Annotated in this window: 61 protein-coding genes (2 of these 61 cut by a window edge); 22 read left to right on the forward strand and 39 right to left on the reverse strand. The window is 63.3% G+C overall.

What is annotated here, in order from left to right:
* Window positions 1-301, reverse strand: partial view of a helix-turn-helix domain-containing protein gene (locus G432_RS18790; RefSeq protein ID WP_187294014.1) — the 5' end (the start) only. The gene continues 647 nt to the left of window position 1, outside the view; 301 of the gene's 948 nt are visible here — the first part of the coding sequence; it begins with the start codon at window positions 299-301; its stop codon lies off the left edge, out of view.
* A 185-nt stretch (window positions 302-486) separates the two neighbouring features.
* Between G432_RS18790 and G432_RS22210 the strand changes: the two genes are divergently transcribed.
* From G432_RS22210 to G432_RS22715, 7 genes are all read left to right on the forward strand, one after another.
* Window positions 487-1143 carry an energy transducer TonB family protein gene (locus G432_RS22210; protein ID WP_015460406.1) on the forward strand — a complete coding sequence of 219 codons (657 nt, stop codon included), beginning with the start codon at window positions 487-489 and terminating at the stop codon, window positions 1141-1143.
* Window positions 1144-1229: 86 nt separating this feature from the next.
* Complete coding sequence (locus G432_RS22215) at window positions 1230-1925, forward strand: secretin and TonB N-terminal domain-containing protein (protein WP_015460407.1); 696 nt, start codon at window positions 1230-1232, stop codon at window positions 1923-1925.
* On the forward strand, window positions 1922-2464 hold the full coding sequence (locus G432_RS18810; RefSeq protein WP_015460408.1) for an RNA polymerase sigma factor: 543 nt from the start codon (window positions 1922-1924) through the stop codon (window positions 2462-2464). Before G432_RS22215 ends, G432_RS18810 begins: the two co-directional genes overlap by 4 nt.
* A gap of 62 nt (window positions 2465-2526) precedes the next feature.
* Entirely contained in the window at window positions 2527-3477 is a 951-nt protein-coding gene (locus G432_RS22220) for a FecR family protein (RefSeq protein ID WP_187294015.1), read from the forward strand.
* A gap of 161 nt (window positions 3478-3638) precedes the next feature.
* Window positions 3639-3932, forward strand: coding sequence for a helix-turn-helix domain-containing protein (locus G432_RS18820; protein ID WP_015460410.1), 294 nt, complete (start codon window positions 3639-3641; stop codon window positions 3930-3932).
* A gap of 35 nt (window positions 3933-3967) precedes the next feature.
* The gene (locus tag G432_RS18825) at window positions 3968-5173 is read left to right on the forward strand and encodes a type II toxin-antitoxin system HipA family toxin (protein ID WP_015460411.1); all 1206 of its coding nucleotides are present in this window, start codon (window positions 3968-3970) and stop codon (window positions 5171-5173) included.
* 176 nt (window positions 5174-5349) lie between these two features.
* Entirely contained in the window at window positions 5350-6249 is a 900-nt protein-coding gene (locus G432_RS22715; RefSeq protein ID WP_084653085.1) for a LysR family transcriptional regulator, read from the forward strand.
* A gap of 430 nt (window positions 6250-6679) precedes the next feature.
* Here G432_RS22715 and istB (G432_RS18840) read toward each other — a convergent pair whose 3' ends face one another.
* Window positions 6680-7408 carry an IS21-like element helper ATPase IstB gene (istB, locus tag G432_RS18840; protein WP_015459191.1) on the reverse strand — a complete coding sequence of 243 codons (729 nt, stop codon included), beginning with the start codon at window positions 7406-7408 and terminating at the stop codon, window positions 6680-6682.
* Window positions 7395-8909: an IS21 family transposase gene (istA, locus tag G432_RS18845; RefSeq protein ID WP_015460387.1), complete on the reverse strand. Its 1515-nt coding sequence runs from the start codon at window positions 8907-8909 to the stop codon at window positions 7395-7397. Before istA (G432_RS18845) ends, istB (G432_RS18840) begins: the two co-directional genes overlap by 14 nt.
* Between istA (G432_RS18845) and G432_RS24460 the strand changes: the two genes are divergently transcribed.
* From G432_RS24460 to G432_RS23425, 5 genes are all read left to right on the forward strand, one after another.
* Window positions 8848-9309, forward strand: coding sequence for a toprim domain-containing protein (locus G432_RS24460; RefSeq protein ID WP_443024285.1), 462 nt, complete (start codon window positions 8848-8850; stop codon window positions 9307-9309). The genes istA (G432_RS18845) and G432_RS24460 overlap by 62 nt on opposite strands.
* 103 nt (window positions 9310-9412) lie before the next feature.
* Complete coding sequence (locus G432_RS18855) at window positions 9413-13645, forward strand: bifunctional class I SAM-dependent methyltransferase/DEAD/DEAH box helicase (RefSeq protein WP_041865009.1); 4233 nt, start codon at window positions 9413-9415, stop codon at window positions 13643-13645.
* A gap of 61 nt (window positions 13646-13706) precedes the next feature.
* A complete protein-coding gene (locus G432_RS18860; protein WP_007011065.1) occupies window positions 13707-14120 on the forward strand; it encodes an MbcA/ParS/Xre antitoxin family protein in 414 nt (137 codons plus the stop codon).
* The gene (locus tag G432_RS22725) at window positions 14117-14833 is read left to right on the forward strand and encodes an RES family NAD+ phosphorylase (RefSeq protein WP_015460415.1); all 717 of its coding nucleotides are present in this window, start codon (window positions 14117-14119) and stop codon (window positions 14831-14833) included. The genes G432_RS18860 and G432_RS22725 overlap by 4 nt, the downstream gene beginning before the upstream one ends.
* Entirely contained in the window at window positions 14775-15596 is an 822-nt protein-coding gene (locus G432_RS23425) for a hypothetical protein (protein ID WP_144062084.1), read from the forward strand. The genes G432_RS22725 and G432_RS23425 overlap by 59 nt, the downstream gene beginning before the upstream one ends.
* Here G432_RS23425 and istB (G432_RS18865) read toward each other — a convergent pair.
* Together istB (G432_RS18865) and istA (G432_RS18870) are read right to left on the reverse strand one after the other, a co-directional pair.
* On the reverse strand, window positions 15580-16308 hold the full coding sequence (gene istB / locus G432_RS18865) for an IS21-like element helper ATPase IstB (RefSeq protein WP_015459191.1): 729 nt from the start codon (window positions 16306-16308) through the stop codon (window positions 15580-15582). The two genes, G432_RS23425 and istB (G432_RS18865), sit on opposite strands and share 17 nt — an antisense overlap.
* Window positions 16295-17809 (reverse strand): IS21 family transposase, encoded by a 1515-nt coding sequence (istA, locus tag G432_RS18870; RefSeq protein WP_015460387.1) that lies wholly within the window; start codon window positions 17807-17809, stop codon window positions 16295-16297. Before istA (G432_RS18870) ends, istB (G432_RS18865) begins: the two co-directional genes overlap by 14 nt.
* Window positions 17810-18094: 285 nt before the next feature.
* On the opposite strand from istA (G432_RS18870), the gene G432_RS22730 reads away from it, so the two are divergent.
* The 7 genes from G432_RS22730 (at window position 18095) to G432_RS18895 (ending at window position 20988) form a co-directional block, all read left to right on the forward strand.
* Window positions 18095-18328, forward strand: coding sequence for a type II toxin-antitoxin system Phd/YefM family antitoxin (locus G432_RS22730; RefSeq protein WP_015460416.1), 234 nt, complete (start codon window positions 18095-18097; stop codon window positions 18326-18328).
* Window positions 18325-18711, forward strand: a complete 387-nt coding sequence (locus G432_RS18875) for a type II toxin-antitoxin system VapC family toxin (RefSeq protein WP_015460417.1) — start codon at window positions 18325-18327, stop codon at window positions 18709-18711. Before G432_RS22730 ends, G432_RS18875 begins: the two co-directional genes overlap by 4 nt.
* 148 nt (window positions 18712-18859) lie before the next feature.
* Complete coding sequence (locus tag G432_RS18880; RefSeq protein WP_139181695.1) at window positions 18860-19597, forward strand: DUF6683 family protein; 738 nt, start codon at window positions 18860-18862, stop codon at window positions 19595-19597.
* The gene (locus G432_RS18885) at window positions 19587-19997 is read left to right on the forward strand and encodes a barstar family protein (RefSeq protein WP_015460419.1); all 411 of its coding nucleotides are present in this window, start codon (window positions 19587-19589) and stop codon (window positions 19995-19997) included. Before G432_RS18880 ends, G432_RS18885 begins: the two co-directional genes overlap by 11 nt.
* A gap of 42 nt (window positions 19998-20039) precedes the next feature.
* Window positions 20040-20384 (forward strand): hypothetical protein, encoded by a 345-nt coding sequence (locus G432_RS18890; RefSeq protein ID WP_015460420.1) that lies wholly within the window; start codon window positions 20040-20042, stop codon window positions 20382-20384.
* Window positions 20385-20410: 26 nt separating this feature from the next.
* Window positions 20411-20677, forward strand: coding sequence for a ribbon-helix-helix domain-containing protein (locus G432_RS22735; RefSeq protein WP_015460421.1), 267 nt, complete (start codon window positions 20411-20413; stop codon window positions 20675-20677).
* Complete coding sequence (locus G432_RS18895) at window positions 20674-20988, forward strand: type II toxin-antitoxin system RelE/ParE family toxin (RefSeq protein WP_015460422.1); 315 nt, start codon at window positions 20674-20676, stop codon at window positions 20986-20988. The genes G432_RS22735 and G432_RS18895 overlap by 4 nt, the downstream gene beginning before the upstream one ends.
* On the opposite strand, the gene G432_RS18900 is transcribed toward G432_RS18895, so the two are convergent.
* From G432_RS18900 to G432_RS18985, 18 genes are all read right to left on the reverse strand, one after another.
* Window positions 20967-21194, reverse strand: coding sequence for a DUF2274 domain-containing protein (locus G432_RS18900; protein WP_015460423.1), 228 nt, complete (start codon window positions 21192-21194; stop codon window positions 20967-20969). The two genes, G432_RS18895 and G432_RS18900, sit on opposite strands and share 22 nt — an antisense overlap.
* Window positions 21191-22528, reverse strand: a complete 1338-nt coding sequence (locus G432_RS18905; RefSeq protein WP_084653088.1) for a TrbI/VirB10 family protein — start codon at window positions 22526-22528, stop codon at window positions 21191-21193. Before G432_RS18905 ends, G432_RS18900 begins: the two co-directional genes overlap by 4 nt.
* A complete protein-coding gene (gene trbG, locus G432_RS18910) occupies window positions 22525-23502 on the reverse strand; it encodes a P-type conjugative transfer protein TrbG (RefSeq protein WP_246428322.1) in 978 nt (325 codons plus the stop codon). The genes G432_RS18905 and trbG overlap by 4 nt, the downstream gene beginning before the upstream one ends.
* 59 nt (window positions 23503-23561) lie before the next feature.
* Window positions 23562-24245, reverse strand: coding sequence for a conjugal transfer protein TrbF (trbF, locus tag G432_RS18915; RefSeq protein ID WP_015460426.1), 684 nt, complete (start codon window positions 24243-24245; stop codon window positions 23562-23564).
* Window positions 24246-24251: 6 nt separating this feature from the next.
* Window positions 24252-25637 carry a P-type conjugative transfer protein TrbL gene (gene trbL, locus G432_RS18920; protein WP_015460427.1) on the reverse strand — a complete coding sequence of 462 codons (1386 nt, stop codon included), beginning with the start codon at window positions 25635-25637 and terminating at the stop codon, window positions 24252-24254.
* The gene (gene trbK-alt / locus G432_RS18925; protein WP_015460428.1) at window positions 25630-25884 is read right to left on the reverse strand and encodes a putative entry exclusion protein TrbK-alt; all 255 of its coding nucleotides are present in this window, start codon (window positions 25882-25884) and stop codon (window positions 25630-25632) included. Before trbK-alt ends, trbL begins: the two co-directional genes overlap by 8 nt.
* Window positions 25885-25914: 30 nt before the next feature.
* The gene (trbJ, locus tag G432_RS18930) at window positions 25915-26637 is read right to left on the reverse strand and encodes a P-type conjugative transfer protein TrbJ (protein ID WP_015460429.1); all 723 of its coding nucleotides are present in this window, start codon (window positions 26635-26637) and stop codon (window positions 25915-25917) included.
* Window positions 26634-29084 (reverse strand): conjugal transfer protein TrbE, encoded by a 2451-nt coding sequence (trbE, locus tag G432_RS18935; RefSeq protein WP_015460430.1) that lies wholly within the window; start codon window positions 29082-29084, stop codon window positions 26634-26636. The genes trbJ and trbE overlap by 4 nt, the downstream gene beginning before the upstream one ends.
* Before the next feature lie 15 nt (window positions 29085-29099).
* Window positions 29100-29372, reverse strand: a complete 273-nt coding sequence (locus tag G432_RS18940) for a VirB3 family type IV secretion system protein (protein WP_015460431.1) — start codon at window positions 29370-29372, stop codon at window positions 29100-29102.
* Window positions 29372-29659: a TrbC/VirB2 family protein gene (locus G432_RS18945; protein ID WP_236626926.1), complete on the reverse strand. Its 288-nt coding sequence runs from the start codon at window positions 29657-29659 to the stop codon at window positions 29372-29374. Before G432_RS18945 ends, G432_RS18940 begins: the two co-directional genes overlap by 1 nt.
* Window positions 29660-29700: 41 nt before the next feature.
* Window positions 29701-30675 (reverse strand): P-type conjugative transfer ATPase TrbB, encoded by a 975-nt coding sequence (trbB, locus tag G432_RS18950; RefSeq protein ID WP_236626821.1) that lies wholly within the window; start codon window positions 30673-30675, stop codon window positions 29701-29703.
* A 190-nt stretch (window positions 30676-30865) separates the two neighbouring features.
* Window positions 30866-31303 (reverse strand): hypothetical protein, encoded by a 438-nt coding sequence (locus G432_RS18955; protein ID WP_015460434.1) that lies wholly within the window; start codon window positions 31301-31303, stop codon window positions 30866-30868.
* A 17-nt stretch (window positions 31304-31320) separates the two neighbouring features.
* Window positions 31321-33318 carry a conjugal transfer protein TraG gene (locus tag G432_RS18960; RefSeq protein ID WP_015460435.1) on the reverse strand — a complete coding sequence of 666 codons (1998 nt, stop codon included), beginning with the start codon at window positions 33316-33318 and terminating at the stop codon, window positions 31321-31323.
* Between the two features lie 244 nt (window positions 33319-33562).
* A complete protein-coding gene (locus G432_RS18965) occupies window positions 33563-34639 on the reverse strand; it encodes an SAVED domain-containing protein (RefSeq protein WP_015460436.1) in 1077 nt (358 codons plus the stop codon).
* The gene (locus G432_RS18970; RefSeq protein WP_015460437.1) at window positions 34636-35112 is read right to left on the reverse strand and encodes a Mov34/MPN/PAD-1 family protein; all 477 of its coding nucleotides are present in this window, start codon (window positions 35110-35112) and stop codon (window positions 34636-34638) included. Before G432_RS18970 ends, G432_RS18965 begins: the two co-directional genes overlap by 4 nt.
* Complete coding sequence (locus G432_RS18975) at window positions 35102-36838, reverse strand: ThiF family adenylyltransferase (protein ID WP_015460438.1); 1737 nt, start codon at window positions 36836-36838, stop codon at window positions 35102-35104. The genes G432_RS18970 and G432_RS18975 overlap by 11 nt, the downstream gene beginning before the upstream one ends.
* Window positions 36835-38049 (reverse strand): nucleotidyltransferase domain-containing protein, encoded by a 1215-nt coding sequence (locus G432_RS18980; RefSeq protein ID WP_015460439.1) that lies wholly within the window; start codon window positions 38047-38049, stop codon window positions 36835-36837. The genes G432_RS18975 and G432_RS18980 overlap by 4 nt, the downstream gene beginning before the upstream one ends.
* Window positions 38050-38222: 173 nt before the next feature.
* Window positions 38223-39530 carry an abortive infection family protein gene (locus G432_RS18985; RefSeq protein ID WP_015460440.1) on the reverse strand — a complete coding sequence of 436 codons (1308 nt, stop codon included), beginning with the start codon at window positions 39528-39530 and terminating at the stop codon, window positions 38223-38225.
* A gap of 287 nt (window positions 39531-39817) precedes the next feature.
* Between G432_RS18985 and G432_RS18990 the strand changes: the two genes are divergently transcribed.
* The 3 genes from G432_RS18990 to G432_RS19000 all read left to right on the forward strand — a co-directional run bounded on the left by G432_RS18990 (window position 39818) and on the right by G432_RS19000 (window position 45071).
* A complete protein-coding gene (locus G432_RS18990) occupies window positions 39818-40606 on the forward strand; it encodes a hypothetical protein (RefSeq protein WP_202192021.1) in 789 nt (262 codons plus the stop codon).
* Window positions 40599-43832, forward strand: coding sequence for a DEAD/DEAH box helicase (locus tag G432_RS18995; protein ID WP_051128764.1), 3234 nt, complete (start codon window positions 40599-40601; stop codon window positions 43830-43832). The genes G432_RS18990 and G432_RS18995 overlap by 8 nt, the downstream gene beginning before the upstream one ends.
* Window positions 43833-44120: 288 nt before the next feature.
* On the forward strand, window positions 44121-45071 hold the full coding sequence (locus G432_RS19000; RefSeq protein ID WP_015460443.1) for a hypothetical protein: 951 nt from the start codon (window positions 44121-44123) through the stop codon (window positions 45069-45071).
* A 119-nt stretch (window positions 45072-45190) separates the two neighbouring features.
* On the opposite strand, the gene G432_RS19005 is transcribed toward G432_RS19000, so the two are convergent.
* From G432_RS19005 to G432_RS19070, 16 genes are all read right to left on the reverse strand, one after another.
* Window positions 45191-46951 (reverse strand): relaxase/mobilization nuclease domain-containing protein, encoded by a 1761-nt coding sequence (locus G432_RS19005; protein WP_041865010.1) that lies wholly within the window; start codon window positions 46949-46951, stop codon window positions 45191-45193.
* Between the two features lie 253 nt (window positions 46952-47204).
* Window positions 47205-47855 (reverse strand): lytic transglycosylase domain-containing protein, encoded by a 651-nt coding sequence (locus tag G432_RS19010; RefSeq protein ID WP_084673704.1) that lies wholly within the window; start codon window positions 47853-47855, stop codon window positions 47205-47207.
* Between the two features lie 82 nt (window positions 47856-47937).
* A complete protein-coding gene (locus tag G432_RS19015) occupies window positions 47938-48273 on the reverse strand; it encodes a DUF736 domain-containing protein (RefSeq protein WP_015460447.1) in 336 nt (111 codons plus the stop codon).
* A 54-nt stretch (window positions 48274-48327) separates the two neighbouring features.
* Window positions 48328-48825, reverse strand: a complete 498-nt coding sequence (locus G432_RS19020) for a S26 family signal peptidase (protein ID WP_015460448.1) — start codon at window positions 48823-48825, stop codon at window positions 48328-48330.
* Window positions 48822-49298: a DUF2840 domain-containing protein gene (locus G432_RS19025; protein ID WP_015460449.1), complete on the reverse strand. Its 477-nt coding sequence runs from the start codon at window positions 49296-49298 to the stop codon at window positions 48822-48824. The genes G432_RS19020 and G432_RS19025 overlap by 4 nt, the downstream gene beginning before the upstream one ends.
* Window positions 49295-49555, reverse strand: coding sequence for a ribbon-helix-helix protein (locus tag G432_RS19030; protein ID WP_015460450.1), 261 nt, complete (start codon window positions 49553-49555; stop codon window positions 49295-49297). The genes G432_RS19025 and G432_RS19030 overlap by 4 nt, the downstream gene beginning before the upstream one ends.
* Window positions 49552-50190 carry a ParA family partition ATPase gene (gene parA, locus G432_RS19035; protein WP_015460451.1) on the reverse strand — a complete coding sequence of 213 codons (639 nt, stop codon included), beginning with the start codon at window positions 50188-50190 and terminating at the stop codon, window positions 49552-49554. Before parA ends, G432_RS19030 begins: the two co-directional genes overlap by 4 nt.
* 178 nt (window positions 50191-50368) lie before the next feature.
* Entirely contained in the window at window positions 50369-51154 is a 786-nt protein-coding gene (locus G432_RS19040; protein ID WP_236626927.1) for a replication initiator protein A, read from the reverse strand.
* 90 nt (window positions 51155-51244) lie between these two features.
* On the reverse strand, window positions 51245-51508 hold the full coding sequence (locus G432_RS22740; RefSeq protein WP_015460453.1) for a helix-turn-helix transcriptional regulator: 264 nt from the start codon (window positions 51506-51508) through the stop codon (window positions 51245-51247).
* A 132-nt stretch (window positions 51509-51640) separates the two neighbouring features.
* Window positions 51641-52093, reverse strand: coding sequence for a DNA -binding domain-containing protein (locus G432_RS23820; RefSeq protein ID WP_187294016.1), 453 nt, complete (start codon window positions 52091-52093; stop codon window positions 51641-51643).
* 76 nt (window positions 52094-52169) lie between these two features.
* On the reverse strand, window positions 52170-52424 hold the full coding sequence (locus tag G432_RS23825) for a transcriptional regulator domain-containing protein (protein WP_015460455.1): 255 nt from the start codon (window positions 52422-52424) through the stop codon (window positions 52170-52172).
* A gap of 132 nt (window positions 52425-52556) precedes the next feature.
* Window positions 52557-52820: a DNA -binding domain-containing protein gene (locus G432_RS19055; protein WP_015460456.1), complete on the reverse strand. Its 264-nt coding sequence runs from the start codon at window positions 52818-52820 to the stop codon at window positions 52557-52559.
* Between the two features lie 180 nt (window positions 52821-53000).
* Entirely contained in the window at window positions 53001-53213 is a 213-nt protein-coding gene (locus G432_RS19060) for a helix-turn-helix domain-containing protein (protein WP_015460457.1), read from the reverse strand.
* Between the two features lie 138 nt (window positions 53214-53351).
* Entirely contained in the window at window positions 53352-53525 is a 174-nt protein-coding gene (locus G432_RS23830; protein ID WP_015460458.1) for a hypothetical protein, read from the reverse strand.
* Between the two features lie 441 nt (window positions 53526-53966).
* Window positions 53967-54383, reverse strand: a complete 417-nt coding sequence (locus tag G432_RS19065; RefSeq protein ID WP_015460459.1) for a single-stranded DNA-binding protein — start codon at window positions 54381-54383, stop codon at window positions 53967-53969.
* Between the two features lie 677 nt (window positions 54384-55060).
* Window positions 55061-55398: the final stretch of a thermonuclease family protein gene (locus tag G432_RS19070; protein ID WP_015460460.1), read on the reverse strand. It continues 358 nt past the right edge of the window; 338 of the gene's 696 nt are visible here — the last part of the coding sequence; its start codon lies beyond the right edge, outside the window — the gene reads right to left on this strand; its stop codon occupies window positions 55061-55063.

Here is a 55398-nt window from a genome sequence, read left to right on the forward strand (position 1 = left end):
AACCAGCGCTGAGCGTCTGCGCTTTCCCCTCCGTCACCACCACGGCCGTCCCGGTGATCGGCATGACGATGTGGACGGTCGCGTCGGTGGAGGAGAGCGCAACAACGCGCTGGCGCGGAAAAGCCCGATAATCGAAGTCGAGCGGACCGAGCTTGAAGCGTTGCCGCAAGACCGCCGGGCGTGCCGCTTCACGGACGGCAACCGCGTGACGATGGGGCGCGACTGCACGCACGGATGGCAAGGCGATCGCCCTGTTATCCGCGTCATGCGTCTCCAATCTGATGGCCATATTCGGGTTCATGGTCATGGTCCTCGACTGGAAGACCAATCTCGCGACATCGAACGAAAGACTTTTTTCGCTTCGAGGCATTTTTCTTCAGCCCGGCATCGCGAAAGAATTCTGCCGCCCGGCCAGCTGTCACGAAGACGCGATAATTTCTGCCTACGGGCTGAGCATTTGAATGACAGTGGGATGACAGACGCACGATGAGTCGGGAGGTCTCGACACGACTGATAGGCTGGCTCGCCTCGCTCTCCATGCACGCTGCCATGGGGGCTGCTCTCTTATGGGCCTGGGATAAGGGCACGCCTGTTCGCGACGTCGCCGGCGGCGATCGCGGTTCGGTACTGATCGTCGAACTCATCCCCCTTGATCCCGCGGACGGACGCGCTCGCGACGACAGGCCCCAGCGCGGCGAGATGGCGGAGGCTCTGTCGCAACCACGCCCCCCGGAGGCGTCCGGCCTGACCGGAGATCCTGACCCGTTGCCGCGCGCTGCCGGGCCTGAGCCAGATGGGATGCGCGCCAGTGCCGAGGCGCAGGGCGACGCACAGGATCTGGCCAATCTCCCGACCGCCGATGTCCTCGCTTATCGCCGGCGACTAGAGGCTCATCTGGCGCGTTACCGCCTCTATCCCGCCGGTGCGCGCGATGCAGGCCGCGAGGGCGTGGTCATGCTGCACTTCACCATGTCGCGTGAGGGGCGAGTGATCGAGGCCTGGGTTGGAGAAAGCTCCGGCGCCACCGACATCGACCGGGAAGCGGTGGCCGCGGTCATGCGCGCGCAGCCCCTCCCGGCTTTCCCGGAAGGCTGGCCCGGCCAGCTCAGCGTCGTCCTCCCGGTGACCTTCAGGCTCGGATGACAAGGGTTGCGCGCATCCCTTTCATTGCAGTCAGGCGAAGCGGACGAGGGCTTCTGCTCGTTGCCGCCATCGTCTTCACGATCTGCATGGCCGGGGCGGCGGCAGCCCAGACAGCGCCGGCGATGCAAGAGCGGCGCTACGATATTCCCGCCCAACCCGTGGCGCAGGCGATTGCCGAGTTTGCGACCGTGAGCGGCGTCAACATCATCTATCGCCAAAGCCTCGCCGGTGCGCGGCAGTCCACACCGCTCAGCGGCGTCTATGCCGCGCCTGCCGCGCTCCGGCATCTGCTGCAAGGCACCGGCCTCTCGGCGCGCTTCACCGGCCCCAACTCCGCGGTGATTTTCGTCGCGGGCCAGCCGCCACCGACCGACCGGGCCGGAAATGCGGTGACGGCCAGCCCGTCCGCGCTCCATCTCGACATGGCGGAAGTTCGCGCGCCGCGCCTGGTCGGTCGCCGCGATCCGAGCGCCTACAACCATTATGCCCAGCGCGTTCAGACGGAAATCTTCGAGCGCCTGAAGCGCGACGGCGCCTATGAGGGGCGTAGTTTTCGCATCGAGATCGCCGTCTCCGTCGATCCGACCGGCCGCATCGATGAGGTGCGCCTGATGCGCGGCAGTTCCGAACCTGATTGGGACGCCCGCGTCCGCCAGATCCTGTTCGGCACGCTTATCAGCAGCCCGCCGCCCGAGGGGCTAAGCCGGTCGATGCGCTTCGAAGTGGAAACCGACCGTTTTGCGGGACGTGAAGCGCGGCCTGGCGGGAGGCGGCGTCAATGAGCGCGACGCGGGCCAGTCTCAAAACAACGCTGGCGCTCCGCTACACCCAAATTCGCGATCGCCTGGCCGCGCGTCTTGGCTCGCAGGACCTGGCCGGCGAAGCGCTGCACGAGACCTGGATCAAGTTCAGCGATCTCAAAGATGACGCGCCCGTCAACGACCCCGACGCCTATATCTATCGCGCGGCGATCAACATGGCCGCGACCCTGTCGGCGAAACAGCGCCGCGTATTGGGCAGCCAGGATATCGAAGACATATTGTCGATCCCCGATGACGCGCCCGGCCCGGAACGGATCGCCCTGGCGCGCAGCGAACTCGCCCATGTCTGGAAAGTGCTGGGTGAACTGACGCCCCGCCAGCGCCACGTCTTCATTGAGAGTTTCACCGGCACGATGAGCCATGAGCAACTCGCCGAGCACTATGGCGTGACGGTGCGGCTGATCCAGATGGACCTGCGCGGCGCCATTTTGCACTGCGCGCGTCGTACCCGGCGAAAAAACCCTTTCGCTGAGCGGGCCGCTCGCGTGTCTACCCGATAGGAGGAGAAAGAATTGAGGATGCAGACCGCGCAATGGCCGCGCCCGTTGGATTCGGATTGCCGATGACGGATCGGGAGATCCGTGAAGATGACGCCGACGACCTGCTCGTCGAAGCGGCCGATTGGCTCGTCTGCCTGACCTCCGGCGCAGCGACGGACGACGATGCCGCCCGGCTTGCGGCATGGCGCGCCACCAGCCCGGCGCACGAGGCCGCCTTTCGTGAGATTGCCGGCGTGCGCAATTACGCCGTCGCGGCGAAGCACAACAAGAAGCCCGCCATGGTGAGCCGCCGCGCTGTTCTGGCCGGCGGCGGCACGGCAGCGCTCGCCGCACTGACGCTGGGCGTCGCCCGACCGCCGCTCGGCCTCTGGCCTTCCTTTGCCGAGCTCACCGCGGACCACCGGACCGCAATCGGGCAGCGATACGCCTTTGCGCCCGTAAACGGCGTCAAGGTGGAGATGAATTCCCGCACCGCCATATCCCTGCTCGACACGACCCGCGACGGTGCAAACGGCATCAGTCTCGTGGTCGGCGAGGCCTTCATCACCGCCGGGGAACGCAGTGCGCCGTTCCGGGTGAAGGCAGGCGCAGTGGAGGCCTCGACACGGCGCGCCAGCTTCAACGTCCAGCGCCTCGATGGCGGCGTTCGCATCGCCTGTGTCGATAGAGAGGTGACATGCCTTGGCGGCGATCGGCCGATCATGTTGCGCGCCAATGAACAGGTGTTCGTCGCAGCCGACGGCGGAACACGGCGCAGCGAGATCGATGGCGCCAAGGCGACGGCCTGGCGGCGGGGCCTGCTGATCTTCGAAGGCGCGTCGCTGGCCGAGGTGGTCGACCAGATCAATCTCTACCGTTCGGGCAAGATTGTGCTCGCCAATACGGCGCTGGGCGGCCTTGAGGTCAATGCGATCTTCCACACCAACCGGATCGAGGAAGCCGTCCCGCAGATCGAGCAATTGCTGAACCTGCGCGCCCGCCATCTCGCCGGCGGCGTGGTGGTCATGAGCTAACCCACTTCCGGCCATTCCCGCGCCTCGAACGCGCGCAATGATCTGAAAACGATCCATTCGGTGTATAAATGATATGTTTTAGTATCTTTGATTGATTACACTTCGTCGATGTGATACCTATTCGGATCAATTATGAGTCGATCGATCCGTAAAGGTATCAAATGGAAGATGGCACGTTGAAAGAGATCGGCGACCACCTTCGGCGCGCCCGGCAGGCCGCGCGCCTGACCCAGGAACAAGTCGCCGATCTCGCCGGCATATCACGCCCACGCTATCGCGACATTGAGACAGGGGCTGCAGCGGCGCGCGCCACGACATTGATCAACATCGCCCGGGCCGTCGGCCTCGAAATGATGCTGGTGCCCCAGGCAATGGCGCCGGCTGTGGCGGCGCTCTTACATCCGGAAACAGAGGATGATCGCCCAGCCTTCAGCCCGCAACCGGAAGAGCGGTGATGACAGCCTTGCCAACCGCTGAGACGATAACCTGCATGGATGTGTTGCTGAGGGATGTGAAGGTCGGCACGATCGTCAGAACACCCGGTGATTTCAGCGCCTTCAGCCTTGATCCGGCCTATCGCGCGACCGGCGGTGTTCCGATCCTGAGCCTGTCCCTTCGCTCCGCTTCGGGGGGCTTGCGTAAAGACGCGCGTCCCGTCTCTGGCGCCTTGCCGCCTTTTTTCGCCAACCTCCTGCCCGAAGACCATTTGCGCGCAGCGATGGAGAGGCACCATGCCGGCAATGTGCGGCCGGGCAATGATTTTGATCTCCTGGCGGCGCTCGGCGTTGATCTGCCCGGCGCTGTGCGCGTATTGCCCTCCGACGGACAAGCCAGCGTCGCGACGAGAACCACAGATGGACCGCGCAAGGTGCGCTTTTCGCTGGCGGGCGTGCAAATGAAGCTGTCGGTGATGAAGAACACCGGCAAGGGCGGAGGTCTGACGCTGCCGCTTGGTGACGGCGAAGGGCAATATATCGCCAAATTCCCGTCCACCGCCTTTCCGGGCGTGTCGGAAAATGAGTTCGCGAACCTCGCGCTCGCCGAAGCGATCGGGATGAACGTGCCCGAGCGGGAGCTTCTCAGCCGCGACCAGTTTGAGGGGATACCCGAAGAGTTTGATACGCTTGCCGAAGGGCAAGTTCTCCTCGTTCGCCGTTTCGATCGAACGGCGAATGGACGGCGCGTCCATATCGAAGATTTCGCGCAGATCTTCGGCCTTTATCCCGCACGTAAATATGACGGGGCCGCCTTCCACGACATCGCTTCGGTGCTGAACGTCGCAATCTCATCCTTCGCCGCGCTGGAATTCGTCCGCAGACTGACCCTCTCGGCTGTGATGGGCAACGGAGATATGCATCTCAAGAACTGGTCGTTGATCTATCCGGGCGCGGGCGACACCCCAGCACTGGCGCCGATCTACGACACGCTTTCAACGGTTCCCTATATTCCCTCAGATGGCCTGGCGCTGTCGCTTGGCGGTGAGCGATCGTTCAAGGCACTGGGACCGGCTCGGTGGAAGGCCTTCGCCAACCGGGCAAGACTTCCAGAGCCCGCCGTACTCAAAGCCGTGGCCGAGACAGTCCATCGGATCGACAAGCACTGGTGGACCTTGCCAGAACGGGACGTCGTTCCTCCATCCGTGCTGGAGCGGATCGATGCTCATGTAAGGACCATGGTGCAGATCCTGACGGATTGAACGCCCTGATGAGCTGACAAGGTTAATTATTTCGTTTCAATGACAGAATCCGTTTCGTTTGCAGCCGCCTGCGCTGGTCTTTCAGTCAGGAGGAAGTGATGTGAGCAACGGATCTCGGGGGCGGACCGGCAGACTGTCCCGGACATCCCTCCCTTCCTCCATCGGGGAGGTCGGTCGTGCCGTTAGAAACGAAACAATTGCGCTACGCAGTGCTCGCTGCGGAAACCAGAAGCTTTTCACGGGCTGCGGCGCTGCTGCGGATCAAACAGGCGACGCTCAGCCGAAATGTGCTGCTCCTGGAACACCGCCTCGGCGTGAAACTGTTCGAGCGCCGGACCCGCGGCGCGTTCGTGACGCCAGAGGGTTTGCCGATCATCGCCACCGCCCGTCGGATACTCACGGAGGTCGAGACTCTGCAAACGCGAGCGCGCGCCATGCGGAACGGTGATGCGGGTGAACTGACCATCGGCTTTTGCAGTTCACTGACCGCCGGCGATCTGCGCTTCGCGATCGTCGAGTTCCAGCGCCGGTTTCCCGATGTGCGATTGAATGGCGTCGAGCGGGATCGCGGCTTTCTGCATCACGCGCTCCACGCCGGAGTGATCGATCTAGCCGTCGTTACCGGCGACCTTGGCGATCCTGGCGTCAGACGCCGCCCACTCTGGTCCGAACGCGTCCTTGTCGCCCTGCCTGACGAACATCCGCTGGTCGAGACGGAGAGAATCTACTGGCACGATCTGCGCCGCCAGACTTTCGTCCTCGGCACACAAGATCCCGGCCCTGACCTGGTTCGCCTCCTTCAGGCCCGTCTCGCTGAGCCAGGCTACGAGCCCGACGTAGAAACTCAGGATGTCAGCCGTGAGAATGTTCTGGCGATGGTGTCCGCAGGCTGGTTTCTGACACTGGTTTCGGAATCGGCGCTGGGCGTCAATCATCCGGGCATCATCTTCCGCGAGGTTCATGAGCCGACCGGCCAGGCCCGGATCGACTATGGCTGTTACTGGCGTAGCGACGACACAAGTCCCGCGCTGCGTCGGTTCCTCGGGCTCATCCGCGAGCGTTACCCGGATGCCTGATCCGGCGCTCCCGTTCCCACAGATATTGCAAAGGAATAACCGGATGCCCGCAAAGTCATTGGTGATCGCGATCGTCGCGCTCGTGATCGGGTTTGGTTCGGGGTTCGTCCTGCGCCCGGTGCTATTGCCGGGGGCCGATGCGGTAGGATCATCAGAACCGAGGGGAACGCAATATTTCGAGGCCAACCTGGACGAGGCCCGCCAAGTCATCGCGCAATGCCGCGACGGCATGGTGCGCGGGGCAGAATGCGCGAATGCCTGTCAATCGGCGTCCAAACGGGACCCCCGATCGGCGCGCAAAAGGGACCCCCTCTCAAGGATGGGGCGACGGTCGAGGAACGCTCCTTGCGCTGCGCGCGGCGTAGGGAGGGCGGAGCCCGACCGGAGACGCGCGCAGCGCAAAGCATCTTAATCCCGGCATGCGGTGGGATCAGTTGCGGTTCTTGAAGCGCCAGCTGTCGTTGCCGGTCTCGATGATGTCGCAATGATGAGTGACGCGATCGAGGAGCGCGGTGGTCATCTTGGGATCGCCGAACACGGTGGGCCATTCCCCGAACGCCAGATTGGTGGTGATGACGACGCTGGTTTGCTCATAAAGTTTGCTGACCAGATGGAATAGCAACTGCCCGCCTGAGCGGGCGAACGGCAGATAGCCAAGCTCGTCCAGAACGACGAGATCGAGCCGGGAGAGCTGGGCGGCAAGCGCGCCACTCTTGCCGATCCGGGCCTCTTCTTCGAGGCGGGTCACCAGATCCACGGTGTTGAAGTAACGCCCCCGCGCCCCGGCGCGGACGACATTGGCGGTGATGGCGATGGCCAGATGGGTTTTGCCGGTGCCTGTGCCGCCGACCAGGACGACATTGCGCCGTGCAGGCAGGAACGCGCCGCTGTGTAGCGAACGGACCAGCGCCTCGTTGATCGGCGTCCCCTCGAAGTGGAAGGCATCGATGTCCTTCACCACCGGCAGCTTGGCGGCTGCCATCCGGTATCGGATCGAGGCTGCGTGGCGATGGGTTGCCTCCGCGCGCAGCAGATCGGTCAGTATCTCCATCGTCGTGCGCTGCCGCTGAAGGCCGGTGGTGACGGCCTCATCGAACGCGCCGGCCATCCCCTTGAGACCGAGCCCGCGCATCGCGTCGATCATGTCATGCCGCTGCATGGAAGTTCCTCAGTTGGTCGTAACGGGCACAGTCTGCGATCGGCGGATGCCGCAGGGCGTTGTCCTCCGAAGTGACGATCGTCAGCGGTCGCGGCGGTTCGCGGCGCCGCGCCAGGATATTGAGGATCAGATCATCGCTCGCCGTGCCGGTCGCCAGCGCCTCCCGCACGGCGGCCTCGACGAGTTCCAGACCGTCGGTCAGCACGGCCGCCAGCACGCGCACGAACCGCCGATCGGCATCATCGCCATTGCCCAGCTTGCGGCGCAACCGAGCCAGTGCTGGCGGCAGCTCCCAGTCCTGGAAAGGGGCGCCGTTGCGCAAAGCGCCGGGCTTGCGGGCCAGCACCGGCAGATAGTGCCAGGGATCATAGATCGTGCGGTTACGCCCGAAGAAGCGGGGATGTTCGGCAACGACCTCATCATCGCATCGGACGACAATGCGGTCGGCATAGGCCCGGACCTGCACCGTGCGTCGTGCCACCGTCGAGAGAACCGAGTATCGGTTGCGATCGAAGCTGATCAGGCAGGTGCCCGACACGCCATGCTCGCTCTCGTTGAAGCCGTCGAACGGCCCCAGCATCGGTTGCAATGCGGGGCGTTCCATCTCCAGCATCTGCGCCACGGTCTGTTCGCCCTGTTCAGGATGCGCCTGCCGTTCGGCCCAGCGCCGGCACTCGGCTTCCAGCCAGCCATTGAGCTCCTCAAGGCTGGCGAACCGCAAACGGGGCTGGAAGAAGCGCCCTCGGATCGTCTGCACCTGGTTCTCGACCTGGCCCTTCTCCCAGCCCGCCGCCGGCGAGCAGGCCGTGGGCTCGACCATATAATGGTCGGCCATGATCAGGAACCGCCGGTTGAACACCCGCTCCTTGCCGGTGAACACGCTCGTCACCGCCGTCTTCATATTATCGTAGATGCCGCGCTTGGGCACGCCACCGAAAAAGGCAAAGCCGCGCGCATGCGCGTCAAACAGCATCTCCTGGCTCTCGCGGGGATAGGCCCGGACATACACCGCCCGCGATGCGCACAGCCGCATATGCGCGACCTTCACCCGCATCGGCTTGCCGTCGATCTCGACATCCTCGTGGCTCCAGTCGAACTGGTAGGCCTCGCCGGGCTGGAACAGCATCGGAATAAAGGCCGTCGTCCCATCGCCGACATTCCTGCGCCGCTCGACCTTCCACCGTGCCGCATAGCGACGCACGGCATCGTAGGAGCCTTCGAAACCCTCACGCACCAAAAGGTCGTGGATACGGGTCATCCGAAGCCGGTCACGTCGGCCCAGCAACTCATTCTCTTCCAGCAGCACATCAAGACGATCCTGAAACGGACCGATCCGCGGTAGCGGCTGAACCTTGCGTCGATAATCAAATGCGCCTTCCGGCGCCCGGATCGCCTTGCGGATCACCTTCCGCGACACATGCAGATCACGCGCGATCGCCTTGATCGCCTTCCCGCCGGCGAACTCTCGCCGGATCCGAACCACTGTCTCCAAAACCAACATCCCGATCTCGCCGCCTGAACATCCAGACGACTGTTTAGGCTATCGAAATGAGGGGTCCCTTTTAGACGCCGATCACCCCGCTAACGGGGTCCTTTTTGCACGCCGATCCACACGCCTTGGCCTCGCAGAGGGAAACGAAACGGCCCTCTCAGCGATGCAAATGTTCAAGGTTCCCTGCTGGGCGACGCTAGGAAACGAACGCTTCGGCTTGGCCACAATCCCGGAATCGGTGCACCAGCTGTATCTCTTTGTCGACAATGATGCGGGCGGGCACCTTGCTGAAGAGCGTGCGCGAGAGGCCTACGCTTGCGAAGGGCGGCTGATTGTCACCAGGCGGCCGGAGCTAACCGGCGACGACTGGAATGATGTGCTCATGCGCTCAGTCCGAGCTGCGGTCTGAATGTCGGTGAGAGGAAAGCGGGCTTGGGGCCTTGTGAGGCCCCCGGGCGGATCCATCTGAGCGGACACCCGGACAAACCCAGGGCCTCTTCAGGAGGTCTCTTATGTCACACGCAAATACCGCTTTCGCATTCTCCGATCCCGCCGAGCCGCATGTGTTGGCAGCGGCGAGGGCGCTGGCCGCGCGGCTAGGTTCAGATCAAGCAATCTCACGGCACACTGTGAATGCAACAATGGCCGATCATTTCGGCGGTAGCGACGCCGAAGGACGCTGGTCCGTACGCGATGCCCATGCCGCACTTGAATTGGCGCAGGTGCTGTTCCTGACCCAGGCGACCGAATTCTCACCTGCAATGTCATCCAGCTTTGCCGATGAGGCTTTCACGCGCCTTGAATGTCTGGTCCCGACCCAGTCGAAACGGAGCGACGAGCAGATCGAGTGGCAACAATTCGCAACGCCACCCCGTCTGGCCTGGATGGCTGCAAAGGCTTGCGCGATTTCCGCCGCTGAACTGGTTCTCGAACCGTCGGCCGGGACCGGGATGCTGGGCGTATGGGCAGCAAAGGCAGCTGCGCGTCTTGTTCTCAACGAGATTTCGCCGCTGCGCCGCGAATGCCTGGGCGCCGTGTTTCCCGAGGCGACAGTCACGGGGTTTGACGGGGAACTGATCGACGAACTTCTCACGCCCGACGTGGGTCCGAGCGTGGTGCTGATGAACCCGCCCTATTCAAACAGTATCGAGAGGGGCCACGATAGTCGCACTGGCGATCGGCACTTGCGCTCTGCCTGGAAGCGCCTTCTGCCCGGTGGCCGCCTGGTCGCAGTGATGCCCGAATGGTTTGAGCTTCCGAAGTTTCTTGTCGGGATCGCCGGTCCCGTCTCGTTGCGTCTCAACGCGACGATCGAGCGCGGTTTCGTCAAGCAGGGCACCTCAATCTCAACCCGGCTCCTGGTTCTCGACAAGGCTGAGGATGGTAACAGCCCGATCATCGCCCAGCCGGCAAACTTTGCCGAGCTTCATTTGCTGATCGATATGCTGCCTGGCCGGGTAAGCCTGCCCGCCGAACCCAGCATCGGCACCAAGACAGCATTGCCGCTTCGACTGGTGGCGAACAGGACGAAACCGGCTCCACTTAGGGGCCATCCAGCAGTTGCGGCGCCGTCGATCCTGCCGCTCGAATTTACTCCGCTCGAAGCACCTGCGCCGATCGAAAGCCAGGTTGGGCATTATTTGCCCTACCGGCCGAGCCGGATCTCGATTGCAGATGCTGTCCCGCATCCAACCCCGCTGGTCGAGTCCGTTGCGATGGGTTCGATAACCGCACCCGTGCCCGAAGTGGTGCCTCAGCTTCCGTCGAGCCTCATTGCTGGAGGCGCCTTATCCGCTGCGCAGGCCGAGACCCTGATCTATGCTGCAAGCGCGCATGCCCGCGACCTGCCGGGACGGTTCGAGCCCGACGACAAAGGCTGCGCCTTGAAGGCGAGCGCCGAGGGGCACGCCTACCGCATGGGTTACTTTCTTGGTGACGGGACTGGTGCAGGGAAGGGACGGCAGGTCGCTTCCGTCATCCTCGACCGGTGGGTGAGGGGTGAACGGCGCCACATCTGGATTTCCAAGAACGAAGCTTTGCTCGAAGATGCCCGCCGCGATTGGAGTGCGCTCGGCGGTCTTCCCATCGACGTCCAGCCCCTTCGCCAATGGAAGCTCGGTGTCCCGATCGGGATGCGCGAAGGCATACTCTTCGTCACTTACCCGACGCTGCGTTCGGGCCGAAGCGACGCCACCCGGCTCGAGCAAATTCTCGAATGGGCAGGGGAGGACTTCGACGGGCTCATCGTCTTTGACGAAGCCCATGCGATGGCCAACGCAGCTGGCGGGGAGGGCTCACGTGGTAAGGTCAAAGGATCGGAACAGGGCATTGCCGGTGTTCGCATCCAGAATCTGTTGCCGCGCGCTCGCGTGCTCTACGCATCGGCGACCGGGGCATTCGACGTCAATAATCTCGCCTATGCCACCCGTCTTGGCCTGTGGGGGCCCGAGACGGCTTTTGCCAATCGCGAAGCCTTCGTCGCAGACATCCGCGATGGCGGTATCGCTGCAATGGAACTAGTCGCCCGTGATCTGAAGGCACTCGGACTGTACGCGGCGAGGGCACTTTCATTCGCGGGAGTTGAGTACGAGATTCTCGAACATTGCCTGAACCCCGACCAGGTAGCGGTTTATGACGCCTATGCAGATGCCTGGGCAATCATTCATGCCAATTTGCGCGAGGCACTCGAGGCAACTCGGATCGTCGACACTGACAGTGGCGATACCCTGAATTCAGGTGCCAAATCGGCTGCGCTTTCGGTGTTTGAAGGCACCAAGCAGCGCTTCTTCGCGCAGCTCCTTTTATCGATGAAGCTGCCGAGCCTGCTGCCTGCGATTGATACGGCACTTGCCGACGGCAACGCGGTTGTAGTGCAACTCGTCTCGACCGCCGAAGCCATGCTTAACCGCCGCCTCGCTGATCTCTCCGATGCGGAACGCGAAGCACTCGAAATCGATCTCTCCCCCCGCGAATACGTGGTCGATTACCTCACCAAAAGCTTTCCGGTGCGGTTGATGTCCGTGTTTACGGACGAGAACGGCAATGCTCGGTCCGAACCGATGAGTGATGAGAACGGTGCCCCTGTTCTGTGTCATTCGGCGCTTGACGCGCGCGATCGCATGATCGAGCAGCTCTGTGCCTTGCCGCCGATCGCGACGGCGCTCGATGCGATCATCGAACGGTTCGGTGTCGATCAGGTCGCCGAAGTCACCGGCCGTACCCGCCGCCTGATCGTCGGACGCGATGGGCGCCAGGTGCTCCAGTCGCGCTCTCCGCGCGCCAATGTAGCCGAGACGCAAGATTTTATGGACGGGACCAAGCGAATTCTCGTTTTCTCCGATGCTGGTGGCACCGGCCGCAGTTATCATGCCGACCTCGCCGCAAAGAACCAGATGCGCCGGGTCCACTTCCTGCTTGAGCCGGGCTGGCGGGCCGATGCCGCAATTCAGGGCCTTGGCCGTACCAACCGCACCAATCAGGCGTCGGCCCCGCTGTTCCGCCCCGTGACCACCGATGTGCGTGGCGAACGTCGGTTTATATCGACCATTGCACGTCGGCTCGATAGCCTCGGGGCACTGACCCGCGGGCAACGCCAGACGGGTGGGCAGAACCTCTTCGATCCTGCCGACAATCTCGAGAGTACATACGCCAAGGAGGCGCTTCACCGCTGGTTCGGCCTGCTGTTCGCAGGCAAGTTGGAAGCTGTTACGCTTTCTCGGTTTGAGGAATTGAGCGGGCTCAGGGTCGAAGGGCCCGACGGCGCGATGGTAGATGATCTGCCAACAATCCAGCGCTGGCTCAATCGCATCCTCGCGTTGCCGATTGCTCTGCAAAACGGCATATTTGACGAGTTTCTCGGCCTCGTCGAAGCGCGGATCGATGCAGCACGCCAGGCGGGCACGCTCGACATTGGGGTCGAGACCATTGCGGTCGAGCATTACGAGGTGCTGACCGACACGCTACTGCGCACCGATGCGCTGTCGGGTGCGACTACGCATCTCCTGGAACTCGAGATCGCCCGCGCGCTCAAGCCTTTGCGTCTCGAACGGCTCGAGGAACTCTACGGCGTTTCTGGTTCGCGTCAGCAACTTCTGCGTAATGCGCGCTCAGGCCGGATCGGGCTGCTTGTCCCGGCGCGAAGTCTGCTCACCGACGAAGGTATGCGTGTGGCCCGCTTCGAGCTTGTCCGCCCCTTGAAGCACGGGCACATTACCGCCGATCAACTCGAGGAGAGCAACTGGGAAACGGTGGATCCAACCGAATTTCAGCGCCTCTGGCAGGCTGAGGTCGATGACGCCGCCTCAAATCTCAAGCGCGAGCGCCTGCATCTTGCAACCGGCCTGCTGCTTCCGGTGTGGGACAAACTTCCTTCCGACTATGTTCGGGTCAGCCGGATCTCGGCGCGAGACGGACGCTCGCTCTTAGGTCGAGAGGTTCCGCTCCATTGCGTGCCCGAACTGTGCCAGGCGCTTGGGCTGGAAGACGAACATGCCTTTTCAGCAGAGCAAATCGTCGATGCGGTGCTCGGGACAGGGCGACCGATGCAAATCAAATGCCGCGAAGCGCTTACGCTCAAGCGCAGCCTCGTGAATGGCGCGCAGCGGCTTGAACTGGCTGGTTGGTCGGCGTCGCGCCTCGACTGGTACAAGGCACATGGGTGCTTCACCGAGATCATACGCTATCAGACGCGACTTTTCGTCCCGACGACGAACGCGGTGGCGGTCTTGGCGCGACTTGTCGGATGAGGCGCTCCTATATTGCCAATTGGCATCCAAAATGATATATGATGCCATATGGAGAATGCTCATGTTGGCACTGCAACCCGTTGATACCGTCCCCCATGCCTTCCGGCCCGATCCTGTAACCCAGGAGGAAGCAGCGGCGATGTTCCGCGCCGTGCTGAACCTGTTCGGCAAATGGGAACTCACAGACGAGCAGGCAGCGACTCTGCTCGACATGCCGGTTCGCTCCTACCGGCGGTGGAAGGCTGAGGGTGCGGGCCGTGTCTCGCGCGATGGTGCGGCGCGGCTCTCCAACCTGATGGGTATCCACAAGGCGCTGAGGATCATCTTTTCCGAAGCCCAACGTGGCTACGCCTGGATCAAGGCAGGTAACGCCGCCTTTGCCGGAGCGAGTGCGCTCGACGTCATGCTTGGGGGCGAACTGACCGATATCATGCGGGTGCGTCGCTATCTTGATGCCGAACGTGGTGCCTGGTGATTGATCCCAAGGCGATTCCGCTTGCCCAGGTCGAGTGGAAAGGTGCTGTACGGATTATCCGCAGTGCCTTTCCACCGATTGACCTGTTCGAAGACATTGCAGACCCTGCAGATTGGCCGTTGCTGATCTCCGCAGAGCAAAAAACCAATCCCCGCATTATGGCGACGATCGGCAATCTCGATCTGGTGCCGGCTGATCGCAGGGTAGGCGGCAATGGCGCATCCTATCTGATGGCGCCGTTCACGCATGTTAGCGCGGACCGGCCAAGTCGCTTCACCGATGGGACCTACGGCGTGCTATACGCGGGGGATGCATTCGAAACTGCGCTGTTCGAGACAATCCATCACCATGCCCGCTTCATGGCTCGCACTGTAGAAGCGCCAGGCTGGACCTCACAGTTCCGTGAGATCATCCTTTCGGTAAGCGCTGATCTTCAAGATCTCAGGAGCTTTGCGGCAGGCGATCCCGCGCTAGATCCCGACAACTATGCTGCATCGCAAGCTCTCGCAGTTGAACTCAAAGGGGGCGGGGCCGAAGGTCTTGTCTATCCGAGCATCCGGCATCCGGGTGGTGAGTGTGTCGGCTTGTTCTACCCGGATTGTGCATCCGACCCCACTCAGGGACGTCACCTCGATTACCACTGGGACGGAACAGGTGTCGATCTGGTTCGAGACGCTGGTACAGGGGCGGTGTTTCGAGTGGTATCTACCTGAAAGGTGGGCAACATTGAACAGCGAGCAAATCGAAACTGTCCGAACCCGCGCCCAGAAGGCGATTTGTCCACTAAAACCAGCAGATTTCAGCACGCGAGCGCCGAAGGGATTTCTCTTCAACGCAAAGCGCACCGATGCCGGGCGGACGCTGCCACCATATTATCTGGTCTACTTTCTTCTTGTCGACTTGCTGGGTTTCACGAATCTAGGTCAGTTCGAAAAGGTAGCCTGGTCAGTCCCGGTGGAATATGATGGGCGGCCCTTCCTTGTGGAACACCGCAAATTTGGATTGGGCGTCTTCGCTGCCAATGTTCCAGAAGACGAAGAAGCGGCTGCCGAAATTGTCAGATTGATCCACAAGGCCACCAAAGCGGCGCAGCCTTATTTCGATTGGAGGGCTGAGCAGGCAGCAAAGGCCTCCCAACTCAATGTCGTCAACCGCTCGCCCGATCTGTTCGAACGGCTAAATTTCTACCTCGATCTTTATGACGACAGGCAACAGGAAGCGGAGGGCCGGAAGGACGAGCGGATTGTCAACCATCTTAGCGATATGAGCTATACGGTAGCCTTTCCGGTGTCAATCGGCGTCCAAACGGGACCCCCGATCGGCGCGCAAAAGGGACCCCCTCTCAAGGATGGGGCGACGGTCGAGGAACGCTCCTTGCGCTGCGCGCGGCGTAGGGAGGGCGGAGCCCGACCGGAGACGCGCGCAGCGCAAAGCATCTTAATCCCGGCATGCGGTGGGATCAGTTGCGGTTCTTGAAGCGCCAGCTGTCGTTGCCGGTCTCGATGATGTCGCAATGATGAGTGACGCGATCGAGGAGCGCGGTGGTCATCTTGGGATCGCCGAACACGGTGGGCCATTCCCCGAACGCCAGATTGGTGGTGATGACGACGCTGGTTTGCTCATAAAGTTTGCTGACCAGATGGAATAGCAACTGCCCGCCTGAGCGGGCGAACGGCAGATAGCCAAGCTCGTCCAGAACGACGAGATCGAGCCGGGAGAGCTGGGCGGCAAGCGCGCCACTCTTGCCGATCCGGGCCTCTTCTTCGAGGCGGGTCACCAGATCCACGGTGTTGAAGTAACGCCCCCGCGCCCCGGCGCGGACGACATTGGCGGTGATGGCGATGGCCAGATGGGTTTTGCCGGTGCCTGTGCCGCCGACCAGGACGACATTGCGCCGTGCAGGCAGGAACGCGCCGCTGTGTAGCGAACGGACCAGCGCCTCGTTGATCGGCGTCCCCTCGAAGTGGAAGGCATCGATGTCCTTCACCACCGGCAGCTTGGCGGCTGCCATCCGGTATCGGATCGAGGCTGCGTGGCGATGGGTTGCCTCCGCGCGCAGCAGATCGGTCAGTATCTCCATCGTCGTGCGCTGCCGCTGAAGGCCGGTGGTGACGGCCTCATCGAACGCGCCGGCCATCCCCTTGAGACCGAGCCCGCGCATCGCGTCGATCATGTCATGCCGCTGCATGGAAGTTCCTCAGTTGGTCGTAACGGGCACAGTCTGCGATCGGCGGATGCCGCAGGGCGTTGTCCTCCGAAGTGACGATCGTCAGCGGTCGCGGCGGTTCGCGGCGCCGCGCCAGGATATTGAGGATCAGATCATCGCTCGCCGTGCCGGTCGCCAGCGCCTCCCGCACGGCGGCCTCGACGAGTTCCAGACCGTCGGTCAGCACGGCCGCCAGCACGCGCACGAACCGCCGATCGGCATCATCGCCATTGCCCAGCTTGCGGCGCAACCGAGCCAGTGCTGGCGGCAGCTCCCAGTCCTGGAAAGGGGCGCCGTTGCGCAAAGCGCCGGGCTTGCGGGCCAGCACCGGCAGATAGTGCCAGGGATCATAGATCGTGCGGTTACGCCCGAAGAAGCGGGGATGTTCGGCAACGACCTCATCATCGCATCGGACGACAATGCGGTCGGCATAGGCCCGGACCTGCACCGTGCGTCGTGCCACCGTCGAGAGAACCGAGTATCGGTTGCGATCGAAGCTGATCAGGCAGGTGCCCGACACGCCATGCTCGCTCTCGTTGAAGCCGTCGAACGGCCCCAGCATCGGTTGCAATGCGGGGCGTTCCATCTCCAGCATCTGCGCCACGGTCTGTTCGCCCTGTTCAGGATGCGCCTGCCGTTCGGCCCAGCGCCGGCACTCGGCTTCCAGCCAGCCATTGAGCTCCTCAAGGCTGGCGAACCGCAAACGGGGCTGGAAGAAGCGCCCTCGGATCGTCTGCACCTGGTTCTCGACCTGGCCCTTCTCCCAGCCCGCCGCCGGCGAGCAGGCCGTGGGCTCGACCATATAATGGTCGGCCATGATCAGGAACCGCCGGTTGAACACCCGCTCCTTGCCGGTGAACACGCTCGTCACCGCCGTCTTCATATTATCGTAGATGCCGCGCTTGGGCACGCCACCGAAAAAGGCAAAGCCGCGCGCATGCGCGTCAAACAGCATCTCCTGGCTCTCGCGGGGATAGGCCCGGACATACACCGCCCGCGATGCGCACAGCCGCATATGCGCGACCTTCACCCGCATCGGCTTGCCGTCGATCTCGACATCCTCGTGGCTCCAGTCGAACTGGTAGGCCTCGCCGGGCTGGAACAGCATCGGAATAAAGGCCGTCGTCCCATCGCCGACATTCCTGCGCCGCTCGACCTTCCACCGTGCCGCATAGCGACGCACGGCATCGTAGGAGCCTTCGAAACCCTCACGCACCAAAAGGTCGTGGATACGGGTCATCCGAAGCCGGTCACGTCGGCCCAGCAACTCATTCTCTTCCAGCAGCACATCAAGACGATCCTGAAACGGACCGATCCGCGGTAGCGGCTGAACCTTGCGTCGATAATCAAATGCGCCTTCCGGCGCCCGGATCGCCTTGCGGATCACCTTCCGCGACACATGCAGATCACGCGCGATCGCCTTGATCGCCTTCCCGCCGGCGAACTCTCGCCGGATCCGAACCACTGTCTCCAAAACCAACATCCCGATCTCGCCGCCTGAACATCCAGACGACTGTTTAGGCTATCGAAATGAGGGGTCCCTTTTAGACGCCGATCACCCCGCTAACGGGGTCCTTTTTGCACGCCGATCCACACGAATGCCGACATCGCTGTGGCTGAGGCGGACGGCAAGGCCAATTTCGACGCCTTCATGGGGCGATAAAGGGAAGCGTTGATCCGCCGCATCCACCCAGACGCGTCGTTTATACAGGGAGCGTCTTGTTGAGAGCCGTCAAATTAGCTATATTCTTAGCTAAGGGAGATACCCATGGCTCAGTTCTCTGTTCACGACGCGAAGACCAACCTGTCCAAACTCATCGCCGCCGCTCTCGATGGCCGTGATGTCGTGATCGCGCGCGGGAGTCAGCCTGTTGTGCGCCTTGTCCCCGTTGCTCCTGTTGGGAAACGTCGATTTGGAGCGCTAAAGGGCAAGATCGCAATGGATCACCGTTTCAATGAACCTTTGCCTGACGACGAATTGAAGGGTTGGGATCTCGGGTGAAACTTCTTCTCGACACCCATGCTCTGATCTGGTGGCTCGCGGGGGATCAAGCACTTAGCGAGATCGCCCGCGATGCAATCGCCGACGATGTGAACAGCGTCGCCGTGAGCGCGGCTTCGGCGATGGAAGTCGCAACGAAGTTTCGGATCGGGAAGTTGCCCGACGCGGCGCTTCTGGCGCAGGAGTTCGAGACGATCGTCGCATCCCAAGGGTTTACCGAACTGCCGATTACCGTTCACCACGCCAGACTGGCGGGTGAGATGAAGATCACCCACAAGGATCCCTTTGATCGTTTTCTGATCGCTCAGGCTCAATCGGAGGATATGCTCCTCGTGTCGAATGAGGCACTGTTCGATAGCTTCGCAGTGAAGCGGCTCTGGTAGGATTTCGTCCTCGAAGGTGAAGGTCAATCTCCAGCAGGATGCAGTCACAGACCCGCAACAAAAGAATCCGACCGTGCGGGCGGATCGTGAGGTTAACGACTGACTGTTGAGATCCGCAGCCGATGCAGGGCGCTATGGAGCAGAACTGATGTTGGATCGGAATCGACTTAAAATGCGTGTTCTCGCGGCCTTCCTTGCTCTTCCACTGTTTGCGACGCCGGCCGCCGCGCAGGACTGGAACAATCTCGCGGCATCCGAGGCGATGAATCAGGTCCATGCCACGATGCGGCAGCACATGATTGTCAATCCGGCAGAGGAAGGCGAAAACGGAGCGCGCGGCACGCCCCCGGCGCCAGCACGGATGGATGCGACCTATCGGGTCGATCCCAATGTCCGCCGCACCGTGCAACAAAAGCTCGTCGCAGCCGTGACGCGGCAGAACGAAGCCGCCGGTGAAGAATTGTCCGCCACCTTCGCGCGGCACGACCTTATCGCCATGGGGGATCGCGCCTTGTCGTCCTTCGGTCTGCGGTCGGGCGACGTCATCGACGCAGTGACCATCTATCGCCTGGCGATGTGGGGCGCTGCAAAAGGGCTCACCACGCCGCCACCGCGTTCCGCGATTACAGGTGCGCGGATGCAAACAGCTTCGACGTTCGACCTTGCCGCCGCGCGCCTCGACACGCCGGCCCGGCGTCAGGAGTTTGCCGAAACCCTGCTGTATCAGGCGATCCTGATGGACCTGGCCTCCGAGCAGGCGCAGAAATCGCGGGATCAGGTGACCATCGACGCGCTGGGGCGCTCCGCCCGTCAGGCGCTCGTCGCTTCCGGCCTGAATCCCGATCGGATGCAGCTGACAAGCCGGGGCTTCATTCTTGAACGATAGCTCGACGCCTGCAACCTTCGTCATCGAGGGAAGCAATATCCACGACATCCCGTCCTTCTATGACGAGATCAACCGCGTCTTCATGGGCAATGGGGATTGGAAGCTGGGGCCGAGCCTCGATGCGCTCGATGACATGCTCTATGGGGGTTACGGCGCCTTGCAGGGGAGCGGCCCTGTCGTCCTGATCTGGCGGGGCATGGAGAAAAACCGCACCGATCTTGGGCTGGAAGCGACGCGGGCTTATTACCGCGCAAAACTGGACGCTCCCGATCGGTACAACGTCGCCCGCATCAATGACGATCTCGCCGCCTTGGAACGGGGCGCAGGTGCAACCTATTTCGACATCATTTGCGAGATCCTGGCCGGTCATCCCCGCATCGAGGTTCAGGCCAAAAATTAGACGCGATCAGATCGGGCCAGCGGTCACGATGGCATAGTCACTTTGGCGATCGGCTTCGGATCGGGCCTTGTGCGGCGACCTGTCCTTATACCGGTCGATAGCGCACCCGCCGCCAGTCAGGGCGCAAGCCTGGCGGCCCCTGCCGGGGAGGCGCGCGGCACGCAATATTTCGAAGCCCATCTCGACGAAGCGCGCGAGATCGTCGTGCAATGCGCCGCAGGCACGGTGCGGGGTCAGGAATGCGCCAATGCCGAGATCGCAATCGCCGAAGCCGACGGCAAGGCGCGATTCGACGCTTTCATGGGCAACCGAAACAGCGATCGGGATAGTTCAGATTGGTGCATCAGCGATGGAACGTCGGGTTGTGATGTCCACAATATCCACTAATATGAGGACAAGGAAAGGAGGCCGCGATGCCCAAACCCATGACCCTGAATGTTCGCGTTTCCGGCTCGCTCAGCGATTTCGTCGCGGCAAATATCGGAGAGAATGGCGCCTACGAGAATGTGAGCGAGTATGTTCGTGACCTCATCCGACAAGATAAGTCGCGTCGCGAAGACGAGTCATTCCAGCGGCTCAAAGCCGAACTGACCCGGGCCTTTGCTGCGCCCGACAGCAGCTACGAAACCCTTGATGCCGAAGACGTTATTCGTCGAAATGCGCGTCGCGCTCAAAAATGAGCAAGTTCAGGGTCCAATCGGCCGCCGGGCATCGGTTGGATGAGATTTATCTCCACACGCTCGACGCTTGGGGAGAGGCGCAGGCGGACAGCTACATCCGCGGCCTCTTTGACCGGTTCACGGCGATCGCTGAACGCCGCTTCCCGTGGCGACCGATCCCCGCGGAATTTGGCGTCGACGGTTTCGTATGCCGTTATGAGCGCCACGTGATCTACTGGAAATTGCTCGAGGATGGCACGGTGGGCATCGTGACCGTACTGCATGAGCGGATGCACCAGATCGAGCGATTTCAAGACGACTTCGGCGCCTGACGACGCGCCTTCGCAAATCCCCGGTCCGTCGCCATGAACCGCTCCAGCATTGGGGCGATAAGCCGCGCGGGCGGAACAGGCTGGGCGCCGTCACCGGCAAGCACGCGGCCATAGGCTTCAAGGTCGGAGTGGACCGAGGCCGGCAGCTCGATAGTGAGGCGGACCGGTTTGCTTTCCGCGAGATCGCCGAGTTTGAGTTTGGTCATCGTGTCTGTCTCCAGGGCGCCAATATCAAATCGCGACTCACCAGCACGCGTACCGGATGGCCGGGCCGCACGGTCAGCGTGGGCTGGATATTGAGTTGGCGGCGAACGATGTCCTGACCCGCCTGATTGATCGTATTCTGCCCGCCGTCACGAATGGCGCGGGCGATATCGTCATCGGAATCCGTGCCAAGCTCAGCCCCGATGCTGAGCAGGGTCGAAAGACCCGCTGCGCGCAGGATGCCGCCCCAATGTTCATCGACCCGGTCCTCGAGCCCGGCATAACCGGCGGGGTCGCCCGCGGGCTGGCGATCGAGGATGATCGAGCGGCCATCGGGCAGGATCAGCCGGTTCCAGACCAGCAGCACGCGGCGTTGTCCGAAGGCGACGTCTGCGTCATAGTCGCCGATCAGGCGCGAACCTTGGGGGATGAGCAAGGTGCGGCCTGTCGGACTGTCATAGACGCTTTGCGTCACCTGCGCCGTGACCTGGCCCGGTAGATCGGAACTGATGCCGGTAATGAGCGCGGCCGCGATGACGCTGCCCGCCTGCACGACATGGGGCGAGACGGGTGCTGTCAATTGACCGCTGTTGACGGTGCGGTTCTCGGGCGAGCGCTCCACAAACTCGCGCTTCGCCCGTTGCATGTTCGGACCGTCCGCGGGCTCTGGCGCGGCAGGCGAGGCGGCGCCGAGCGCCGCCAGATCCAGGCTGGGCGATGGGGTGGGCGTGACAGGACCTGACGCTGCGGTTCCCCCCTGACCGCCGAGGAACAGCCGGCTCGCAAGAGCTGCCTCGCGTTCCTGCGCCGCACGCTGCGCCGCCAGCTCCTCCGGCGTCATTGCCTGTGCGCCCACGGGAGGCGCCGCCGTGGGATCGACGGCGCCGCCTTCCTGCTGGGCGGCGAGGATCGGACCGCCGAGGTCGCCTGGGAGCGGTTCGCCGAGTGGGGGTACGCCAGCCGGCAACTGGCTATAGTCGCGCGGGGCGGTGGCCACCTGCTCGGTTACGGCGCGGCTATCGGTATTATAGAGTTCTTCCGGCGCGGCCTTGTCCCGGCTTTGCAGCGCGAAGGTGAGCGCACCGCCCACCGCCAGCGCGCCGACCGCACCGAGCGTCGCCATGGCCTTGCGTGAGAGGCGCATGACGCGCGGCGGATCGCCCCGCAGCCTGAACCCGGCCGGATCAGCCAGCGGCGGCCCGTCGAGGTGGTGCTCGTCCTCCACCTGGAGTTCCGGCTTTTCGTCTCCTGACCCCTCGGCCAACACCGCGGCGCCAGCCCCATCTTCCCTTTCCGGCCCTTCACCCTCGGAACGGGGATCGCGATCACCGGTCATCGCCGGCTCCTGCGCTGGCGGGTCCCGTCATCGCGCACGACGCGGACGACTTGCTGACGCTCGCCGCCCAGACGCAGTTCAGCGGCGGCGAACAGGCGATCGACGACGATATGGCGTTCGGCGACACGGTAATTGACCAGCTCGCCGCCGCCTTCGGGGCCGATCACGAAGAGGGGCGGCATTTCGCCTTGCGCGATGCCGGCGGGAAACTCGATGAATACCTGCGCGCCGTCATCGAATGCGCGCAGCGGCCGCCAGGGCGCTTCGTCACCCTCGATGCGGTAGCGGAAGTTGAGCCGGGCGACGTCGACACCAGTGGCGATGGGCGTTGCTCCGGCTGCTGCCGCGTTCTGGCCGCGCAGCGCGATCAGCTGGTCCTGCGGATAGGTCCATGAGACCGAGGCCATCCATGTCGCGCGCGTAGCACGCAGTTCGATATGGTAGGTTCGACGGTCGGTGTTGATCACGAGATTCGTGGAAAGATCGGGCCGCGTCGGCTTCGCGAGGATGTGGACCCGCGCCGAAGCCCCGGTCCCGCTCACCGTATCGCCGATGATCCAGCGCACCGTGTCGCCAGCGGCGACCGGCCCAGGTCCGACAAGCTGTTCGCCTTCCTGAAGGGCGATATCCGTCACTTGTCCGGGCGCGGCATAGACCTGATAGAGCGCCCCTTCCGACCAGGGGTAGACCTGGATCGCATTGATGAAGCCATCGCGCACAGGTTGCATCCGCGCGGCCGCATTGGCCTCGTTTACACGCGCCGACGGATCGACCGGCTCGGGCGGCGGCGTCCTGTCTTCAAGCGGCTTCAACTGGCCCGGAAGCGGCAGAGGCTCCGGCACCGTGACGATCTCGACAGGTGCAGGCGCTGGCAAGGTCTGGACGGCGGCGATAGCGGGCGCATCGTCATAGCGGATGGCGGGTGGTCTGGCGGCACTGGTGGCGCAGGCCGAAAGCGTGGATACGGAAATCATGAGGGCCGGAAGCACGTAAATGCGGGACGGCGCCTGACGACGGGAAGATGCGGACATGGTCATTGGCCAAGTTCCTTCGACCAGTTGATGGCGTTGACGTAGATGCCGAGCGGATTCTTCCTCAGGCGCTCGGGATCGCGCGGCGGCTGCACGGTGATGGTGAGAATGGCGGACCACCGTTCGGTGGCGGCAAGACTGCCGTCGGAATAGCGGCGCTCGATCCAGGCGACCCGGAAGCTGTCGGGTGATGCCCGGATGACGCTGGAGATCTCGGTGGCGATCTGGACCCGGCCGATATTGGCGAAAGGATCGTTCGACCTTGCGTAATCATTGAGGGCCATCGCCCCGCGATCGGTCGTGAAGTCATAGGCGCGTAGCCAGTTCTCGCGCACGATCACCGGGTCAGCGGGAATGCTGCGGACCTGTTCGATGAACCGCGCCAGATGAAACGCGATCTGCGGGTCGCTCGGCCGATAGGCGGCATTGGCGGGTGCGACCGTCTGGGCTTGCCCGAGCTTGTCGACCTCGACGATCCAGGGCGTGATCGTGCCCCGTGCGCCCTGCCAGACGAGACCGCCGGCAAGACCGGCGGACAGTGCGAGACAGCCGAAGGCGGCAAGCCGCCAGTTGCGGGCCTGGACACGGGCGGAGCCGATACGCTCATCCCAGACCTGCGCTGCGCGCTGGTAAGGCGTTTCCGGCTCGGGGGCATTGCCGTATCGAATGGAGGGTCGCTTGAACATGAGCGGTCAATCCTTCTGCTTGATGTCGGGCGACATGCCGCCGCCGCCGCGATCGCCCGAGCGGACCGCGTGCGAGACCGAGGCGACGCCGCGTTGCAGCGCCTGCTGACGCTTCATCGCCTTCGCCCAGGCAGGCGGCGCCCCTCCGCCTGATGTTGCGGGGGCGGATGTGGATGCGACCGAAGCACCGCCCGAACCGCCAGACCCGCCCGATATCGTTCCGCCCGAGGCCGAGAAGCCGGCGCGCGCGCCGGAGCGGAAATTGGATTTCATGGATTGACTGGCCTTGGCGGCGGCGTTCCTGATGGGGTCGATGGCTGCCCTGGCGGCGCCGCTGGCGGCGCTCTGTCCAACCGCGGAGAGACCGCCCGCAACGGCGCCGGCCCCGCTCTTGCCGAGTGATCCAAGGCTGTAGCTGCTGGCGGCGGCGCCCGCGGCGAACGATCCGCCGCGCGCAGCCGCCGCTCCCGCCTTCATGCCGCCGCCGATGGCGGAGGCGGCGCCGCCCGCGGCCATGCGCGCGCCCATCGCCCCGCCAACCGCCATTCCGCCTACGGCGAGCGCGGTGCCGACAGCGGCGCCGGCGCCAAGCTGGGGCGCGCCCGACACGAGCCCGGTCGCGATGCCGGGACCGAAGATGGAAAGACCGAGCAGGGCCAGAGCGGCCAGCGCCACCGACATCGCCTGTTCGGCGGTCGGCATCTCCCCGAAGGCGCTTTCGAACTGCGCGAAGAGGCCCGTGCCGATGCCTACAATGACAGCGAGCACCAGCACCTTGATGCCGGAGGCGACGACATTGCCGAGCACTTTTTCCGCGAGGAAGGCTGTCTTGTTGAACAGTGCGAAGGGGAGCAGAACGAAACCGGCCAGCGTCGTCAGCTTGAACTCGATCAGCGTCACGAAGAGCTGCACGCTGATGATGAAGAAGGCGATGAGGATGATGACCCAGGCGATCAACAGGATCGCGATCTGGACAAAGTTGGTGAACAGGCCGACCGGACCCGTCAGTTCTCCGGCGGCATCGAGCAGCGGTTCGCCCGCATTGAATCCGGCGGCCGCGACGCTGCCCGGCTTCATGAAGTCGGCAAGGCTGATCGCCGATCCGCTCGCCTTCAGGCCCAGCCCGGCGAAGCTCTCGAAGACGATGCCGGCGAGCGCGGAGAAGTTGCCGATGACGAAGGCGAAGAAGCCGACATAAAGCACCTTCTTCACCAGCCGGTGCATTACGTCCTCATCGGCGCCCCAGGCCCAGAACAGACCGGCGAGCGTGATGTCGATGACGATCAGCGTGGTCGAGAGGAACGCGACCTCGCCGCCGAGCAGCCCGAAGCCGCTGTCGATGTAATTGTTGAAGGTGTCGAGGAAGGTGTTGATGACGCCGGTATCATTCATGGCGGTCACCCTCGCGTCCGAGGAAGCGGCGGCGATGCTCTTCCCAGGCCGCGTCACAGCCGGAATCCGGCATGGTGAGCGTGCGGCAACGGGCAAGCTCGTCGCGCAAGGGATCGTACGGCGCGAGATCTGTGGGCGATGGCAGAGGCGCGGCAGGTTTGCGCTCGTCGACCGCTATGGCGATAGCGGTCGCCATCAACAGGCCTCCGGCAAGCGCGACTCCGGCGATCCTGGCGCTGCGGCTCATGTGCGTTTCCCCTTGTCGATTATCGCCCGGTCACTGGCCGCTGCGGCGCATGAAACGGCGAAAATGCTCGCGGCCCTGCTCTTCGGTGGCGGCGTTGCGCGCGGATTCGAGCGCCTGGGCGCGGCCCTGCGCGGCGAGAAGCGCGGTGAGATCGGCGATCTGACGCAATTGCAGGGCAAGAAGCTGGTTGCCGGCCTGGGCCGCCTGAAGCGCCCCGGTCGCCGACTGGCTGGCGCCGACGATGTCCGCCATCGCCGTCTGCGAGCCTTCGATATTGCCGACGACGCCGGCCTGGACGCGGAGCGCATCCTCGAAGCTGCCGACACTGTCCCGCCAGCGCTCGCGGGCATTGGCGATCAGCGTCGCTTCCGACGCATTCATATCGACGTCGCGATAGCGGGCCGTGAACGCATCCTCGATCGTCTTCACATCATAGGCGATGCGCTGCGCCTCGCTCAGCAATTGGCGGGTCTGCTGAACCTGCGCCTGAAGCTCGCCCAGGCTGCTGAACGGCAGCGAAGCGAGGTTTCGGGCCTCGTTGATGAGCGACGTCGCCTGCTGCTGGATCTGCTGTATCTGATTGTTGATCTGCTGGAGCGAGCGCGCCGCCGTCAGCACATTCTGCGCATAGTTGGTCGGGTCATAGACGATCCCGCCGAAGCCGAGCTGCGCGCTGGCAGGCGCTGAGACGGCTGTTAGACCCAGCATCGCGATGCCAGCGATGATGCTGCGGCGCAGTTTATGACGTGTCATAGCGGATTCTCCTCTGTGAAAGCGGGCAGAAGGTCGGCGGCCCAGTTCAGACCGCGATGGCGCAGCCAGGCGGCGGCGAAGCCCTGCTGCCCATGGGTGTCCATCAGTTCGCCGATGGTGATCTGGTCGGTCTTGGAAGAGGCGGCCGCGAAAGCGAGCGCAACATCGCCGAGACCCAGCTCGAACAGCCGGTTGCCGCGTGGGGACTGGCAGTAATAATCCCGCTTGGGCGTCGAACGGGCCAGGATTTCGATCTGCCGGTCATTGAGACCGAAGGCGCGGTAGATGCGGGCGATCTGCGGCTCGAGCGCGCGTTCGTTGGGGAGCAGGATACGCGTCTTGCAGCTTTCGATGATCGCGGGCGCGACGCTGCTGTTCTCGATCTGGGCGAGAGACTGGGTAGCGAAGATGACGCTGGCGTTCTTCTTGCGCAGCGTCACCAGCCAGGTGGAGAGCTGGCGCGCGAAGGCGGGCGAGTTCAGCGCCAGCCAGCCTTCGTCGATGATGATGAGCGTGGGGCTCCCATCGAGCCGCCCGGCGATGCGATGGAAGAGGTAGGACAAAACGGCGGGCGCCGCGCCGCTGTCCATCAGCCCTTCGGTCTCGAACGCCTGCACCGAGGCGGTGCCGAGCCGTTCCTGTTCGGCATCCAGCAGCCGCCCCCAGGCGCCGCCCACGCACCATGGCGCAAGCGCCTGCTTCAGCTCCTGCGACTGGAGTAGCACGGCGAGCCCGGTGAGCGTTCGCTCACCGGGCAGAGCGCTGGCGAGCGAGGTCAGGGCCGACCAGATATGGTCCTTGGCCTGCGGATCGACGGTCGCGCCTTCGGATTCGAATATGCCTGCGAGCCATTCGGCGGCCCAGGCGCGCTCGGCCGCATCGTCGATCCGCGCCAGCGGCTGCAACAGGACGCTGCTGTCCTCTTCCTTCCCGGCCTCGCTCGCGAACAGGCTGCCGCCTAGATCCTGCCAGTCGCCGCCCATCCCGAGCGCGGCGGCGCGGATGCTGCCGCCAAAATCGAAGGCGAAGATCTGGCTGCCGGCATAGCGCCGGAACTGGAGCGCCATGGTGGCGAGCAGCACGGATTTGCCCGCGCCGGTCGGGCCGACGACAAGCGTGTGCCCGACATCGCCGACATGCAGCGACAGGCGAAAGGGCGTGCTTCCCTCGGTCCTGGCGAACAGCAGCGGCGGCGCCTTGAAATGCTCGTCGCGCGATTGTCCCGCCCAGATCGCCGAGAGCGGGATCATATGGGCGAGGTTCATCGTCGAGAGCGGCGGCTGCCGGACATTGGCATAGACATGGCCGGGCAGCGAGCCGAGCCAGGCCTCGATCGCGTTCATGCCTTCGGGGATGCAGGTGAAGTCGCGGCTCTGGACGATCTTCTCGACCAGACGCAATTTCTCGGCGGCGATTCCGGGGTCTTCGTCCCATACGGTGACGGTCGCGGTCACATAAGCCTGACCGACATCGTCGGCGCCCAGCTCTTGTAGCGCCGCGTCGGCGTCGGCCGCCTTGTTCGACGCATCGCTGTCCATGAGGACCGACGCCTCGTTGGTCATCACTTCCTTGACGATCGCGGCGATGGATTTGCGCTTGGCGAACCATTGCCGCCGGATTTTCGACAGCAGCTTTGTCGCGTCGCCCTTGTCGAGCATGATGGCGCGGGTGGACCAGCGATAGGGAAAGGCGAGCCGGTTCAGCTCATCGAGAATGCCCGGCCAGGTCATGGTCGGAAAGCCGATCACGGTGAGGACGCGCAGATGATGCTGGCCCAGCCGGGGCTCGAGACCGCCAGTCAGCGGCTCATCGGCCAGCAGCGTATCGAGATACATCGGGGTTTCGGGCACGCGGACCCGCTGGCGCCGGGTCGAGATCGTCGAGTGGAGATAGGTCAGAGTCTCCGCATCATCGAGCCAGGCGGATTCGGGCACGAACCCCTCGATCAGATTGAGAAGCTGGGCGCAGCGATCCGTGAAGTTCTTGACCAGTTCCCAGGGATCGACCCCGTCTTTGGCCTTGCCTTCGTAGAGCCAGCTTTCGGCGCGGGCCGCATCCTCGGCGGGCGGCATCCAGAGCAGCGTGAGATAATAGCGGCTCTCGAAATGCGCACCCGCGTCGACGAACTGGGCGCGGCGTTCCTCGTCGACCAGCGCCGAGACCGGGTCGGGGAAGTCCGAAACGGGATAATCGTCGGACGGGATGCGCTGGGCTTCGACGAAGATCGACCACCCCGATCCCAGGCGCCGGAGTGCATTGTTGAGCCGGTGGGTAACGCCCACCAGTTCAGAGGGTGTGGCGGAATCGAGATCGGGGCCACGAAAACGAGCGGTGCGCTGGAATGAGCCGTCCTTGTTGAGGACGACGCCTTCGGCGATCAGCGCGGCCCAGGGGAGGAAGTCGCTGAGCCAGGCGGCGCGGCTGCGATATTCGGCGAGGTTCATCATGGGCAGTGCTCCTCGTCACACGCGCAAATAGGCGGGGTATCGGAGATGACGGCGGGCGACGTCGGCGAACTGCGCGTCGCGGCGCGCGGCCCAGACAGCGGCGAGATGGCCGACCAGCCAGAACACGCCGCCGGCAATCCACAACTGGAGGCCGAGACCGATCGCGGCCGCAAGCGTGCCATTGGCGATGGCGAGCGTGCGCGGGGCGCCGCCGAGCAGGATGGGCTCGGTCAGCGCCCGATGGACGGGGGCGTAGAAGCCCGCAACCTCATCTCCACCGCCCTGCATCAGATGACGGCCCCGCCGCCGAAGCTGAAGAAGGAGAGGAAGAAGGAACTGGCGGCAAAGGCGATCGAAAGACCGAACACGATCTGGATCAGCCGCCGGAACCCGCCGTTGGTGTCGCCGAACGCCAGGGTCAGGCCGGTCACAATGATGATGATGACCGCCACGATCTTGGCGACCGGCCCTTCGATCGACTGAAGAATCGACTGGAGCGGCGCTTCCCAGGGCATCGAGGAGCCCGACGCCCTGGCCGCGCTCGACATGGCGAGCGCGGCCACGAGGCCGATCATCGCCGTGTTGGCGGTGCTGCGGAAACGGGAAAGTGCGTTGGTCATCCGAGTTCTCCTGTCTGATGGATGGGGACGTCTTCCGCCCTGCGGACGGGCTCGAGCGGGCCGGGCAGCTGGCGCAGCGCATATTCGCCGGCGGCGTTGAGCCCATCGACCCGAGCCAGTTCGGACAGGCGGCGGCCATGACCGTCGCGCACAAGGACCGCGACGAAATCGATGGTCTCCGCGATCAGCGCGCGCGGCACCGTCACCACCGCTTCCTGGATGAGCTGCTCCATGCGGCGTAGCGCGCCGATCGCGCTGCCGGCGTGGATCGTGCCGACGCCGCCGGGATGGCCCGTGCCCCAGGCCTTGAGGAGATCGAGCGCCTCGGCGCCGCGCACCTCGCCGATCGGAATCCGGTCCGGGCGCAGGCGCAAAGAGGAGCGAACGAGATCCGACAGGCTGGCGACGCCGTCCTTGGTCCGCATCGCGACGAGATTGGGAGCGCTGCACTGGAGTTCTCGGGTGTCTTCGATCAGAACGACCCGGTCGCCGGTCCTGGCGATCTCGGCCAGCAGCGCGTTCGTCAGCGTGGTCTTGCCGGTGCCGGTGCCGCCGGCGACCAGGATATTGGCCTTGTCGGCGACCGCGATTTGCAGCGCCGACGCCTGCAACCGCGTCATGATGCCGTCGGCGACATAATCATCGAGCGTGAAGACAGCGACGGCGGGCTTGCGGATCGCGAAGGCCGGTGCTGCGACGACAGGCGGCAACAGCCCCTCGAACCGCTCCCCGCTATCCGGCAGCTCGGCCGAGACGCGCGGGCTCCCTGCATGAACCTCGGCGCCGACATGATGGGCGACCAGCCGAATGATCCGCTCACCGTCAGCCGGTGAAAGCCGCTCGCCGGTATCGGACAGGCCTTCGCCCAGCCGGTCGAGCCATAACCGGCCATCGGGGTTCAGCATGACCTCGACGGTCTTCGGGTCCGCCAGCCAGCCCGCGATCGAAGCGCCCAGCGCCGTGCGAAGCATCCGCGCACCGCGTGCCGAACTCTCCGATTTAAGGCTGTAGCTTGCCAATGACCGTCCCCTGATTGCGCCTTGGCGCGAGCCGCGCGTGGGCATGGGGACAGTTAGAAGAGACAGAAAAAACGCTATCGCAACAACTATTTGTGTTTAGCGAAGGGCGTCGAAGGAATAGAAAGCCGGGCGTAGGACTTATTCAGTCCTCAAACCCGGTAACGGGACGGCTCGCCTGTGAACCAACGTCCTGCGTGATCTCACGAGCGAGACTCGACCCCGTCTCGACCCGACGGCCAAGCGCTTCGATGAAGGCCTTATAGCGTTCATTGCCGCTGGCCTTCGCGGCCGCCTGCCCGGTGTCGGGCAAGGGCGGGGTTGTGGTGAGCCAGAAGCGAACGAACAGAGCGATCGCCTCATTGGAGATGGTGATGTTCTGCTCGGCTCGCTCCAGTTGCCGCGACAGGCGATCGAGGCGCCGCGCCAGCGCCGCCTCCAGGCGCTCAGGCCCGTCTGGCGACAGGAACGAGAGAAGTGCGGCCTCGATGATGTGCGTCTGCGGCACGCGCTTGCGGGCGGCATAGTCCTCGATTTGATCGACGAGATCGGGCGGCAGACGATAGGTGCGTTTGACGCGCATGGTCTGGGTTCTCCCTGTCAAAGTTCGATGCCGTCGCCGGGATCGAGGCTTGCGATGCGGGCGATGCGGTGCATCCGGCGCTGGGTGGTCGCCTCATCGCTGGCTGTATCCGGTTCATCGAAATCGAACTCGTTGACGGGCGCCGGCGCCTCACGCACCACTTCCTCATGGTCGGGAAGGCCCGGCTCACGGCGGATATTGGCATTGGCGTCACCGCTGTCCGCATTCTCAGGCGTGGCGGCCGCTCCGCCGGATTGACCGGGAGGCGGGCTGTCCGGCTGCGGCGGCGGTTCGATACCCGTCCAGTCGTCTGGGCGTGGCGGCCGTTGGCTGCGCTGGGGTTTTGGTGCCGGCAGCAAGCGGCGGGTGAGGCGGGGATCGGTGAAATATCGCGCCTTCTTCGCCCGCACCGGCGGCGTGCCCGCCACCATGACGATCTCATCGTCGGGTGGAAGCTGCATGATCTCTCCAGGCGTGAGGAGCTGGCGGGCGGTCTCGGATCGCGACACCATCAGATGGCCGAGCCAGGGGCTGAGCCTGTGGCCCGCATAATTCTTCATCGCCCGCATTTCTGTGGCGGTTCCGAGGGCGTCCGAAACCCGTTTGGCCGTCCGCTCGTCGTTGGTCGCAAACGAAACCCGGACGTGGCAGTTATCCAGGATCGAGTGATTGACGCCATAGGCCTTCTCGATCTGATTGAGCGACTGGGCGATCAAGAAGGATTTCATCCCATAGCCCGCCATGAAGGCCAGTGCGCTCTCGAAGAAATCCAACCTGCCCAAAGCCGGAAACTCGTCGAGCATCAGCAGCAGGCGCTGCCGCTTGGCAGTGGAGTTCAACTCCTCGGTCAGCCGACGCCCGATCTGATTGAGAATGAGCCGGACCAGTGGCTTGGTGCGGTTGATATCAGAAGGCGGGACGACCAGGTAAAGCGAGACTGGATGCGGCCCGTTCACGAGGTCGGCGATCCTCCAGTCGCATTGCCGGGTGACGGCCGCGACGACCGGATCGCGGTACAAACCCAGGAACGACATGGCGGTCGAGAGCACGCCCGACCGTTCGTTCTCGCTCTTGTTGAGCAGCTCGCGTGCCGCGGAGGCGACGACCGGGTGGACGCCGGCTTCCCCTAGATGCGGGGTCAGCATCATGGCCCGCAGGGTGGTTTCGATCGGTCGGCCCGGATCGCTGAGAAAGTTGGCGACGCCGGCCAGTGTCTTGTCGGGTTCGGCGTAGAGGACATGAAGAATGGCACCGACCAGCAGCGCATGACTGGTTTTCTCCCAGTGGTTCCGCTTCTCGAGCGACCCTTCGGGGTCGACCAATATGTCGGCGATATTCTGAACGTCGCGCACTTCCCATTCGCCGCGGCGCACTTCGAGCAAGGGGTTATAGGCCGCGCTCGCCGCATTGGTCGGATCGAACAGCAGCACCTTGCCGAACCGGCTGCGGAATCCCGCGGTCAATCCCCAGTTCTCGCCCTTGATGTCGTGGACGATGCAGCTGCCCGGCCAGGTCAGCAGGCTCGGCACGACCAGCCCGACGCCTTTGCCGGAGCGGGTTGGCGCGAAGCACAGCACATGCTCCGGGCCGTCGTGGCGCAGATAGTCGGTTCCCAGCTTACCGAGGATCACGCCATCATCACCCAGCAATCCGGCGGCGCGCGCCTCCGTCTCGGTCGCCCAGCGCGCCGAGCCATAGGTCTCGGCATTCTTCAGTTCACGGGCGCGCCAGACCGACATGCCTATGGCGACGGCAATCGATACGAATCCACCTGAGACGGCGATATAGGCGCCGTGCAGAAATATGTCGGGTGCATAGGCGTCGAACGAAAACCACCACCAGAAGAAAGCGGGCGGCGGATAGATCTGCCAGTCGCCTATGGTGAACCAGGGTGATCCAAGCTGGGGTTGATGGGCGAGCGCGGCGGCCGTCCACTGGGTTGCGCTCCAGACCGACGCGAGAACGATCGCGAAGACTGCGAGGATCTGGCCCCACAGTATCTTGGTAGCCGACATAACCCTTCCTTTCCGGCAAATTGCCTAAAGGTCGGGATCGAAATGGCGCTTTTACAATAGGTTATGGGGCTCCAGCGTAGGGACGGCGATTATAGCGTGCAAATACAAGAAATGGCGTAGATGTCGGACGATCCGGAACGGCAGGTTACAGGTCACGAAAGCAGGAAATCGGACATTCACTCACGCAAAAAACTGCCTTCCGGTTCGACCCTTGTTGCCCTCGACAAGCCGAAAAGCTTCAGCTTCATGAGCGAACGAGCGTTGCGCCTGGCGCGTTCGCGACGGGCATCTTGATACCCCATGGGTAGGTCGCTGGCGATCCATTCTCATATTGATAGACGGTGAGTGCCGGCAGATTGCGCTTGTCGTAGCTGCGGCCGAAGCTGATCACCACGCTGGTCGGCGCAACAAGCACAAGGTGAACTTGCCGGACGTTGGTCGCACAAAGCTGGCGCGCCAAGTCGAAGAATTGCTGCGCCCATGCCGCCTGTTTCGCCGCTGACCAATGATGATCGATTGTCGGAGCAGGTAGCCCTAGCCGAATGACCGGCAGGCCTGGGAAGCGATGTGCGATAGCAACCCGATCCTCCGGGTAAGACACCGAGACCGCGACCACAACTTCGCTGGCATCACCGACCGTCTCGAGCCCGGTCAGCACCAATCGCTCGCCGTCGTCTGGTTCGTCGAGACGGCGCCAGCATTCTTGGGCCCGATTCCAGTCCAGCAGGGTCACACGGCCCTCATCATCTAGAAGAACCCCCATCAGAAAGGCGAACGGCACCGCGGCCATGCCGCCGGCAACCACCGTGAGGTCGCGACGGTCCCGGCCGGTCGAGTTCTGATGGATCATGTGCGGTAGGCTCTCGAGCCTGGCCAACGCCTGCTCGGGCGAAAGCAAAACGCCGTCCGCACCCTGCCGGATATCGAGTAGGAGTGAGACGCGCCGGTTCATAATCCCCGTGGGGACCGCGGAGATAAGCGGTTGTCCGCTCATGTCCCGTAGCCCTCGCAGCTCGATCGCAATCACTTGCTTGCGGCTCTCGCGTCGCAGATCGACAAACAGCCATAGTGCTCCACCAATAATCATTAGGGAGGCGAGCGTGAGGACGAGCGCCAAAGCAAAGGCCGGTATGCCGGCACCGGAATCGAAGGACACATCGATCCGGCCGTTCTCGGTCGGGATGCCAACCGTCAGAGCGAACCCGGCAAAGGTCGCGAGGATCAGCGTCACGCCCCATTTGATGAGCCGCATGCCCGGCAGCGGGCGCAGGAAGATGAAATCGATCCAGGAGCGAACGAAATAGTCGAAATGCTTTTTCACGTCTGGTTCCCCTTCGCGCCGTCGATGATCTCGATCGGCTCCGGTGGCGCGCCGCGCTGGAACAGCGTCGCCGACAACAACAGCCGCCGCCACCAAGCGGTGCGCACGATCAGCAGCATGGCGAAGGGAATATCGCGCTCCCCCTCGACAAGATCTTGCATCGATGCGAGGTCGGTGGAGCTCGGAATGGGTAAATGGTTTGGGTGCGAATGCCATTCGCCGAGATAGTTGAACCGCACGAAATCCGACGCGGTTTCCTCGTAGAATCGGTCGAGCGCGCGGTGGTGATGTTCGACCGATCGCACGAAATGAGCAGCGCTACCCGTCACTTCATCAATCGTAAAGTCGGCGAGCCTGAAATGGCCGGCCTCCACCTGTTCGGCCATGAGGATACCGCCGATCTCGCGCCGTCGCGCCTTCGCCAGCGCCTGGCGCATACGTGCGCGCAGCGGCTGCGTGAACTCAACCTTCATCCGCGGCCTCCTCGGCCTTGGGGAAAAACTCGCGCAGCAAACCGCCCAACTCGTCTCGCGCATTCTCGTCGGCGTCCGGACCCCATTGCCCCTCGGGCACAAGATCGATCGGATAAGTGTCGAATGGCGCTGCGAAGATCCACTCACGCGCCATCCCGATTGCATAGGCCGAATTCGGAAAGGTGGTCGCGCCACCTTTGAGCAAGTCGATCGCCATGCGTCCGGCATGAGCGGCGATGACTGAGACATCCGCGTCGTCGGCGATCAGCGGTGGCTTTTCGGCATCGATCTGCAGGCTGTATTGCTCGCCATCGCCACCGGTCCAGGGAATGCCATTGTCGTCGCACCAACGCAGTATCTGCCGCCGCGCAGCGTACGGCGGCGGATCGAGATCGGGGCGCGAGCGTGCGATCATGCCACCAATGCCGCCGGCAAAGACCTCAGCCCAGATCAACGGCTTCCGTTCGGCACATGCCACCGAGCCACAAAGGTTGAAGATCTGCGCGTCTGCTGTCGCGTCGATGATCAGATCGCACTGGCCAATTTGCTGCAGCGCCGAGTCGGTCGACGCAGAACTTTCCTGTCCGCCGAGCAGCAATCGTCTTACGATCGTCTTGGTGGACGGATTAATGTCGTCGAGCCGCGCCGCCAGCGCATCAGGTTTATTGAGGCCGACCGCGCGCCAGTCGAGTTCATTGCGCACCAGATTGCCCGGTAGCAGCAGATCACCATCAACCAGCACCAGCGTGCCGACACCTGCACGGGTAAGGGTTGCCGCGATCTTCGATCCTACTGATCCGCAACCAACGATCGCGACGCATTGGTCCGCAAGCACCCCGTGCTCGGCAGACAGGCGTTGCTCGTTCGCCGGCGCGACGATCGTGCGGTAGACATAGACAGCGCGGCTGCCGGTGCCCTGCGCGAGCGAATAGAGCCGCGCCGTCCCGCGATGAACCAGCAGCAGCGGCATCTCGGCGTCGGAAGCTGTCATGCGCTCCAGCGCCGGGGCGAAGTTCAGCGCGGTCAGAATGGTGTTCAGAAAGGCGTAACTGCCTTCGAACGGAACGTTAGTTTCGTCGGGGAGCCGGATGGCAAATCCCTCGCGCGTGCGCGGCTCCGTGAGCGGCGGCGCGGCGGCCCATATCGGCGGGGCGTCGGGCGATCCAAGTCGGCGTGGATGCGCAAGCCAATGTTTCGCGAACCAATGTTCATCGAGGGTGAAAGGCTGAGCTTGCAAGAGCGGCTGCTCCACAAGGATATCCAGCAAGGTCGTGTTGAGGATCAGGCGCAGCTTGGTGTTGCGCACCTCCTGCGCGACAGTCTGGCGATGGGCGCTGGCGACATCGGCGACCTCACCGTCTGAGGGACTTTCGCCCGACAGCAGCCGATAAGCGCTTCCGATCATCATCGCGCCCGTGAACTGCGGTTCCCAATTGTCAGGACGATACTCGAGGCAGAGCTCGCCCCCTGCGCCATATTGGTGACCCGAGATTCTCGCGCCGTCGCGCGGCGTCACCTGCGGCGGCACCGCCGGAAAAAAGTGCGGATAGGTCAGGCTGAGCGGGTAGCTGGCACCGAGATGGACGATGTCGAAATCCGCGACGAACTGGAGATCGTCGGTCAGCCGCCACTTGGCGGACTGGAGCCAGTCCGCCTCTTCAGCCAGCTCGGCGATCGCCTGCCGTTCGGCGCGGGCGCGGGACGGCAGATCTGTCCACCAGATCACGCAAAGCCTTGCGGCTTGGTCGGCGTGCGCGCGGTGTTGCTAAAGCTTGGGGTCGACAGCGCACCGGCGGCGGCCGCCGTCGCCCCGCGGAGCAGCCCAGCGGGCTTGCTGGCGCTCCGATCGGCTGCGCGCTTGGCCAGCTCCTGCCCGAGATGCGGCGACAGCGAGTCAGTGATTGAGTGTCGATCGGCAAGGCTCGCTGCATGGGCGAAGTCCCGCTGCGCCTGGCGCAGCCACGCATAGAAAGCCCGTTCACGCTCGGGGAATTCGGCCCATTTGTCGGCAAAATTCTCGAGCGGGTCACTCGGATTCGCGATCACTGCACGACCGCGCGTGTCACGCGCGATATAGGCTTCCATTCCGCTCAGAATCGACAGCAGCGCGTCGGCGATCTCTTCCTCGCCCTGATAGGCATGCGCCGCGAGCGTGGTGATGATGATCGAGATCGGACAGCAGTTGAGCTCATCCTTTACATACATGATATCGCGGTGCCGCTTCAGGATCATGATCGAGGATTGCAGCGGCGTGCGCACCTTATAGTCCGGGATCGCCTCGACGCTGGCCTTGACCGCATCGGCCATGGCGCGGCGGCGCTTCTCGAGCACGACGCGCATGCGGCCCTTGAACCAATCGAGATAGCCTTTGGGGTTCGAACGCGGCCAATCGTCGCTGATCTGCTGATAGCCCAGCCGTTCATTGTCGGTGATTGCGATCGCGGTTGCCGCCCGGCTGGCGTCGAGACCCTTGCTATCAAGCAGGATGCGAACGTCTCGCGCATTTGGCAGCGCGGGTACCACGTCCATGTGGAATTGTGCGCCATCGGCATAGTTGAGGGTCCAGCAGCGCCGGCCCTCGCGGAGGGGCTTGGTCATCGCTTGGGAACGACGGTAGCCCTCCATTTCCGCGCCAACCATCGCCTTCAGGGTCTCTTGCGAAAGCTGTGACTTGTTGAGCGCTTTCAGTTCGCAGACTGCATCGACATCATATTCCTCCTCGGCATGCAGCGGTTTGATCACCGTTCCGAGGCCGAAGGAGCCTTGGACATAGACAGCGGGATCATAGCCACGCAGCGTGGAGGCGGGACGATTGAACCATCGACCGAGCGACCGATAGCTCTCCTGCGCCTGCTCATAGCGCGTATCGCTGATCTCGAGCTCATCGGCGAGCGCATCGAGATAGGTCTTGGCTATAGAGGTGGCTTTGGCCGTCATAAAGTATTCCCCAAATAACATCATCGGGCTACTCGCCCGCTATTTCCCGTGAGCAACAATGTAGTTACGTATCATTAAGGATAAAGTTCTACCGAAGAAAAGGCGCGCCGGACAATATAATCGGCGGTCGCGTTTTCAGCATGGTGCGCTCGGATAGGTATAAACATACCGGGTCATACGCCCCGGCATCCTGCGCGCTTGCTTTGCAATTGGTTGCTTGGAGCCACTGCGGAACACTCCACTTCCTCTTTGAACTGACGTTCGCGGAAGGTCTCCGTCACGAAATCGATGAATGATACAGCCGTACCCACTGCGAGCCGCGCGTGACGCGGCTGTAAGCCGCGGTGTTGACCATCGCGACCATGACCTGAGCCATAGAGGCCACGCAGCTCGGCAAGATATTGCGTGAGCGCCGACAGGTTGCGCAAAATCAGCCTAATGGTCTCAGCGCCTCGGGCTGCGTCAGTAATGTTATCGGGGACCAGCCCCAACTCCTTAGCCACCAGCTTGGTGAGCGCTGGAAGATCGGCGCCGGTTGAATAGCTGATCCCGCGCTTGGTCAGGACCGATTTGCAACAGCTTTCGACCAGTTCCTTAGCCGTTCCGATCGCCAGCGCCGGATCTCGATCAACCGCATTTTCGAGCCGCTCGATCTCGCGGTGCATCCAAGCGGCGTCGAGCGCGTCAGCGACAGTTCGCGCCCGCATCACCGATCTGCTGCCCAACTCGCCGATGGCCTGTGCAACAAACCGTGGCCGGCCAGCGATCTTCTCAACCTCGACCAGCATCCAACCTTCGGGACGCAGCTGGTCGTTGAAGTTACGAACCATATCCAGCGCTTGATTGCGGTCTGGCCGCACGACCGGGTGGACCATTTCGGCAAGAAAAGCGAGGAAACGGTCCGCCGGACCATCGATCAGGTCGAAACGCTTGTCCTCGAAAATCCAGTCGTCTTCCCAGTCGTGATTGTTCCAGCGGTGCTGCCAGATATCGCCCGCAGCATCCTTGTAGCGCGAGTCATGCGACGGCAGTGTCTCTAGATCCCAGAGCCGCTGCAGAAATTCGACATCATCCAGCGATCCCATCCACGCAATGTTGTCGACCTTGAGACCGTCAATGATGTTGCGGCGTGCTCGGCGCGATAGGTTCGCAGGCGCCGAACGCCAGTCGGTACGCGGTTGAATGCGCGGCCTGATTGATGCGCTGAACCACACATTTCCGTCGCGCTCATATACGGCCTTCACGCGCGCCGTGATTTGCTCCTCCAGCGTAGCGCGCTTTGTACCTAGACGGCCGTAGTGCGCCGGGTCGATCGACAGATAGACGGTATAAATCGGCGTTCCGCCGTTCCAATTGTCCCAGCCTGTCTCAGTTACCTCGCAATCAGCCTCGCGGAGCAATTCGGCCGCTTCGGCCATGCCTTCGGCCGCCAGCATCGCCTCTACCGCCGCTAGATGCGCCTCGTCGTCCTGACCGTCCACATTCCCACTCCTTTGATCCCCACTTGTCTACACAGAACGAAGGTGGAACGAAAGTGACATCGATGCGGGTAGGATAAGAGGCTGCGGCCTCATCGACGAGCTAATCCGAAGCACGAATGACAGCTTTGTCGACGAAAGACGTCGAGCTCGTGAATTGGGGCTTGGCTTTCCTGCCAAACCGAAGTCAGTTGGCCGCCGGGGAACGGGGGGACCGCGACATCGAACAATCTGGCGATATAAGTTGGAATCCACTGACTGCGGCAGCTTGCCATGCCGGAGCCGGTTGCGTGGGCGAGCGCTGGACGGTTGCGAACGCCGCGCAGTTGGCGCGCCTGATAGCGATCATCGCCATGGGACAGGTGAGTCAAGCCGCGCACATCGTCTCGAGTCTGGCGCCGGCTGCCCCGGCCTTCTCCTTCGCGGAATTGCGGTCCGAAGCGATCATCCGACTGACGGTGCAGGACGGGCCGCAGACACCGCGTATCGGCTATCCGCGCTGGCAACGTGACGGCTTCATGTTCGAGGCCATGTCCTGGATTGCTGCCCGGCAGTCTCATGGTCCAGCCGTGCTCATGAAAGACCCGCACGTCAGTGCGACGAGCCAAGGACTCGATGGTCTCATGCTGGTGTTGTCGCCGGACAAGTCTGCGATCGAGACTACGACGATCTTTGAAGATAAATGCACCGACGATCCGAAATCGATCTTTGCCGGTAAGGTAATGGCGGGATTCCGGGAGCGCCACGACAACAGGCGAAGCGCGGAAATCATCGCGACGGCGGGCGCGCTGCTGACTAGGGCGGGGATCAGCGACGAGTTCGCGGCGAGAATGGCCGCCGCCGTTACCGACCGCAACCGTCGCCGCTACCGCGCCGCGGTTACCACCGTTGCAGAGCTGGACAATGACTCTGCTCGCGCCAACATCTTCTCCACCTATGGAGATTTGACTGGAATAACGACCGACCAGCGCCAAGCGGCCTGCTTCGTCGTTCCCGCCGAGCTGCGGCCATGGTTTGACCAACTTGGGCTTCAGGCAGTGGGCTACCTCAATTCACTCGAGGACGACCTTGATGTTTGACGCCGAGACGTCTCGCTTCCTGCGGTCAGCTCCACCTCTGCCGGATCTCGATCCGGAGATGATTCCGGCGCTCCTCACTCAGCACTATGCCGAACTCGCCTCGTCCCGGCTGAGAGGAAGCGAAGCATCGCCGCCAAACACTAACTGGCCCCTCGAGCGCATCGCCGACACCTATGAACTCGTCGCGTCGACGCAGCGCGAGTCGCCGTCAAGAGCCGCCGCGGCATTCGTTGCCGGGACGGCGCAGCAAATCCTTGCCCGCCGGCAGCTGTTGCAATCCCCCGACCAGCCGATCTCCAACATCGACCGCGACCGGGTCGATCCCTCGCTCTCGGCCGCAATCCTGTTCCTGATGGCGGAACAGTATGGCGACGCCAACGAGGCGGCCTTGCAGATCAGGATCGCGCGCGGGGGCGAAACCTACGAAGCCGCAATCGTGAGCGAGCATGTCGCCGACATGGCGCGTGGCAGGCTGGCCCGTATCTTAGACCGCTCGGCCCGCTGGCGTCGGCCAGCGCTTCCGGGCGGAATGGAAGATCGGGCGCTTGCTGCGCTGCTAGAAACCATAGCGACGGGCATCGAACTCCTGGCGGCACATATTCTCCGCGCGCCCGCTCCTGAATCCATCGCTGGCCGCTTCGCCAGCTCGCGCGATGCCTTTGACACCGTCGTCGGGCTGGCAGTCGAACGCCCCGGCCTTGATGCCGTCGCGTTCGATCTTGGCGCGCTCTATCCCGGTCCATTCCACCTCGCATCGTTGCTGTCCGCCGCCGACGGCGTCCTCAAGACGGCGAGCTTGCACGACACCCCGATGCCAAGCGGCGCCGACGCGGCAACATGGGAGCGTTGGCTTCGGTTTCGGGCGGATAAATTTCCCTTTGTCTGGCCGAACCACCGCAAGGCGATCGCCGACGAATTTCACCAGACCGGGGTTTCCGCGGTCGTCGTGCTCCCGACAGGGGCGGGTAAGACCACGGTCTCCTCGCTCAAGATCGCAGGCGTTCTTGCGCGCGGAAAGAAAGTCGCCTTCCTTGCCCCCACACATGCCCTGGTCGATCAGCTGACTGAAGACCTCCAGGAAATGTTTCCGAGCGAGATCATGGACTCGGTTATCTCTAACGACTTCGATCTCCTCCTCGGCGACGATGCCTCGTTCCAGGATATCGAGGTGATGACCCCCGAGCGCTGCCTGGCGATGCTCTCGTTCGCGCCCGAAGCCTTTGCCGACGTGGGATTACTCGTATTCGACGAGTGCCATCTATTGAGTCCACAGACAGGCAGGATCCGCCGCGCGCTCGACGCGATGCTGTGCGTGTTAGCCTTTGCGGAGGCTGCGCCCGAGGCCGATCTGCTCTTGCTGTCTGCGATGGTGCGCAACGGCGCCGAACTCGCGGACTGGGTTGGAACGCTGACCAAGCGGCGGAGCATCGCGGTCGACCTCCTGTGGAAACCGAGCCGCCAGGCACGGGGTGTCGTCATCTATGACGAGACGGAACTCACCGCCTCGCGCACCCGCGCGTGGGAGCGGCAGATCGCCGCGGATGCTGCCGCTCCCAAGCCTGCAAAGGATTTGCGCGGCGCGGCGCAAAGGGAGCTGACTGCGCGACCTTACGGAATCTGGGGGCTGCAGCATAACTGGCATTCCGTATCTGAAAGCAAGGCCTGGGTCGTCACGACCGCGCTGCTCGACACGCCCGTTTTACTTTCCGGGTCGATCAAGACTGGCTCACTAAGGCTCAAGCCGAACGTCAACGAGGTTGCCGCGCGTCTCGCCGCCACGGCCAGTCTTCGCGAGTTGAAGACGATCGTGTTCGTGAACACGAAGCGCGATGCGGTTTCGGTGGCACGTGAGATCGCGACGCAATTGGGAACCCGTATTCCGGCGACAGAACCGGAAAGCGAGCGGTGGGCAGCGCTCAAAATCGAACTCGGCGGTCTCAAACATTCCCTCGTCACACCTGAGCATTGCGCCGTACCGCACAACTCGTCGATGCTGCGGCTCGAGCGCGACCTTGCCGAGCGTATGTTCAAACGAGGTAACGGCGCCAATGTCATCGTGGCGACGCCCACCCTAGCGCAAGGCTTGAACTTGCCAGCGCAGCTCGCAATCCTTGCCGGTGACAAGCGCGCCGATCGCGCCGGTGGTCGCGAGAATCTCGAGGCGCACGAAATATTAAATGCCGCAGCGCGCGCCGGCCGCGCAGGCCATCTTGCGAACGGGCTGGTCCTGCTGATCCCGGAACCCATCATCACATTTCGCAGCGGACAGCCACTCAACGCGAACCTCATAGGTAAGCTCAAGGGCGTTCTCCCGGAGGACGACCACTGCGTGACCATCACGGATCCGCTGGAAACTGTACTGGACCGCCTCATGGCGGGCCAAATGCAGGATTCCGACGTTCAGTATACGATCAACCGCATGGCGGTCCTCGCCAGCGGGGAGAATGCGGTTGATGCCGCACACCTGTTCAATCTTCACAAGTCGTTCGGTTACTATAGGGCGGCGAGCCGTGCCGCTGCAGCCGAGTTCGAAGCCAAGATAGAGCAGCTTCGCATGTCGATCGAAGCTCAGCGCGATCCGGATATCGATCACAACGTCGCGATCCTGTCTTCCCAAAGCGGGCTTTCCGCAAACTTGCTCGTCGCGCTCAAGGCCCGCGTCCATGCCGATCTGGCGACACTTCCGAACTCGGTCGCCGACTGGCTGGCTTGGACACTCAAATGGCTCGCCGAGGACTCCGACGCCCGCTCCGCTCTGCTTTCGGACGTCTCGGATAGCATCCTCGCAGCATGCGGTGAGCCGAAGGGCGGTGCCCTTGGCCCCCAGCATCTCGATCATCTGCTTCGCGGCCTGCTGGCATGGATCAATGGCGACAATCTGCGTTCGATTGAACTTATACTCGGCGGTGAGCCCGATCATCACACTCCGACGAAGTATGTCTGCCCGCGGGCGCGCGAGATTGCGGGCACGATCGTGCCGAGGGCGATTTCTTTCATCCTGAGCCTTGTCGCGCGCGTCGCCAGCGACGCGATAGGGTCCGAAGAGCCAGCGGATCTCGATCGGCAATTGATCGAGTTCCTTGGTACGATCGTGCGCCGCGGGTACAGCAGCCCTGACATGATGTTCTACGCGATGGACAACAAGCATTTGCTGGGCAGAGTCCAAGTCCATGCTGCTTGGAAAAATCGCTTTGACGGAATCTTTGACCCTCTTGGGGATCTTTAGATTCCTGATATGTCTAAAACATCTTTCCTAATAACGCTCGCGCGTTCACACCAAACGGTAAGCTGGCGCACCAGCGAACGGGTGCAACAAGAACTCTATTGCTTCCGCGATTCCTCCTTCTTCTTTCATGTTTCGATCGTTCTCGACAAGATGAGCAAAGGACCACTCTTAGATAGCAAGCTCAAATGTCGGAATGACCGAAACGTCGGCGACATCGTGACTGCCTGATCCAATTTATGGATGCCATGTGACTTGTTTCGCGCCGACAGGTAAAAGTAGAATCAGTGGATGACTAAAAATCAACCCGACAAAAAACCGAAGCGCGATCCCGCCCAGCTGTTCGGCGGCAAGCGGTTCGACGTCGAACACGCTCTCAACATGTACGCGACGAGCTTCGTGCTCATGCCTGCCTTCGGAATCTACGAGGAGAAGATCGTGGCGGCGTTCAAGCCGCATCTCGCGAAATGCCACATTTACGTCATCGGCACTATGCCGGCGATAGAGACCGTCGATCAGCGCCTTGAGGATGGACGGCTTGTCATCGTTATCCTCGTTGCCGGCAAACGCCATGAACTTGCCTGGCCCATGCCTGACGGCGTCGAGCTGGTCGAGACCGAGCGGGGGTGGTTCATCAAAAACGGTGATGGTTACTGGGCACCCTCTGACGAAGAGATGGCGCGACGGCTGAACGACGAGCAGGATGCGATCGGCTTCGAGGTCCTCTACATTGGTCAGGCTTATGGCAAGGACGGGTCGCGCAACGCCCTCGACCGGCTGCTCAAGCACGAGACCCTGCAGCGGATCTCGGTCAAGGGCGTGCCGCCTGATCGCCGGCTCACGCTGCTCATGCTCGAGATCGAACCGGGCAATCGGATGATCACCTTCATGAACCCGTGGGCCGAGAATAAGGAGGAGGGAAGCGCCCGCATTTCGGCGGGCCTGGATAAGTTGTTCGGGACATCCGACGCCGAGCGCGTGACCCTCTACGAGGCGTCGCTAATCCGGTACTTCCAGCCACCGTTCAACAAGGAGTTCAAGGAGAGCTTCCCGTCCACCAACCTGAAGGTACTGGCGGACTGCTACGACAAGGATTTCTCCGCCTTAATCTCGGAGATTTGCATCGACGAACTGCCGTTCAAAATGACTTCGGACGCCGTTCAGCCGTCCCAGTACCACACCGCAAAATTTGACCTTCACGAGGATGAGGCGCGTCAGGTGTTCTTCGGAAAGAAAACATAGCGGCGCTGAGGCCGTCGGTAAGCCGCTCGGGGCGGATGAATGTAGACGGGTTTTAGGACGAGCTTCGGGTGCTGCGAACGGCAGCAATGCCGGCGAATTCTGTCTTCGACGAGTACCGATCACAATCCCAATCCCAGTCCACGTTGCCGTCCAAAGGACCAGTCCACACCGCCGCCCGGCGTCATCGTGCCGGAGACGTGGCGGCCGAGATGCTGTTCGAGCGCCGGCCGCCAGGGAACGAGCTGGAAGCCCAGCCCATTGTCGATCATGGCGAACCGGCCTGAGGCCAGCGTCACCCGCTGTCGATAGATACCCGCGACATGATCGCCGGGCCTCGATGGCAGAGGCGCGAGGCCGGTGCGGTTCACAAGGTCGGTCTTGATGTGCAGCATCTCCCGGTCCTTGAGCGTCTGGATCAACGCGCGGGCGAATATGACGCGGCCACCCCGTCGTTCCGCCAATCCCTCATTGACCAGCTGGTCGGCCCGCGACTCCATGGCGGCGGCGACTTCCGCGCCGAAACCGCCTCCCAGCGCAGGCTGCTCGCGTGCGACGAGATTACGATCGAGCCAGGTCGCGCCATCGGCGCTGATCTGCTCGCCAAGCGAAAGATCGGAGCGTGACGCGAGCGAATGGCGCCGCTGTCCCCTGGCATCGTCCCAGGAGCGCAGTTCGACGATGGCGCCGGGCTTCGCGTCGCCAGTCATGTCGATATCGTCGAACCGGAGATGGTGGGTGCGACCATCGATGCCATCGACAACGGCATAGGCGCTGCCTTTGAGTTCATCATAAAGCCCGCGATCAACCAGACGGCCCACGACAGGATCGATCGGGGGCGCTTGGTGGATCGCGAAGCGGGACACGTCGGGGTTCGGTGTGTCCCTGGCCATCGCCTTGTGCATCGTCTTGATGATATCACCGCGAACACCGAGATCGCGCAGCGTGTCTTCCAGACCAGGCTTGATGGTCCAGGCTGCGGGACCGAGCGGATCGACCAGGCCCAGGGCTTCGAGCTTCTGCGCGCGGCCTATCAGGAGATGCCGGTTTTGAGGTCCATGACCATTGGCATCCGGGCGCAAATCGACAATGCCGCCATGACGATCGGCGATATCCCTCAGGGTGCGATCGAGGCTGGTCCAGCGATCGGCCTGAACCTCGCGGCCGAGTGCGGCCTGGATCTCGCGTTGGGTGCGCGGCCCCATCTCGAGGGTCACGCGATCTTCGGCGCGATGACGGAAGCCCTCGCGGATATAGTCCCGACTTATGACGAGGTCGCGGCCATCGTCGCCGCGGCCACGAACCAGCACATGGATATGCGGGTCATCGGTATTCCAGTGATCTATTGCTACCCAGTCGAGCGAGGTGCCGAGATCGCGCTGTGCATCCGCCATCAATTCGCGGGTAAAGGCACGCAGGTCCTCCATCTCCCTGGCGTCCTCCGGTGAGATGATGATCCGAAAATGGTGGCGATCGTCCTCGCAGCGATCAGCGAAGGAGTTTCCGTCCGCCTGATCGCCAGTCGCGTCGAACAGTCGGCCTGGCGCACCGTCGCGCGTGACGCCTTCGCGTTCGAGATAGCTGGCGTGCCGGGCAAGCGGTGCTGCACGATATTTGACCCCTTGGTGCCGGACAATCCGCATCTTGACGACGACGCGTCGATCCGATGACCTGCGCGCGCGACGAGGGGCCGTCACCCGGCCGCGCCCGAAGCGGGAAGCGCCGCCCCCTTTCCGGCGAGGACTGTATGCGCGACCGCCGCGCCCGCCTTTGTTCGCCGCCCGCAGCACCTGGCCGACGAAGGACTTCGCTTGCCGGCCTTTTGTCCCTCCGTCGCGGGGCCGTCCAGGCCTGACCTGGAACTCGTCGTCGGGGCCGCTCATCGGAGGCTGGAACCATCGGCGCAAAAGCCTGCCAGACGTGGATCGATGAGAATTTCGGCAGTTTCACGAGAACATGCTGGCAGGCCGCTCGCGGAGCCATACGAAAAATCCCCGACCAACCAACCATCTGGACCGAGCCTGCTGGCGGTCCTTTTATCTTGCCGTGCCTCCCTGTTCTTCCTGCGTTCCCAGCCGCTTGTTCGATAGAGGACGTCATTGCTCCCCTGAGTACGCTTGCCTGCGAGCGGGCCCGTCATGACGGGTGCAGACCGGAAAGAGGGACGAAGAGGCTGTCCTCGAGCTGGCGAGGCGCGGGATCTGGTGCGTCTTCACCATCGTCCGGTGGCGAACCGGATGATGTCGACACGGTAGTGGACTGGACGCGGACCGGTCGCGAAAAGAGCGGCGCGTGGGTCCAGGCCAGCGCATCGGCGGGCGCGCTCGCGAGCGCGCGAGCGGGCGGTCCGCCGACCATCGGCGCGAGCATGGCGAGATAGGCGCGCGTCTCCCGCGGTAGCGCCCGGCCCGTCGCCAGATGCTCATCATAGCGTCCTGGGCCGGCGTTATAGGCTGCCAGCATTGCCGTCGAATTGCCGTAACGATCATACAACTCACGAAGATAAGCCGTGCCCGCGATGATGTTGTCGCGGGGCTCGTAGGGATCGCGGCCGAGGCGATAGCGCGTGCGAAGCTCCGCCCAGGTCCCGGGCATGATTTGCATCAGACCCATGGCTCCAGCGTGCGAGATCGCGGTCACATCGCCGGCGCTTTCGGCGCGCATGACCGCCCGTATCCAGCGCTCCGGGATGCCGAAGCGGCGGGATGCCTCGGCCACATGGGCGGCGAACGGCGTTACCGCGGATGGCGACCGCGCCGCGGCGGTTTCGCCGCCCGCTATGGCCATCGCCGGCGCGCTCGCAAGACATGCGAGCAGCGCCAGCGACAGCGCCCGGCGGCGCGATTTGCAGCAGCTCGGGCGCACCGGATCAGGTCCGGTCTTCGCGGACACGGTGACGGCTTACCGACAGGCGGAACGCCGAGCCCTCGTCGTCGGTGCGAAAGAGATGCGCGCGCAGAGTCTGGCCCGCGAACAGCGGGCTTTCGATTTCCAGCGAGACATAGTCGCCAGCGCGTTCGCCGACATCCTTCCACGCGGCGCCAACTCTCGGGCCATGTTCGTCGTCGAGCAGCACGCGGAAATCCGGCGCCTTGTCTGCATCGCTCGGTTCGGCGGGAACAAGCGTGACAATCTCGTCGATGCCGAACAACCGGATGCGGCCCTTATAGCCCTCATCGGTGGGTTTGAAGATATTGGGTTGCATTGCCAGTCTCCTTTGCTTGGCGGGGTGGAATGAATTTCGCGGCACGGCGAACGCTCACATGGGCGTCGCCCGCCCGATCACGGTTGCTGCGGGAAGTGGTCCGAAATAGCGGCCGTCGAGGCTGTCCTCGCGATCGGCATTGAGGAAAAAAAGCTGGTCGGCTGCGAGCGTCCGGCATCCCGTCCAGACGGGCAGCGCGCGGCCAAGCCGGTCAGTTGTCTGCGCCACAGCAACGACATCGCCGTCGATGCTGATCGTGTCGCCGGTTCGGCAAACCGTCTGTTCGGGCAGCGCCGCCACACGCTTGAGGAGCGGCAGGCCGAGCGGCAGATAACCGCCCTCGGCGAGGAACCGTGCGATGTCCGGTGGCGGCAGAACCACCGCAAGCTCGCCGCGCGAGACAGGGTCGCCGACGCGCACCCGGTAGAAGCCGATCGGAACACTCGGACTGGCGTTCCAGATCAGGCGCGGAGGCGGATCGATCCACATCGAGATCGCTATGAGATTGACTGCGGCGACGGCGGCCGCGAGCGTTTTCCAGGGATAGGTCATTGCAAGGAGCCTTTGCGGGCGAGCCAGGCGCGATGGCGCTCCAGCGTGTAGGGACGCGGCGTTTCGCGGGCGGCGAGGCGATTGTGGACGTGGCGCCAATGGTCCGGGGCGACGTCGGCGGGATCGATTTCGAGGGCGTCCACCGCGTCGATCGCTTCGAACACACGCTGAACCTTGGGCCAGCCGGAAGCCCGCAGCAGAATGTCACCGCCCGGATCGACACCAGGCACGGTCTGATAGGGCTCGCCTGGCAGCACCGCGCGCAGGATGTCGATGCGAGAAACGACGGTGCCGTAGTCGTTCGACGCCCAGCGCACGAAAGCGAATATGCTGTCGGGAGCGAAGCCCAGGCGGCGCCGGCGCCGGTCGAGTATCTGATCCTCGACAGGGCGGCCGAAGCGTATCCAGCGCTCGATCTTCTTTTCGATCCACAGCAGCTCGACGCGGGTGCGATCATCGCGGACAGCGATCATGGCGCGCGCTCCTGGTCTTCCGCCGGGAAGGCTTCGGCCAGCATGGCCCGCACCAGATCGGCCAGCGTCAGCCCGCGCTGGAGCGCGGCAAGCTTGAGTCGTTTCCGCAGTTCCGGCGTCACATCGATGGTGAGGCGCGCGGTGTTCGCGCTGCGTGAAGGCGACGTTGTCCGTTCCCCTTCGCCGGCGGACACCCAGGCTTCGACGCCGCGTGGCCGGGCGACGAAACGCCTGGGCGGTTTGACCGGACCGCTCATGACAGCAGGTTCTCGACCTGCTGTGCCAATGCTGAGATTTCGCGCGCAGCGATGCTGTCCGCGTCCATTTCGGACGCGAGGCGCCCGGTCCGCAGTGCATCGGCGAAGATCACCCGCTGGCCGACATGGGCCGGCAGCAGAGGCGGATCATGGGCTTCGAGACTGTCGGCAGTGGCCCGCCCGATCAGCGTGCGCGCGGGATAGCGGTTGAGAACGAACCGCGCCGCGATCGCGGGTTTGAAGATGCGGGCCTGATCGAGCAAGGCCAGCATCTCGGCTGACGCCCAGCCATCGAGCGGGGATGGCTGTACCGGCATGAGAACGAGATCGGCGGCCAGCAGAGCCGAGCGAAGCAGCCCTGCGACGCGCGGCGGTCCGTCGATCACCACATGGTCGACACCACGGGCCAGTTCCGGCGCCTCGTGATGCAGCGTGTCGCGTGCGAGACCGATCACGCTGAACAGCCGTGGCAGGCCTTGCGACGCGCGCTCCTGCGCCCAGTCCAGCGCCGAGCCCTGCGGATCGGCATCGATCAGCAGGACACGCTTGCCTGTGACAGCCCACTGGCCAGCCAGATGAAGCGCGAGAGTGGTCTTGCCGACGCCGCCCTTCTGATTGAGCAACGCGACGATCATCGCGTTTCGTCCACAGGCGCGCAGCCCGTTAGTATGAATCCGAAGGATTCAGAGTTAGCAATGTTAGGGGGCAGAATCGGAAAACGATTCCAAGGTGTTAAGCCCGGTTTCGGTTCCTGATAGTCCGAGGATCGGGTTCCCGATCGTCCGATAGTCGCGGTTCCCGATAGTCCGTGCCTCATGGCAACTTATCCACAGGCGGGTAGCCCATTCGCCGCATGGCGGCGTCGAGCGGATCGATGGGGAGCGGAGCGAAGTTCAGCCGCTGACGGCCGAGTTCGAAGGTGAGTGTCAGCCGGTATCCGGGCAGCGGCTGGCGGCGGACGATATCTCGCAGCTCGAAGCTGAAGCGCTTGAGCGGCGAGAGGACGCCCGACTTCAGGTGAAGGTGGGCGACGTCGAAGCTCCACCCATGTTCCTGCCGTCCGCCATGCTTGCGGCAGATACGATAGAGCCAGCGTTCCAGGCCGCCGGTCAGGTTGAAATAGGCTCGGTCGATGGTGAGGACGAGCGCGTGATCCAGCACCCCGGCATAGAACCAGTCAGGGACGATCATCTCGATGCCGAGCGCGCGACCCTGGCCATCGAGACGCTCACGCCACTCATTGATCCAGGAGAAGCGATGGCGCCTGCGCTGGGTGGTTTGACGGATGCTGGTAGCGATCGTGGTCGACTGAAGCCGGTCGAGCCCGGCGCGCAGCCGCTCATAGCTCGCCTTGCCGGTGCCGCGCCGGGTGAAGGTCAGGATGTCATAGGGCGTCGCGGCGATGAGGCGGGAGGTCGGCAGTCCCGCATCATGCGCCTCGACAATCTGGCTTGCCGCCCAGATCAGGATATCGGCGTCCCAGATGGTCGCCATCCCATGTTCGGGCGTCGCTTCGACATGGATCGAGACATCGCCCATGCGGAACAGGATCGGTGCGACCCGCTTGCTCTTGGCAAGCGAGAAGAAGGGCCAGCTCATCAGATCCTGGGCGTCACGCGGGGCGATATCTCCGGCGATCGGACGGAACAGGTCAAGCTGCCGGGAAGTGAAGCCTTTGGCTGTCACGGATTACCGTCCACGCCCGGCATTCGCAGGCCGTCTCGTGGTGGCGATGCCCGGTCCCGGATCGGACGTTGACCGGCGCATCCCGGCCGCTGCCCAGTCGTCGATGTCGGCGACCGTGTAGACGATGCGGCCACCGAGCTTGTGGTAGATGGGGCCGGTGCCGAAGCAGCGATGTTTCTCCAGCGTGCGCGGCGAGAGGCCCAGACGCTTCGCGGCATCGGGGGTTCTCAGAAAGCGTGGCGCATCATCTGGGGGATTGGGCTGCATTGTCGGTCTCCGTCGAAGCGCAGGCCGCGTGGGGCGAGCGCGTAGTGGCGGAGACAAGGCTGGCGTAATCTGCTTGCGCCGGGAGAGAGGGGAAAATCAGGCCAAGGAAAATGTCGCACTGGCCCTGGTCGATCAGCGCCCGCGCAGGAGATCCAGATATCCGCTCTCGCTGAGCCGGAGCGCCTCGTCGCGAAGACGCTGAACCTGTCGGCGTTCATTGGCCGCGCGCCAGTCCGAACCATGTAGGCCAAGCTCAGGATAGACGGCGGCATCGGCCAGTTCGCGGGTGCTGAGGCCCGTCGCAAGGAGGCCCAGCAGATGCAGAAGAAATGTCAGTCTCATGCGCTGGAAGTCTGTCGGCCGGAAAGCTGTGGGCACGCGCCCGCCTGCGGCGCCCTGCAGTCGGAGGGCCAGACGATCAGCGACCGAACGCCGCAAAGCATAGTCGCGGTCGGGGGTGAGAACTATGGCCGGCTCGACTTCCAGATTCGGTTCAGCGAGCCACAGTCGCAAGCGACCGCCAGGGTCGTCGATGACGAGATGCCGACCGCCCTCATCACTATGATCGGCGAGGATCAGGCCCAATCGTTCTGGTGCAAACCGCCCCCTGATCTCCAGGCCACGCGGCGGAGGCGCCAGGGCAACGGTCCCGGGGGCGACCTCAGGCCGCCAGAGCGCAGGAGACACTGCGGCGGAAACATCGGGATCGATCGGAAAACACCAACCCCCAGCGCCGGGCAAAGCCCGTGCTGAGGGTCTCCTTTGATGAAGCGCCGTTCCTGCGCGCGGCATATCGAGCGTATTGCCGCCGGTATTCCTTGTTGTGCCGAAGGAATTCCTGCGCGAAATCGGCATAATCGAGATCGGCGGTTTCCGCGGCGATCGCTTGCGACCGCCAATCGCTGGCAGTTGGCATCGCACCTCTCCCTGTTGCCCCTGTCTCGGGACAGTCGAAGAGCTTGCCTGCGCTGATGTCCGCTGGAAGAGCCGGGTGCGCGATGGAGTTGACCTGGGATTCGAATAGCTTCGAACCTTCAAAAAGCTCGGTTTATCGAGGCCTTCCCTGCAGAAGATCGAGGTAGCCGATCTCGGTCATCCACTTGGCCCTGGCGAGATGGCTTTCATAGACGCCCCATGCCCGCTGCGGCTCGCGAACAGGGTCGAGATCGAAGATTATGCGGACGATTTCACGCCAATGCGCGCCTTCCTCGTCCGCTTCGAGCATTCGCAGATAGGTGACGAAATGGCGTTCGTCGTAGCGGGTCACGCGCGAAGATTGCGGCGGGCGGTCATCGAAATCGGGGATCGCCATTTTTAGCGGCGCGCTCGGCGCCCGGAGCGCCAGTTCTTCGGTCGTCGGGGTGAGATTATCCTGTCCAGGGGATAATGGAAAAAGCCGCGGCGCCCCAGCGCACTCATCGCGTCGGGGGTGCGAACTCGGAAACGAGATGGTGCCCGTCCCACCTGGCCCGACGACAATACCGCTGGAAGATCAATCTGCCTTGCGGAAGAATTCGATGGGATCGACTTCGAGTATCGCGGCGATGCGTTCGAGCATATCGACCGTCGCGGCGTGTTCTTCACGCTCCAGCATTCCGATATAGTTGCGGTTGACACCTGCACGATCGGCAAGCTCCTCCTGCGACAGGCTCTTGGCATGACGCATTTGACGCAAATTCGTGGCGACGATCTCCCGCAGGCTCATGCCGGGGACGTCGCCGCTCTGCCTAACCCATGGCCACCCAATATACTAGGGAATCGTAAATACGTATCTGCGTATCTACGCGAAAGCGCGCTTCAGGGTTTCAGGAAAGCGGGGCCGACCAGCGGCCCCGCATTCGCCTCACCAGGCGAAGGGATCAAACTCGCGAACGATGCTAGCCGAGTCGCCGTCCCATTCGCTGGCCGGCATCGCGCTGAAAAGACCGGCTTCGGTGCGGAACACGATGATATTGACCATGAGGCTGCGGGCGAGGCTCCAGGCATAGGCTGATACGGTTTTGAGCGACGTGGACATTTTTGGGCTCCTGTCTTTCGTCGCGGGGGCCATCCCCGCTCGACAGGCTCCCGAAGTGTCGGGCGCATGGCCGCAATCACCGCGCAGGCGCAGCCTGAAGGCCGCACGCGAAGCGTAGCGGACCCTTTACGGGTTGATGGCATCAGGCCTTGGGCCGGACCAAGGAAAGAGCCAAATGAGAGCGGGGATGGCGCCGGCGGCGAAGCGAGCGTGATGTCCGTCCCGATAATCGTCGCTCTGCCTCGGATCTTCCGTCCATTTCTGCGGTCTCGGCTGCGAGGTTGAACAGCGCGCTCCATTCGCGATCACCTCGGATCTCGCGCTGACCCCGGAGCCTCTGGAAGCATGTGATGGCGGTGTCAGCGTCGCGGCCCAAACCCCACGGGCGTCGGCACGAAAAAAGGCCCGGCGGATCGCTCCGCCGGGCCTGCTGCGTTCTGATCAGAACGGGATGTCATCGTCCGTGTCATAGCTGCCGCTGCCGGCTTCGCCGCCATTGTCCTGGGCGGGTCTGCCCCGACTGAGGAAGTCGATCGTCTCGGCAATGATCTCGCAGCCGTAGCGCTTCACCCCCTGCTGATCGTTCCATTCCGTGTAGTGGATGCGGCCGCGAACCAGAACCTTCATGCCCGTAGTGCAATGGGCCTGAACCGTCTTGCCAAGGCCGTTGAATGCGGTGATGCGGTGCCATTCGGTGTCCTGGAGGCGACGGCCCTGGTCGTCGCGAAGCGCCTTGCCGTCCGCGTAGCGGGGACGCGAGGTCGCGAGGCGAAAGCTGGTGATGTTAGTTCCACCCTGGGTGCTGCGGCTTTCCGGCTCAGCGCCGATGTTGCCGGCGAGGATGACGATGTTCTGCATGATGTATCTCCGTTGCTTCGAGTCCGAGGGACCGTCCCTCCGACGAAGCCCGGGTGAAGGCCGTCCAGAGCCGTCTGCATCGCCGCCCTCGGGCGGCGGCCTGACCCCATAGGCCCGGAGTGGTGCGGGCAGCCGCGCAGCGGCAACTCGGTCCGGCGCCACCGGGGTTGCTGGCGGAAATGGAAAGGACTTAGGGATTCGCCAGTCGGAGGGAACGAACCCTCGATCGACGCATGACGGTGATGACCGCGAACGAAGGCAGCTCTCGCACAGTGGCGCCAATCCGAAAGGACGCTTCAATCGAAGACACTAACCCGCTCCGACCTCGCGCACCCGACCGCCCAGACCTTTCGGCACATATCTTCGCAACTGGGGCCGCTGCTTCATCGCCGCCATACGCCATCACGCAGCGGCAGCCGCGACGGGGCAGACAAGGCAACGGGCGTGAGGGTGGTGCGGACGCCTTTTCCACGACCTTGGACCTGGCAGCAGGGAGAAAACGCCATGACGCGGGATGCCAGACCCAGCACTGGGACCGAACTGCCCGTTCACGAACGGCGGGGATGTTGCGGTGCGCGTCCAACGTAACGGGACACTGTGATGGCTCTGGTCGGAACGCAGCAGGACTGGCGGCGTGATCCGCGCTGCCTTCTTATCTGGCCGCGCCCGTGGATCGATCAGCGCGCTGCTGGACGCCAACCGGCACGACGGGCCTCCGCAAGCGAACAGAACCAGCGTTCGCCCCGCGCGGTGTCGATCCTGACGGCGGCATAGTCGCGTTGGCCGGGCGCGTGAACGATCCGGCTCCCGTCCGCACTGATGTTGCCCTTGAGCGCGCAACGGGGATTGGGCGGCGGTGATGGGGCCTCGCGCCGCGCAACCTCGCGCGAGCCGCGCCACTCCCATGGTGGCGTGACAGTCCCGGCCCAGACGCCGGCCCGGCGGCGACGGGCGCCCTGTTCGGCGGTGTGGTAGGCGCCGCTGCTGTAGCGCGGATAGTCAAGCGCCCAGCCAT

Origin of the sequence: Sphingomonas sp. MM-1 (assembly GCF_000347675.2) — a bacterium.
Classification (GTDB): domain Bacteria; phylum Pseudomonadota; class Alphaproteobacteria; order Sphingomonadales; family Sphingomonadaceae; genus Sphingomonas_E; species Sphingomonas_E fennica.

Excerpts from the sequence above, each read along its gene's own strand:
- G432_RS22210 (WP_015460406.1), top strand. The coding sequence starts at position 487 with ATGAGTCGGGAGGTCTCGACACGACTGATAGGCTGGCTCGCCTCGCTC.
- G432_RS22215 (WP_015460407.1), top strand. The coding sequence starts at position 1,230 with ATGGCCGGGGCGGCGGCAGCCCAGACAGCGCCGGCGATGCAAGAGCGG.
- G432_RS18810 (WP_015460408.1), top strand. The coding sequence starts at position 1,922 with ATGAGCGCGACGCGGGCCAGTCTCAAAACAACGCTGGCGCTCCGCTAC.
- G432_RS22220 (WP_187294015.1), top strand. The coding sequence starts at position 2,527 with ATGACGGATCGGGAGATCCGTGAAGATGACGCCGACGACCTGCTCGTC.
- G432_RS18820 (WP_015460410.1), top strand. The coding sequence starts at position 3,639 with ATGGAAGATGGCACGTTGAAAGAGATCGGCGACCACCTTCGGCGCGCC.
- G432_RS18825 (WP_015460411.1), top strand. The coding sequence starts at position 3,968 with ATGGATGTGTTGCTGAGGGATGTGAAGGTCGGCACGATCGTCAGAACA.
- istB (WP_015459191.1), bottom strand. The coding sequence starts at position 7,408 with ATGCAGCGGCATGACATGATCGACGCGATGCGCGGGCTCGGTCTCAAG.
- istA (WP_015460387.1), bottom strand. The coding sequence starts at position 8,909 with ATGTTGGTTTTGGAGACAGTGGTTCGGATCCGGCGAGAGTTCGCCGGC.
- G432_RS18855 (WP_041865009.1), top strand. The coding sequence starts at position 9,413 with ATGTCACACGCAAATACCGCTTTCGCATTCTCCGATCCCGCCGAGCCG.
- G432_RS18860 (WP_007011065.1), top strand. The coding sequence starts at position 13,707 with ATGTTGGCACTGCAACCCGTTGATACCGTCCCCCATGCCTTCCGGCCC.
- istB (WP_015459191.1), bottom strand. The coding sequence starts at position 16,308 with ATGCAGCGGCATGACATGATCGACGCGATGCGCGGGCTCGGTCTCAAG.
- istA (WP_015460387.1), bottom strand. The coding sequence starts at position 17,809 with ATGTTGGTTTTGGAGACAGTGGTTCGGATCCGGCGAGAGTTCGCCGGC.
- G432_RS22730 (WP_015460416.1), top strand. The coding sequence starts at position 18,095 with ATGGCTCAGTTCTCTGTTCACGACGCGAAGACCAACCTGTCCAAACTC.
- G432_RS18880 (WP_139181695.1), top strand. The coding sequence starts at position 18,860 with ATGTTGGATCGGAATCGACTTAAAATGCGTGTTCTCGCGGCCTTCCTT.
- G432_RS22735 (WP_015460421.1), top strand. The coding sequence starts at position 20,411 with ATGCCCAAACCCATGACCCTGAATGTTCGCGTTTCCGGCTCGCTCAGC.
- G432_RS18895 (WP_015460422.1), top strand. The coding sequence starts at position 20,674 with ATGAGCAAGTTCAGGGTCCAATCGGCCGCCGGGCATCGGTTGGATGAG.
- G432_RS18900 (WP_015460423.1), bottom strand. The coding sequence starts at position 21,194 with ATGACCAAACTCAAACTCGGCGATCTCGCGGAAAGCAAACCGGTCCGC.
- G432_RS18905 (WP_084653088.1), bottom strand. The coding sequence starts at position 22,528 with ATGACCGGTGATCGCGATCCCCGTTCCGAGGGTGAAGGGCCGGAAAGG.
- trbG (WP_246428322.1), bottom strand. The coding sequence starts at position 23,502 with ATGATTTCCGTATCCACGCTTTCGGCCTGCGCCACCAGTGCCGCCAGA.
- trbF (WP_015460426.1), bottom strand. The coding sequence starts at position 24,245 with ATGTTCAAGCGACCCTCCATTCGATACGGCAATGCCCCCGAGCCGGAA.
- trbL (WP_015460427.1), bottom strand. The coding sequence starts at position 25,637 with ATGAATGATACCGGCGTCATCAACACCTTCCTCGACACCTTCAACAAT.
- trbK-alt (WP_015460428.1), bottom strand. The coding sequence starts at position 25,884 with ATGAGCCGCAGCGCCAGGATCGCCGGAGTCGCGCTTGCCGGAGGCCTG.
- trbJ (WP_015460429.1), bottom strand. The coding sequence starts at position 26,637 with ATGACACGTCATAAACTGCGCCGCAGCATCATCGCTGGCATCGCGATG.
- trbE (WP_015460430.1), bottom strand. The coding sequence starts at position 29,084 with ATGATGAACCTCGCCGAATATCGCAGCCGCGCCGCCTGGCTCAGCGAC.
- G432_RS18940 (WP_015460431.1), bottom strand. The coding sequence starts at position 29,372 with ATGCAGGGCGGTGGAGATGAGGTTGCGGGCTTCTACGCCCCCGTCCAT.
- G432_RS18945 (WP_236626926.1), bottom strand. The coding sequence starts at position 29,659 with ATGATCGGCCTCGTGGCCGCGCTCGCCATGTCGAGCGCGGCCAGGGCG.
- trbB (WP_236626821.1), bottom strand. The coding sequence starts at position 30,675 with ATGCTTCGCACGGCGCTGGGCGCTTCGATCGCGGGCTGGCTGGCGGAC.
- G432_RS18955 (WP_015460434.1), bottom strand. The coding sequence starts at position 31,303 with ATGCGCGTCAAACGCACCTATCGTCTGCCGCCCGATCTCGTCGATCAA.
- G432_RS18960 (WP_015460435.1), bottom strand. The coding sequence starts at position 33,318 with ATGTCGGCTACCAAGATACTGTGGGGCCAGATCCTCGCAGTCTTCGCG.
- G432_RS18970 (WP_015460437.1), bottom strand. The coding sequence starts at position 35,112 with ATGAAGGTTGAGTTCACGCAGCCGCTGCGCGCACGTATGCGCCAGGCG.
- G432_RS18980 (WP_015460439.1), bottom strand. The coding sequence starts at position 38,049 with ATGACGGCCAAAGCCACCTCTATAGCCAAGACCTATCTCGATGCGCTC.
- G432_RS18995 (WP_051128764.1), top strand. The coding sequence starts at position 40,599 with ATGTTTGACGCCGAGACGTCTCGCTTCCTGCGGTCAGCTCCACCTCTG.
- G432_RS19000 (WP_015460443.1), top strand. The coding sequence starts at position 44,121 with ATGACTAAAAATCAACCCGACAAAAAACCGAAGCGCGATCCCGCCCAG.
- G432_RS19005 (WP_041865010.1), bottom strand. The coding sequence starts at position 46,951 with ATGAGCGGCCCCGACGACGAGTTCCAGGTCAGGCCTGGACGGCCCCGC.
- G432_RS19010 (WP_084673704.1), bottom strand. The coding sequence starts at position 47,855 with ATGGCCATAGCGGGCGGCGAAACCGCCGCGGCGCGGTCGCCATCCGCG.
- G432_RS19015 (WP_015460447.1), bottom strand. The coding sequence starts at position 48,273 with ATGCAACCCAATATCTTCAAACCCACCGATGAGGGCTATAAGGGCCGC.
- G432_RS19020 (WP_015460448.1), bottom strand. The coding sequence starts at position 48,825 with ATGACCTATCCCTGGAAAACGCTCGCGGCCGCCGTCGCCGCAGTCAAT.
- G432_RS19025 (WP_015460449.1), bottom strand. The coding sequence starts at position 49,298 with ATGATCGCTGTCCGCGATGATCGCACCCGCGTCGAGCTGCTGTGGATC.
- G432_RS19030 (WP_015460450.1), bottom strand. The coding sequence starts at position 49,555 with ATGAGCGGTCCGGTCAAACCGCCCAGGCGTTTCGTCGCCCGGCCACGC.
- parA (WP_015460451.1), bottom strand. The coding sequence starts at position 50,190 with ATGATCGTCGCGTTGCTCAATCAGAAGGGCGGCGTCGGCAAGACCACT.
- G432_RS19040 (WP_236626927.1), bottom strand. The coding sequence starts at position 51,154 with ATGAGCTGGCCCTTCTTCTCGCTTGCCAAGAGCAAGCGGGTCGCACCG.
- G432_RS22740 (WP_015460453.1), bottom strand. The coding sequence starts at position 51,508 with ATGCAGCCCAATCCCCCAGATGATGCGCCACGCTTTCTGAGAACCCCC.
- G432_RS23825 (WP_015460455.1), bottom strand. The coding sequence starts at position 52,424 with ATGCCAACTGCCAGCGATTGGCGGTCGCAAGCGATCGCCGCGGAAACC.
- G432_RS19055 (WP_015460456.1), bottom strand. The coding sequence starts at position 52,820 with ATGGCGATCCCCGATTTCGATGACCGCCCGCCGCAATCTTCGCGCGTG.
- G432_RS19060 (WP_015460457.1), bottom strand. The coding sequence starts at position 53,213 with ATGAGCCTGCGGGAGATCGTCGCCACGAATTTGCGTCAAATGCGTCAT.
- G432_RS23830 (WP_015460458.1), bottom strand. The coding sequence starts at position 53,525 with ATGTCCACGTCGCTCAAAACCGTATCAGCCTATGCCTGGAGCCTCGCC.
- G432_RS19065 (WP_015460459.1), bottom strand. The coding sequence starts at position 54,383 with ATGCAGAACATCGTCATCCTCGCCGGCAACATCGGCGCTGAGCCGGAA.